The sequence below is a fragment of the Actinomyces oris genome, from assembly GCF_001937665.1.
GTDB lineage: Bacteria > Actinomycetota > Actinomycetes > Actinomycetales > Actinomycetaceae > Actinomyces > Actinomyces stomatis.
This window is the reverse complement of record NZ_MSKL01000005.1, coordinates 57672-114682: the sequence shown is the minus strand read 5'-3', so window position 1 is coordinate 114682 and position 57011 is coordinate 57672. Positions and strand designations below refer to the sequence as shown.

The 57011-nt window shown below is 68.5% G+C and carries 51 protein-coding genes, 3 pseudogenes and 1 riboswitch (2 of these 55 cut by a window edge); of the genes and pseudogenes, 28 read left to right on the top strand and 26 right to left on the bottom strand.

What is annotated here, in order from left to right; genetic code table 11:
• The 4 genes from BKH28_RS01830 to holA all read left to right on the top strand — a co-directional run.
• Positions 1–742, top strand: partial view of a DegV family protein gene (locus tag BKH28_RS01830; RefSeq protein WP_075417231.1) — the 3' portion only. Its footprint begins 134 nt before the window's first position; only the last 742 of its 876 coding nucleotides appear in the window; its start codon lies off the left edge, out of view; the stop codon is at positions 740–742.
• A gap of 157 nt (positions 743–899) precedes the next feature.
• Positions 900–1661 carry a ComEA family DNA-binding protein gene (locus tag BKH28_RS01825; protein ID WP_075417230.1) on the top strand — a complete coding sequence of 254 codons (762 nt, stop codon included), beginning with the start codon at positions 900–902 and terminating at the stop codon, positions 1659–1661.
• The gene (locus BKH28_RS01820) at positions 1658–3526 is read left to right on the top strand and encodes a ComEC/Rec2 family competence protein (protein ID WP_075417229.1); all 1869 of its coding nucleotides are present in this window, start codon (positions 1658–1660) and stop codon (positions 3524–3526) included. Before BKH28_RS01825 ends, BKH28_RS01820 begins: the two co-directional genes overlap by 4 nt.
• Positions 3523–4425 (top strand): DNA polymerase III subunit delta, encoded by a 903-nt coding sequence (gene holA / locus BKH28_RS01815; protein WP_256695434.1) that lies wholly within the window; start codon positions 3523–3525, stop codon positions 4423–4425. Before BKH28_RS01820 ends, holA begins: the two co-directional genes overlap by 4 nt.
• Positions 4426–4432: 7 nt before the next feature.
• On the opposite strand, the gene ribH is transcribed toward holA, so the two are convergent.
• From ribH to BKH28_RS01715, 20 genes are all read right to left on the bottom strand, one after another.
• Complete coding sequence (gene ribH, locus BKH28_RS01810; protein ID WP_075417228.1) at positions 4433–4906, bottom strand: 6,7-dimethyl-8-ribityllumazine synthase; 474 nt, start codon at positions 4904–4906, stop codon at positions 4433–4435.
• Positions 4903–6234 carry a bifunctional 3,4-dihydroxy-2-butanone-4-phosphate synthase/GTP cyclohydrolase II gene (locus BKH28_RS01805; RefSeq protein WP_075417227.1) on the bottom strand — a complete coding sequence of 444 codons (1332 nt, stop codon included), beginning with the start codon at positions 6232–6234 and terminating at the stop codon, positions 4903–4905. The genes ribH and BKH28_RS01805 overlap by 4 nt, the downstream gene beginning before the upstream one ends.
• Positions 6228–6902, bottom strand: a complete 675-nt coding sequence (locus tag BKH28_RS01800; RefSeq protein ID WP_075417226.1) for a riboflavin synthase — start codon at positions 6900–6902, stop codon at positions 6228–6230. Before BKH28_RS01800 ends, BKH28_RS01805 begins: the two co-directional genes overlap by 7 nt.
• Positions 6902–8062, bottom strand: coding sequence for a bifunctional diaminohydroxyphosphoribosylaminopyrimidine deaminase/5-amino-6-(5-phosphoribosylamino)uracil reductase RibD (gene ribD / locus BKH28_RS01795; protein ID WP_256695428.1), 1161 nt, complete (start codon positions 8060–8062; stop codon positions 6902–6904). Before ribD ends, BKH28_RS01800 begins: the two co-directional genes overlap by 1 nt.
• Before the next feature lie 86 nt (positions 8063–8148).
• Positions 8149–8278, bottom strand: a riboswitch (FMN riboswitch).
• A gap of 131 nt (positions 8279–8409) precedes the next feature.
• Positions 8410–9897, bottom strand: coding sequence for a DUF1846 domain-containing protein (locus tag BKH28_RS01790; RefSeq protein WP_075417224.1), 1488 nt, complete (start codon positions 9895–9897; stop codon positions 8410–8412).
• A gap of 108 nt (positions 9898–10005) precedes the next feature.
• Entirely contained in the window at positions 10006–10266 is a 261-nt protein-coding gene (rpsT, locus tag BKH28_RS01785; RefSeq protein WP_009396927.1) for a 30S ribosomal protein S20, read from the bottom strand.
• Between the two features lie 142 nt (positions 10267–10408).
• Positions 10409–11113, bottom strand: a complete 705-nt coding sequence (locus BKH28_RS01780; RefSeq protein ID WP_075417223.1) for an ATP-binding cassette domain-containing protein — start codon at positions 11111–11113, stop codon at positions 10409–10411.
• Entirely contained in the window at positions 11106–13004 is a 1899-nt protein-coding gene (locus BKH28_RS01775; protein ID WP_256695427.1) for a hypothetical protein, read from the bottom strand. The genes BKH28_RS01780 and BKH28_RS01775 overlap by 8 nt, the downstream gene beginning before the upstream one ends.
• A 153-nt stretch (positions 13005–13157) precedes the next feature.
• A complete protein-coding gene (locus tag BKH28_RS13980) occupies positions 13158–13577 on the bottom strand; it encodes a lactococcin 972 family bacteriocin (RefSeq protein ID WP_075417255.1) in 420 nt (139 codons plus the stop codon).
• A 183-nt stretch (positions 13578–13760) separates the two neighbouring features.
• On the bottom strand, positions 13761–14414 hold the full coding sequence (locus tag BKH28_RS01765; RefSeq protein WP_075417221.1) for a type II toxin-antitoxin system PemK/MazF family toxin: 654 nt from the start codon (positions 14412–14414) through the stop codon (positions 13761–13763).
• A gap of 159 nt (positions 14415–14573) precedes the next feature.
• The gene (locus BKH28_RS01760) at positions 14574–16085 is read right to left on the bottom strand and encodes a hypothetical protein (RefSeq protein WP_075417220.1); all 1512 of its coding nucleotides are present in this window, start codon (positions 16083–16085) and stop codon (positions 14574–14576) included.
• Positions 16086–16290: 205 nt separating this feature from the next.
• Positions 16291–17868 (bottom strand): hypothetical protein, encoded by a 1578-nt coding sequence (locus tag BKH28_RS01755; RefSeq protein ID WP_075417219.1) that lies wholly within the window; start codon positions 17866–17868, stop codon positions 16291–16293.
• 144 nt (positions 17869–18012) lie between these two features.
• Complete coding sequence (locus BKH28_RS01750; RefSeq protein WP_075417218.1) at positions 18013–18669, bottom strand: hypothetical protein; 657 nt, start codon at positions 18667–18669, stop codon at positions 18013–18015.
• Between the two features lie 212 nt (positions 18670–18881).
• Positions 18882–19757, bottom strand: a complete 876-nt coding sequence (gene trpA / locus BKH28_RS01745) for a tryptophan synthase subunit alpha (RefSeq protein ID WP_075417217.1) — start codon at positions 19755–19757, stop codon at positions 18882–18884.
• Position 19758: 1 nt separating this feature from the next.
• A complete protein-coding gene (gene trpB / locus BKH28_RS01740; protein WP_075417216.1) occupies positions 19759–22032 on the bottom strand; it encodes a tryptophan synthase subunit beta in 2274 nt (757 codons plus the stop codon).
• 9 nt (positions 22033–22041) lie between these two features.
• On the bottom strand, positions 22042–23130 hold the full coding sequence (gene trpD, locus BKH28_RS01735; RefSeq protein ID WP_075417215.1) for an anthranilate phosphoribosyltransferase: 1089 nt from the start codon (positions 23128–23130) through the stop codon (positions 22042–22044).
• A gap of 112 nt (positions 23131–23242) precedes the next feature.
• A complete protein-coding gene (locus BKH28_RS01730; protein WP_178388805.1) occupies positions 23243–23950 on the bottom strand; it encodes an anthranilate synthase component II in 708 nt (235 codons plus the stop codon).
• Between the two features lie 3 nt (positions 23951–23953).
• Entirely contained in the window at positions 23954–25663 is a 1710-nt protein-coding gene (locus tag BKH28_RS01725) for an anthranilate synthase component 1 (RefSeq protein WP_075417214.1), read from the bottom strand.
• Between the two features lie 265 nt (positions 25664–25928).
• A complete protein-coding gene (locus BKH28_RS01720) occupies positions 25929–27521 on the bottom strand; it encodes a S8 family peptidase (protein WP_256695426.1) in 1593 nt (530 codons plus the stop codon).
• A gap of 147 nt (positions 27522–27668) precedes the next feature.
• Positions 27669–28166, bottom strand: coding sequence for a DedA family protein (locus tag BKH28_RS01715; protein ID WP_075417212.1), 498 nt, complete (start codon positions 28164–28166; stop codon positions 27669–27671).
• Between the two features lie 200 nt (positions 28167–28366).
• Between BKH28_RS01715 and lepA the strand changes: the two genes are divergently transcribed.
• The 5 genes from lepA to hemW all read left to right on the top strand — a co-directional run bounded on the left by lepA (position 28367) and on the right by hemW (position 34829).
• Positions 28367–30250 (top strand): translation elongation factor 4, encoded by a 1884-nt coding sequence (lepA, locus tag BKH28_RS01710; RefSeq protein WP_275531617.1) that lies wholly within the window; start codon positions 28367–28369, stop codon positions 30248–30250.
• Between the two features lie 77 nt (positions 30251–30327).
• On the top strand, positions 30328–31143 hold the full coding sequence (locus BKH28_RS01705) for an MOSC domain-containing protein (RefSeq protein WP_075417210.1): 816 nt from the start codon (positions 30328–30330) through the stop codon (positions 31141–31143).
• Positions 31144–31219: 76 nt separating this feature from the next.
• Entirely contained in the window at positions 31220–32230 is a 1011-nt protein-coding gene (gene trmB / locus BKH28_RS01700) for a tRNA (guanosine(46)-N7)-methyltransferase TrmB (RefSeq protein WP_075417209.1), read from the top strand.
• 35 nt (positions 32231–32265) lie between these two features.
• Positions 32266–33546: a CynX/NimT family MFS transporter gene (locus BKH28_RS01695; protein ID WP_430515696.1), complete on the top strand. Its 1281-nt coding sequence runs from the start codon at positions 32266–32268 to the stop codon at positions 33544–33546.
• 35 nt (positions 33547–33581) lie between these two features.
• Positions 33582–34829: a radical SAM family heme chaperone HemW gene (gene hemW, locus BKH28_RS01690; protein WP_075417207.1), complete on the top strand. Its 1248-nt coding sequence runs from the start codon at positions 33582–33584 to the stop codon at positions 34827–34829.
• A gap of 49 nt (positions 34830–34878) precedes the next feature.
• Here the strand turns inward: hemW and BKH28_RS01685 are convergent, their stop codons facing one another.
• Together BKH28_RS01685 and BKH28_RS01680 are read right to left on the bottom strand one after the other, a co-directional pair.
• Positions 34879–35403 carry an EVE domain-containing protein gene (locus tag BKH28_RS01685; protein WP_218638019.1) on the bottom strand — a complete coding sequence of 175 codons (525 nt, stop codon included), beginning with the start codon at positions 35401–35403 and terminating at the stop codon, positions 34879–34881.
• Positions 35400–35771, bottom strand: a complete 372-nt coding sequence (locus tag BKH28_RS01680; RefSeq protein ID WP_075417206.1) for a VOC family protein — start codon at positions 35769–35771, stop codon at positions 35400–35402. The genes BKH28_RS01685 and BKH28_RS01680 overlap by 4 nt, the downstream gene beginning before the upstream one ends.
• Positions 35772–35837: 66 nt before the next feature.
• On the opposite strand from BKH28_RS01680, the gene BKH28_RS01675 reads away from it, so the two are divergent.
• The 5 genes from BKH28_RS01675 to BKH28_RS01655 all read left to right on the top strand — a co-directional run bounded on the left by BKH28_RS01675 (position 35838) and on the right by BKH28_RS01655 (position 40736).
• Complete coding sequence (locus tag BKH28_RS01675; protein ID WP_075417205.1) at positions 35838–36269, top strand: MarR family winged helix-turn-helix transcriptional regulator; 432 nt, start codon at positions 35838–35840, stop codon at positions 36267–36269.
• Positions 36270–36619: 350 nt separating this feature from the next.
• Entirely contained in the window at positions 36620–37276 is a 657-nt protein-coding gene (locus BKH28_RS01670) for a hypothetical protein (RefSeq protein ID WP_256695425.1), read from the top strand.
• Between the two features lie 156 nt (positions 37277–37432).
• Positions 37433–38476: a ferrochelatase gene (gene hemH / locus BKH28_RS01665; protein ID WP_075417204.1), complete on the top strand. Its 1044-nt coding sequence runs from the start codon at positions 37433–37435 to the stop codon at positions 38474–38476.
• Between the two features lie 133 nt (positions 38477–38609).
• Positions 38610–40031 carry a sodium:proton antiporter gene (locus BKH28_RS01660; protein WP_075417203.1) on the top strand — a complete coding sequence of 474 codons (1422 nt, stop codon included), beginning with the start codon at positions 38610–38612 and terminating at the stop codon, positions 40029–40031.
• A gap of 90 nt (positions 40032–40121) precedes the next feature.
• Positions 40122–40736, top strand: coding sequence for a VOC family protein (locus tag BKH28_RS01655; RefSeq protein WP_075417202.1), 615 nt, complete (start codon positions 40122–40124; stop codon positions 40734–40736).
• A 61-nt stretch (positions 40737–40797) separates the two neighbouring features.
• Here the strand turns inward: BKH28_RS01655 and BKH28_RS01650 are convergent, their stop codons facing one another.
• Entirely contained in the window at positions 40798–41874 is a 1077-nt protein-coding gene (locus BKH28_RS01650; RefSeq protein WP_075417201.1) for a DUF3097 domain-containing protein, read from the bottom strand.
• A gap of 171 nt (positions 41875–42045) precedes the next feature.
• Here BKH28_RS01650 and hrcA point away from each other — a divergent pair, with 171 nt between their 5' ends.
• Both hrcA and dnaJ read left to right on the top strand, forming a co-directional pair.
• A complete protein-coding gene (gene hrcA, locus BKH28_RS01645; protein ID WP_075417200.1) occupies positions 42046–43131 on the top strand; it encodes a heat-inducible transcriptional repressor HrcA in 1086 nt (361 codons plus the stop codon).
• A 93-nt stretch (positions 43132–43224) separates the two neighbouring features.
• Positions 43225–44346, top strand: coding sequence for a molecular chaperone DnaJ (gene dnaJ, locus BKH28_RS01640; RefSeq protein ID WP_075417199.1), 1122 nt, complete (start codon positions 43225–43227; stop codon positions 44344–44346).
• A 25-nt stretch (positions 44347–44371) separates the two neighbouring features.
• Here dnaJ and BKH28_RS01635 read toward each other — a convergent pair whose 3' ends face one another.
• Positions 44372–45190, bottom strand: a complete 819-nt coding sequence (locus BKH28_RS01635; protein WP_075417251.1) for a YggS family pyridoxal phosphate-dependent enzyme — start codon at positions 45188–45190, stop codon at positions 44372–44374.
• 60 nt (positions 45191–45250) lie between these two features.
• Between BKH28_RS01635 and BKH28_RS01630 the strand changes: the two genes are divergently transcribed.
• The 7 genes from BKH28_RS01630 (at position 45251) to BKH28_RS01600 (ending at position 50066) form a co-directional block, all read left to right on the top strand.
• Positions 45251–46063 (top strand): 16S rRNA (uracil(1498)-N(3))-methyltransferase, encoded by an 813-nt coding sequence (locus BKH28_RS01630; RefSeq protein WP_075417198.1) that lies wholly within the window; start codon positions 45251–45253, stop codon positions 46061–46063.
• 95 nt (positions 46064–46158) lie between these two features.
• Positions 46159–46374 carry a hypothetical protein gene (locus BKH28_RS01625; protein ID WP_256695423.1) on the top strand — a complete coding sequence of 72 codons (216 nt, stop codon included), beginning with the start codon at positions 46159–46161 and terminating at the stop codon, positions 46372–46374.
• Positions 46365–46709 (top strand): type II toxin-antitoxin system PemK/MazF family toxin, encoded by a 345-nt coding sequence (locus tag BKH28_RS01620; RefSeq protein ID WP_256695421.1) that lies wholly within the window; start codon positions 46365–46367, stop codon positions 46707–46709. Before BKH28_RS01625 ends, BKH28_RS01620 begins: the two co-directional genes overlap by 10 nt.
• A 148-nt stretch (positions 46710–46857) precedes the next feature.
• Positions 46858–47475 carry a TetR/AcrR family transcriptional regulator gene (locus BKH28_RS01615; RefSeq protein ID WP_075417195.1) on the top strand — a complete coding sequence of 206 codons (618 nt, stop codon included), beginning with the start codon at positions 46858–46860 and terminating at the stop codon, positions 47473–47475.
• A gap of 54 nt (positions 47476–47529) precedes the next feature.
• A complete protein-coding gene (locus BKH28_RS01610; RefSeq protein WP_178388804.1) occupies positions 47530–48363 on the top strand; it encodes an ABC transporter ATP-binding protein in 834 nt (277 codons plus the stop codon).
• Complete coding sequence (locus tag BKH28_RS01605; protein ID WP_075417193.1) at positions 48363–49109, top strand: ABC transporter permease; 747 nt, start codon at positions 48363–48365, stop codon at positions 49107–49109. The genes BKH28_RS01610 and BKH28_RS01605 overlap by 1 nt, the downstream gene beginning before the upstream one ends.
• Positions 49110–49196: 87 nt before the next feature.
• The gene (locus tag BKH28_RS01600; RefSeq protein ID WP_075417192.1) at positions 49197–50066 is read left to right on the top strand and encodes an EamA family transporter; all 870 of its coding nucleotides are present in this window, start codon (positions 49197–49199) and stop codon (positions 50064–50066) included.
• A gap of 115 nt (positions 50067–50181) precedes the next feature.
• Here the strand turns inward: BKH28_RS01600 and BKH28_RS01595 are convergent, their stop codons facing one another.
• On the bottom strand, positions 50182–51126 hold the full coding sequence (locus BKH28_RS01595) for an AraC family transcriptional regulator (protein WP_075417191.1): 945 nt from the start codon (positions 51124–51126) through the stop codon (positions 50182–50184).
• A gap of 351 nt (positions 51127–51477) precedes the next feature.
• Here BKH28_RS01595 and BKH28_RS01590 point away from each other — a divergent pair, with 351 nt between their 5' ends.
• The 3 genes and pseudogenes from BKH28_RS01590 to BKH28_RS13940 form a co-directional block, all read left to right on the top strand.
• Positions 51478–51975, top strand: a complete 498-nt coding sequence (locus BKH28_RS01590) for a DUF1772 domain-containing protein (protein ID WP_075417190.1) — start codon at positions 51478–51480, stop codon at positions 51973–51975.
• A gap of 126 nt (positions 51976–52101) precedes the next feature.
• Complete coding sequence (locus BKH28_RS01585) at positions 52102–52968, top strand: NAD(P)H-binding protein (protein ID WP_075417189.1); 867 nt, start codon at positions 52102–52104, stop codon at positions 52966–52968.
• A 513-nt stretch (positions 52969–53481) separates the two neighbouring features.
• Positions 53482–53745: pseudogene (locus BKH28_RS13940) on the top strand (transposase); the annotation flags it as partial.
• Between the two features lie 27 nt (positions 53746–53772).
• Here the strand turns inward: BKH28_RS13940 and BKH28_RS13500 are convergent.
• Positions 53773–55214, bottom strand: a pseudogene (locus tag BKH28_RS13500) (IS256 family transposase).
• Between the two features lie 91 nt (positions 55215–55305).
• On the opposite strand from BKH28_RS13500, the pseudogene BKH28_RS01570 reads away from it, so the two are divergent.
• Positions 55306–56121, top strand: a pseudogene (locus BKH28_RS01570) (transposase); the annotation flags it as partial.
• Positions 56122–56968: 847 nt separating this feature from the next.
• Positions 56969–57011, top strand: the start of a protein-coding gene (locus BKH28_RS13235) for a PhoH family protein (protein ID WP_334070573.1). It continues 488 nt past the right edge of the window; the window shows 43 of its 531 coding nt (coding positions 1–43); it begins with the start codon at positions 56969–56971; its stop codon lies beyond the right edge, outside the window.

The window sequence follows — 57011 nt, the reverse complement described above, 5'->3', positions numbered from 1 at the left end:
TGTCCAGGAGCTGATGGACGTCTACCGACGCGCGGCCAACAGGGCCGAAGAGGTCCTGGCCATCCACATCTCCTCGGCCCTGTCCGGCACCGTGGACAACGCCCGCATCGCCGCCGCCCGGCTCGAGGCCGAGTACCAGGCCGAGTACAGCGGCCAGGGCGGGAGCGTGGGGCGCCGTCGCCCGCAGTGGCTGCGCGTCGTCGACTCCGGCACCAGCTCCGGCGCGCTGGGACTTGCGGTGCTGGCCGCCGCCGGCGCCCACGACGCCCGCCGCGGTGCCGCCCTGGCTCAGGCCAGCACCGCCCGTTCCTGCCAGCTCTTCGTTGTCGACGACCTGGGGCGCCTGGCCCGCTCCGGGAGGATCGACCGCACCACGGCCCGCCTGGACGGCGTTCTTGGAATCCGCCCGGTCCTGGCCCTGACCCGCGACGGGATCCGGACACTGGAGACCGTGCGCGGCGCGGCCCGCGCCAGGCGCCACCTCATCGCGCAGGCCGTCCGCGTCGCCGGTGGGACCGCCCTGTCCGGCCCCAGGCACCCCGCCGACCCGGTGTGCCTGGTCATTCAAGGAGACGACGCCGACAAGCTGGCGCTGCTCGAGACTGGTCTTCGTCAGGCCATGGAGGAGGCCGGAGCCAAGCTCACCGAGGTCCTCACCCTCCCGGTCGACGAGGCGACGAGCACCCACGTGGGCCCCGGGGCCCTCGGCATCGCCGTCGCCCCGGACCTGCGGGCCTACTGAGCCGGGGTTGACAACGCGGCCCGGTTGCCACAGGCCGTCAGACGCCAGTGCTCTCCACAGAGCAGACGGCCTCTCCGTGCGCCTCGCGGAACCGGTCCCTACCGTCAAGGACATGGGAGCCAGAAGGAGCAGCACGAACAGGTCCCTGGATGACCTTGTGCGCCTGGCCTGCTCGACCGACCCCGAGGAGCCAGTGCGTCGGCCCAGGCGCCTCGCGATCGCGCCACGAGCCGCGATCATTGCCGGCTCCGCTCTCCTCATCCTGGCTCTCGCCCTGGCACTGAGGGCCGTCCTGGTCTCCACCGGTGCCGGCGGTCAAGAGGCCACTGCGGCAGCGGCGGGTGCCTCCGAGGCGATGCGGCCCCCGCCCACAGGGCCGGCCGCGACACCAGCCATGAAGCCGGCCACGGGATCGGCGGCAGAACCGGGCGTCTCGACGGCTCCAGCCGGCAACGTCGTCGTCCACGTCACCGGGGCGGTGACCAGGCCGGGGGTGGTGACCCTGGCCCCAGGAAGCCGTGTCACCGATGCCATCAGCGCCGTCGGAGGAGCCAGCGCAGACGCCGACACCGAGCAGCTCAACCTCGCCCGGGTTCTGAGCGACGGTGAGCAGATCCGGGTCCCGCGAGTCGGCGAGGTCCTGCCCGACCCCGCACCGCAACCCAGTGGGGCCGCCACCCCCGGTGCGGGAACAGCGTCGGGGAAGCCCGGCGGTGGCGGCTCATCCGGGATGATCAACATCAATACGGCCTCCGCCACTGACTTGGAGAAGCTGCCCGGCATCGGCCCTGCCCTGGCCCAACGGATCGTGGAGTACCGAGACTCCCACGGGCCCTTCGCCACCGTCGACGCCCTCACCGACGTCCCCGGCATCGGCAAGGCCAAGCTCGAGGGCCTGCGGGAGCAGGCCACCGTATGAACGGGGACCAGGGGCGGAGCAGTCCCAGGGCCCCGTGGGACGACCCCGCGCTCTACGAGCACCTGCGCCAGGAGCAGAACCGCAACCGGCACCGAGACGGAGGTCGGCACGCCACCTCCTCCAAGGCCCCCGACGCCCTCGACCTGCGCCTGCTCGCCCCGGCGCTCACCTGCTGGGCCGGCGCCTGGTGGGCCGTCGGACTCGAGGAGGCTGACGCCTGGAGACGAGTCCTGCTCCTGGCCTCCGGGTGCACAGCCCTGGCTGCGATGCTCGTGGTCCCCGTCCTACGTTTCCGGCCACCGCGCCACCGGGCCGACCAGCGCCCCGGCGCCCCCGAGCATGACCCCACGGCGGTGGGAACCCTCAGTGCCAGCCTGCTCGTGTGCGCCCTGTGCGCCGCGACCGTCCTGACCGTCAGTGCCGCCCACCTGTGGTCCCGCCAGCGCGACCCTCTGACCGTGGCGGTCGCCTCCGGGCAGCCGGTCACCCTCATCGGCACCGTGTCCCAGGAGCCGCGAGTCTCGGCCACCAGCCGCTCCACCCTGGTCATCAGCGCCCTCGACGTCGAACAGGTGGACGCACAATCCTCCACCCTGAGCGCCACCGTCCTGGGCGACACGCAGTGGTTGAGTCTGCCCATGGGGACCCGCGTCAGGGTGCGCACGCGCCTACGCCCCACCGGATCGGGACGTGCTGAGGCCGCCATCATCCCCAAGCGCGCCGGCCTCACGGTGCTTGGCCCACCGGCCGGGGTACTCGGGGCCGTCACCAGCATTCGCACTGGTCTTGCCCAGGCCGTTGGAGCCCAGGGCCTCGAAGGAGCGGGGGAGGAGGCAGGTCTCTGGCCGCCGGGGGCACGCGCCCTCGTACCCGGCGTCGCCCTGGGAGACGACCACGCCCTGTCGGCCCAGGTGCGCGAGGACATGCGCACCGTCTCCATGACGCACCTGACCGCCGTCTCCGGGCAGCATGTCGCCATCATCCTGGGACTGGGGCTGGCTGGCCTCGGGGTGCTGCCCCGGCGGTGGCGGGCTCTGCTCGGCACGGTCATGCTCACTCTCCTCGTCATCCTGGTGCGCCCCTCAGGCTCCGTACTGCGCGCCGCCACCATGGGGGCCGTCATGCTGCTGGGTGTCGTCGCCGGGCGACGCGCCGCCTCCGTACCCGCCCTGTTCGCCGGAGCCATCTTCCTACTGCTCATCGACCCCTGGCAGTCCCGCGACTACGGCTTCGCACTGTCCGTAGTGGCCACCGCCGGGATCGTCATCGGCTCCAAACCGGTCGCTGCCCACCTCTCACGTCATCTTCCCAGGTGGCTGGCCGCCGCCATGGCACTGCCACTGGTGGCCCAGGCCGCCTGCGGGCCGATCCTCATCCTCCTGCAGCCCTCGGTGGGGGCCTGGTCGGTGCCCGCCAACCTGCTCAGTGAGCCGGCCGCCGTCATCGCCACCATCAGCGGACTCCTGGCGGCGATGATCGCTCCGGCCTGGCCCGCAGCCGCCTCCGTCATCGCCTGGCCGGCGCTTGCGGCCTGCTCCTGGATGGTGTGGGTCGCCGGCTTCTTCGCTCACCTGCCCGGCGCCACCCTGCCCTGGCCGGGCGGCCTCACGGGAGCCCTGGCACTGGGGTCCTGCGAGATCGGGGTCCTGCTCGCAGCGGCTCCCCGTACCCGCCGCGCCCTGCTGGAAGGAGCCAGGCGGTTGACGCGGCCCGCTCATGGCAGGCTTGCCCCATGGCAGCGACCCGAACCTCCCGCTCCCGAGGCCAGCGCAAGGCACCGGCTGGACTGCGCTGGGACCAGGCCCAGCTGGCGCCGATCGTCCTCATCCGCGCCGGCGAGGAGGTCCTCGCCGACCGAGCGGTGAGAAGTCTTCTGGCGCAGGCCAAGGCCAAGGACCCCACCACCGAGATCACGCGCCTGGAGGCCGCCACCTACGAACCCCACCAGCTCGACACCCTCGTGTCCCCCTCCTTGTTCGGCGAACCCCGGCTCGTCTACGTCCCCGCCCTGGAGCAGATGACTGACGCCCTCCTGAGCGACCTCATCGCCTACGTGGGCGCCGCCGACCCCGAGGTCAGCGTCATCCTGCGTCACAACGGGGGCCAACGGGGCAAACGCCTGCTCGATGCCATCAAGGCCTCGCCCTACCCGACCATCCAGTGCGAGGCCATCAAGAGTGCCAAGGACAAGTCCTCCCTGGTCGTGGCCGACGTGCGCCGCGCCGGAAGAAGCATCGATCCCGAGGCCGTGGGCGCCCTCGTCGACGCCCTGGGCAGCGACCTGCGCGAGCTGTGCTCCGCCGTCGACCAGCTCCTCGCCGACACCCAGGGCACCATCAGCGTCGACCACGTGCGCACCTACTACGCCGGGCGCATCGAGGCCACCGGCTTCACCGTGGCCGACGCCGCCGCGGCCGGCAACACCCCGGCCGCCATCACGGCCCTGCGCCACGCCGTGGCCACCGGCACCGACCCGGTGGCCATCGTCGCGGCCCTGGCCATGAAGGTGCGCCAGCTCGCCCGGGTCGCGGCCGCCGGGGGGCGGCGTATGAGCCCTGCCGAGCTGGGAATGGCCCCCTGGCAGGTGGACCGGGCCCGCCGAGAGCTCCAGGGATGGTCCGACGACGCCCTGGCCACCTCGATCCTGGCCGTGGCCCGGGCCGATGCCGAGGCCAAGGGGGCCAGCCGTGACCCCGTCTACGCCGTCGAGCGGGCGGTCCTGACGATCTGCAACGCCCGCCGCTCCGGTACCCGCCGGCGCTGAGCCGCCCTCACACCCGCATGGCGGCCAGTGTGAGCGCCGTGGACATCGCCGCGCAGGCCGCCTCGTGGCCCTTGTCCTCCTCCGATCCTGGCCCGCCGCAGCGGGACAGCGCCTGGGCCTCGTCGTCGCACGTGAGCACGCCGAAGCCCACCGGCACCCCGGTGTCGAGCGCCACCCGGCTCAGCCCGTCGGTGGCGGCCCTGCACACGTAATCGAAGTGCGGGGTGCCACCGCGGATGACGACGCCCAGTGCGACGACCGCCTCGGCACCGCCGCGCGCGGCGGCCGCGGCGAGTACCGGGAGCTCGAAGGAACCCACCGCCCGCACGACGCTCGCCTGGGCTCCGGCCTCCTCGACGGCGCGCAGCGCCCCGGCGACCAGGCCCGCCATGATGCGCTCGTGCCACTGGGCGGCGACGACTGTCACCCTCATGCCCCATGCGCGGGGTGCGCTCTGCTCAGGTGCTCCGGAGCCGCTCATCGTGTCTCTCCTTCGTTCTCGTCGGTCGTGTGCCAGGTCGCGTCGTCGGCCCTCGCCTCGCCGGGCGGTGAGTCCGTGCGGGACCCGGTGGGGTCGAGCCCGGTGAGCAGATGGCCCATGCGGTCGCGCTTGGTGCGCAGGTAGTCGAGGTTCTCCCCGTTGGCGAAGGTCGGTGTCGGCGTCATGGAGCGGACGTTCACGCCATAGTGCTCCAGGCCCGCCACCTTGTCCGGGTTGTTCGTCATGAGCTCGACCGAGCGCACGCCCAGGTGCCGCAGCACCTGGGCGGCGGTGGCGTAGCTGCGGGCATCGGCCGGCAGCCCCAGCGCGACGTTGGCGTCGAGGGTGTCCATGCCCTCCTCCTGCAGCGCGTAGGCGCGGAGCTTGTCGATGAGCCCGATACCGCGCCCCTCATGGTCGGAGGCGTAGACGAGGACCCCGCGGCCGTGGGCGCTGATCGCCTCCATGGCGGCGCGCAACTGCGGCCCGCAGTCGCAGCGCAGGGAGGACAGGACGTCGCCGGTCAGGCAGGCGGAGTGGACGCGGGTGAGGACGTCCTCACCGTCCGAGATGCGACCGCACACGAGTGCGAGGTACTCGGTGCCGTCGACCCTGCTGCGCAGGGCGTGGGCGGTGAACTCCCCGTGCGCGGTGGGCAGGTGCGCCGAGACGACCTCCTCGACGAGCTCCTCGTGCAGCCACCGGTAGCGCTCCAGGTCGCCGATCGAGATCATGGGCATGTCGTGGGCGTCGGCGAGCGCACGCAGCTGGTGCCGGCGTGCCATGGTGCCGTCGTCGTTGATGATCTCCACCAGGACGCCCACGGGCCGGTTGCCCGACAGGCGCATGAGGTCGACGGCGGCCTCCGTGTGACCGCGGCGCGTGAGGATCCCGCCCTCGCATGCACGCAGGGGAAAGACGTGGCCCGGGCGGACGAGATCGCTGGGAGCCGAGCCCGGGTCCGCCAGGACGCGGACGGTGCGCGCCCGGTCGGCGGCGCTCACACCCGTGGTGATGCCCGTGCGTGCGTCGGCAGTCAGCGTGAAGGCCGTCCTCTTGGGATCGGTGTTGTGCTCGGTCATCATGGGGATCCCCAGGCGGTCGAGCTCCTGGGCCGCCATGGGCGCGCAGATGATGCCGGTGGAGTGCCGGATCGCGAAGGCCAGCTGCTCGGTCGTGGCGCTCGCCGCGGGCAGGATGAGGTCCCCCTCGTTCTCCCGGCTCTCATCGTCGACGACGATGACCATCCGGCCCTCGCGGAGGGCGGTGAGGGCGTCCTCGACGCTGTCCATGCGCGTGTCCGGGGATGCGCTCCTGGTGCTCAGCATGCCTGCTGACCCTCCTGGCTCAGGCGGGCGCCCAGAAGACGCTCGGCGTACTTGGCCATGACGTCGACCTCGAGGTTGACCCGTTCTCCCGGCCGCCTCGTGCCCAGAGTCGTGCGCCGCAGCGTCTCGGGGATGAGGCCGACGCTGAGCGACGCCCCCGCCCCCGGCGTGGGAGAGACATCGGGGGTGGCGTCGTGCCGGGCCTCGTCGACGTCAACGACGTCGACGACCGTCAGCGACACCCCGTCGAGGGCAACCGATCCCTTGGCGGCGACGTAACGGGCGATCTCCCGCGGCAGGCCGATGCGTAGGAGGTCCCAGTGCTCGCCGTGGTGGCGGTCGAGGACCTCGGTGGTGGCATCGACGTGACCCTGAACGATGTGCCCTCCGAGCCTGTCGGTGGCGCGCAGGGCGCGTTCGAGGTTGACCGGCTCTCCCGGCTTCTGGGAGCCCAGCGTGGTGCGCGCGAGAGTCTCCGCCATGAGATCGGCGGTGAAGGCGCTCCCGTGCACTGCGGCGACCGTCAGGCAGCACCCGTTGACGCTGATGGAGTCGCCCAGGCTCACGTCCTGAGTGACGGTGGGCGCCTCGACCGTCAGCCGGGCGCTGTCCTCGACGGTCTCGAGCCGGACGACGTGCCCGAGCTCCTCGACGATTCCGGTGAACATCAGTGTCTCTCCTCGATGTGGCGGTGGGCAGGGGGACGAGTGCGGTCCCGGGGGTCCGGGCGTTGAGCGCGGTGCCGCGGCCTGAGGACCGCAGGGGCGTCGGGGCGGATGTCGTCGGCCCCCAGGTCACCGGAGACGCGGACGGCGAGTTCGTCGCCCGAGCCGAGGACCTCGACGCGGGAGTTTCGCAGCCTCAGGGCGTCGGTGATTGTCGTCGCCCCGAAGTCGGCGAGGGCGGCCGGTCCGGCGCCGAGAAGTGCGGGGGCCGTGTAGGCGACGACCTCGTCGACGAGTCCGGCGCGCAGGAAGGCGGTCGCGAGGGTCGGGCCTCCTTCGAGCAGGACATGGCGGATCTCGCGCTCGGCGAGCACGGCGAGGACGGCGCGCGGGTCGTGGTCGGGCAGGAGGAGGTGGTGGTCGTCGGCGAGCACCCTGGAGGTGGGAGGCAGGCGCCTGGAGCCGACGACGACGCGCAGCGGCTGGAGGTGAGCCGGGGCGGGCTCTCCCGTCTCATCGCGGACTGTGAGGGCCGGGTCGTCGGCGAGGGCGGTGCCGGTGCCCACCATGATGGCGTCGCACTGGCGGCGCAGACGGTGGGCGTCGCGGCGGGCCGCCACCGGGGTGATCCACTGGCTGGTGCCGTCGGCTGCGGCGATACGGCCGTCGAGGGTGGCGGCGAGCTTCCATGTCACCATGGGGCGCCCGCGGGTCACGGCCAGGAGCCACGGGCGGTTGAGACACGCGGCGTCCTGGGCGCACAGTCCACATCGTACTCGCACGCCGGCGGCCTCCAGCGTCGCTGCGCCGCCTCCGGCCTGCTCGGTCGGGTCATCCTGGGCGTAGATGACCTCGGCCACGCCCGCGGCGAGGAGCGCCTGGACGCATGGGCCGGTGCGGCCCTGATGATTGCAGGGCTCGAGAGTGACGACGGCGGTCGCTCCCTGGGCGGAGGCGCCCGCCGCGGCGAGGTTCGCCAGCGCGTCGACCTCGGCGTGGGCGGTGCCGGCTCCGCGGTGGTGGCCCTCGGCGAGGACGTCGCCGTCGGCGGAGAGGATGACGCAGCCCACCCGGGGATTGGGGCCGGGCGGGGCGTCGGGGGAGGCCGCGACCCGCAGGGCGCGTCGCATCGCGGCCGCCTGCACGGGGGTGAACGAGGTCATCCGGTCCTCTCCCTCGGGTGCGCTGGGGAGAGACACTGTCATGCCGGACCGCCGGGTGCACGGCAGCGGGCGAGGCATGGTGTGTCCCGTGTGCGCTTCCCATCCGGACTCTCACCGTCGGTCCAGGAGTTCCACCTGGTCAGCCGGTCGCTGGATGCGACCGGGTCGCGGACTGTCACCGCCGGTTCGGACTTTCACCGACCCCAGAGCACACGAGTTCATCTCGTTGGGGAGAATGTACCGCGCGCGAGTGCGTTCAGCCGTTTCTCCGCGCCTATGTGACCACCCCCACCTCAATGGGGTGTCCGGGTGCGGGCGCACCGCGGGAGGGCCGCCCGCACCGGGCCTCACTTCTTGCGGTACAGGGACTTGGTGGCGTAGACGGGCTCGTTGGTGACTTGGACCCCCAGGGCGCGGAAGATGCCCTCGTCCACCGAGCCCAGGATCGTGGAGGTGTGGACGTCGCAGCCCCGCAGCGTCTCGAGCTGGTCGAGGGCCTTGCGGGCGTTGTCGTCCCCGTTGGCGGACACGGCCAAAGCGATGAGCACCTCGTCGGTGTGCAGGCGCGGGTTGCGGCTGCCCAGCCGCTGAGTCTTGAGCTTCTGGATGGGTTCGATGGAGGCCGGGGCCAGCAGGTTGACGTCATCATCGATCCCGGCCAGGACCTTGAGGGCGTTGAGCAGCATCGCTGAGGAGCACCCCAGCAGGGCGGAGGTCTTGCCCGTCACGATGCGCCCGTCGGGCAGCTCGATCGCCGAGGCCGGCTCGCCGGTGGCCGCGGCCACCTCCAGTGCGGGCGGCACGACGGGGCGGTCCTCCTTGCTCACCCCCACCTTGGCCATGAGCAGCGCGATCCGCTGGGACTGGACGGGGGCGATGACCTCGCGCTTCTCGGTCACCAGGGCCCGGTAGTAGCGGCGGATGATCTCCTGGCAGGCGGCCTGCCGGCAGGCCTCGTCGTCGCTGATGCAGTTGCCGGCCATGTTGACGCCCATGTCCGTGGGGGAGGCGTAGGGCGAGGAGCCCAGGATTTCCTCGAACAGGCGGCTCAGGACCGGGAAGACCTCGACGTCGCGGTTGTAGTTGACGGTCTGGACTCCGTGGGCCGCCAGGTGGAAGGGGTCGATCATGTTGACGTCGTCGAGGTCGGCGGTGGCGGCCTCGTAGGCGATGTTGACCGGGTGGTCCAGGGGCAGGTTCCAGATCGGGAAGGTCTCGAACTTCGCGTAGCCCGAGGAGATGCCCCGCTGGTGGTCGTGGTAGATCTGGGACAGGCAGGTGGCCATCTTGCCGCTGCCCGGGCCGGGGGCGGTGACGACCACGAGGTCCCGGCTGGTCTCGATGTACTCGTTGCGCCCGTAGCCCTCCGCCGAGACGATGCGGGCGACGTCGCCGGGGTAGCCGGGGATGGGGAAGTGACGGTAGACCGTGATGCCCAGCGCCTCCAGCTTGCGCTTGAAGTCATGGGCCTGGCGGTTGTCCTCGGTCCACTGGGTCACGACGACGCTGCCCACGTAGAGCCCGTAGCTTCGGAAGGCGTCGATGTGGCGCAGCAGGTCGTCCTCGTAGGGGATGCCCAGGTCCGCGCGGACCTTGTTGCGGGAGAGGTGCTTGGCGTTGACCGCCATGACGATCTCGACCTCGTCGGCCAGCTCGGCGAGCATGACGATCTTGTTGTCCGGGGTGAAGCCCGGCAGCACGCGCGAGGCGTGCATGTCGTCAATGAGCTTGCCGCCGAACTCCAGATAGAGCTTGCCGCCGAACTGGGCGCGGCGCTCCGCGATGTGGCTGGACTGCATCCGCAGGTACTTGTCGCGGTCGAATCCGATGCGCAATGGGCTCTCCTTGAAGCGGTCTGATGAACGGGCAGAGGGTGACGGAAAAAAGGGGAGGGCGCCTCCCCGGTGGGAGGCGCCCTTCAGATGCTCACTGCTGCGGTGGCCTCAGAGGGAGGCGACGCGCTTGGCGAGCTTGGACTTGCGGTTGGCGGCCTGGTTCTTGTGGATGACGCCCTTGGAGACGGCCTTGTCCAGCTTGCGGGAGGCGGCCTTGAGGTGCTCGAGCGCGGCGTCCTTGTCGCCGGCCTCGACGGCCTCGCGCACGCGGCGCACGTAGGTCTTGAGCTCGGACTTGACGGACTTGTTGCGCAGGCGGGCCTTCTCGTTGGTCTTGATGCGCTTGATCTGGGACTTGATGTTCGCCACGGTGAAACTTTCTCGCGTCTGATTGGTCGATGGCCGGAGAGAGGGTTCGCGCCACGGGTTGACATGAGGTGGTGGGGCACCTGGCTGACCCGGTCGCCGGACCCCGCAGCCGGCCAGGCCAGAGGTCCAAGGGGTGACTCTATCAGTCCAAATTCTCAATGGCTTCGTGCTCATGGAGGCTGTGCACGTGAACTTGCTCGCCTGTGCTGAGCTCTACCTGGTTCTCCGCACGCTCAACAAGCCTTGGGTCATGGGTGACCACGAGGATCGCGGCAGAGGTCCGAGCCCACGCGTCCATGGCGCCGATGACCACCGTGGCCAGCTCCTCATCCGCACCGGCGGTGGGCTCATCGAGGATGACCAGGCGGGGGTGCTCCATGAGCAGTGTTCGCGCCAGGGCCACTCGCATCCGCTCTCCGCCGCTGAGCAGGCCCGTGCGGGTTCGGGACAGGGTGGTGAGCCGGGCCGCGCCCAGGGCATCGGCGATCCGCGCCGCGCGCTGGCGCCGGGGGAGCCCGAGCGCCCAAGCGGCGTGGCGCAGTGTGGCGATGGGGGTCCAGGAGTCCTCCAGAAGAAGGTCCTGGGGCTGGAGGGCGATCGTGGTGCGGTGCGCCAGGCGGATGTCGCGCGGGCTCATCCTGCTGGAGGGCCGGCCATCGATGGTCACGGTCCCAGTGAAATCGAGGTCGTGCAGGCCCAGGCACCATGCCGTGGTGGTCTTGCCGGAGCCGTTGGGGCCGGTCAGTGCCGTGACAGTACCCTCCTTCAGGGACAGATCCAGCCCGTCGACGAGCAGGCGCCCGCCTCTGGAGATGGTCAGGTCTGTAGCGGTGAGTGTGTCAGCCATGGCGGGCCTGCCTCCTGCGGCGGGGATCGGTGGGCCGAGCGGCGGCGTGGCGTGATCCCACGACAACGGCCGCGGTGAGAACGAGTGCGCACGCCATTTGAGTAACGACCAGTTCGCTGCTGGGCTGGACCAGGAGCGGCCAGGCGAGGATGAGTACCGGGATGGTGATGAGGACCGCGGTCAGGAGGCGCTCGGCCAGCATGCGATGCCCCAGCAGGCGCTCAATCTCACGTCTGCGACTCCTGGCCTGTGCCCAGGCGCGTGCCGCGAGCCCTGCGCTGGCCGCGGTGCTGGTGGCTGCAGTCAGCAAGATGAGGGCGTGGAGGACTGCTGTGTGCATGGTTTGCTCCCTGAGGGCCGTGTTGCCGGTGCCGACGGCGTCGAAGCGCGCCACGAGGTCCTCCACGTGGTGCTCGCGCAGCCGCTCCCGCAGGGAGACAAGGTTCTGGCCGGTGAGGACTGCAGCCCCCTGGGTAATGGCGGACAGGTAGTCGTCTGGGGCGAAGTAGCCGTCGGGGACCACGGCGACGAGGCAGTCGCTGGTGCGGGTGCCCTCGCTACTGAGGAAGAAGCTGACGGCGGGGAGGTTCGCCGGCAGGAGCGAGCTGACCTCCTCCAGGTCGTGGGAGGTGACGGTGACAGCGTCCGCGCTCGCCCCGTGCATGGTGTTGAATCGCGCCTGCTCGACGATCTCCTGGGCCAAGGCCTCATCCTGGCCGGCCACCGACCGGGGCCGGTAGAGGGTCACCTGCTGCTCAGTGACCTTGGGCAGGCCGTAGTGGGCGGCGGCCGTGTTGTTGAGATACAGGGTGGGCGGCCCGTATCCGTCCTCGGTGGAGCCGTTAGGGATCGCCCAGGTCAGAACAAGGCTCCCCTCCTGCTGGGCCTGGGTGATGAAGGAGGCTATCCGGGGTGTCTTGGCATCGAAGGTGGGCTCGCTGACGGACCAGATGCTCAGAGCGGTGGCCGGGGGAAGGGACCGCTGGGCCTGGGCCTGGTTGCGAAGTGCCTGCGCCTGGAGGACATCGACGATGAGACTGGTACTCGCAGTGGAGAAGGACCAGGTCATGGCCAGGACAAGTGCATAGGTCAGCAGGGCGATCCCGTGGCGCGGACGCGCTGCTGCCCCGGATCGCTGACGGCTTCCAACCGCGAGCACCGCCCATCCCGTGAGCGTGCCGGTCAGGGTTGCGGCCAGGGTCAGGAGGGCGCAGCAGGCGATGAGCTCGGCGCTCAGACGGTGGACGCTCAGCGCGGCGGAGCCGTAGATGTCGTAGGCCACCAGCAGGGCGAGTAGCGCCAAAGGGGCCAGAAGCCACCGGCATGCTGACAGGAGGCAGTTCTTGAGGAGGTGGAGGGCCAAGCGGCGGTGGGAGCGGCCCTGCAACCGGGCGCTTCTGTAGGAAGAGGACTGGGAGACGGTGGCAAGGGCCAGGACGAGCGCCAGAACCGTCTGGGCCAGGAGCAGGCTCACGCCGATCTCGGAGCTCATGGCGGTGGACAGGGCAAGGCCCGGTGTCAGAATCCCCGACTCATTGATGCGATCGCCCCACCGGTCTGTGACCTGGCTGAGGAACTGGGTGGTACTTTGCCGCGAGCCGATCGCGTACCACCCGCCCAGGGCATCGTCTTGGACGGTGCTGCCGCTGTAGGCGATGGGCTCCGGCAGGAGCAGGGGAGTCAATGGCGGGCGAATGTAGTCATCAGCCTCGTAGCCGAGGAGCTCGACGCTGGTTGTCGAGTATGACTCGTCGGTGGTATCGGCGAAGTCTGTGATGTGGCGTACCTGGGCAACCTCGACGCCGGCCTGCTTGCCGATATGATGAAGCTCATCCGGGTCGACGCCGGTTTCACTGATAATGACATAGCCGTTCGTCTCGGCTGGGAACAAGAAAAGGAGCGACTGTGGGATAAGCAGGATGGTCGCCAAGCACAGCGTGAGGTTGAGGGCCCAGGTGGCTCTGAGAAGAATTTTCATGAGGGTGGTGCGGTAGGTGGGGCCCCATCAGCGGGGCCGCCGCCTACCGCAAGATACTGATGGCTCTCAGCAGAACCAGTAGAAGGCTTCGTTCGTGTCAGTGGAGCGTCGGACCTGAGCGTAAGACCACTTCCCTGCGGCAGTTTTGGGACTTCGTGCGGTGATGAGCCCATTGTAGGTTCGGGCTGAGGATCCATGGCATCGAGATGGGTGATGAAAGTTCGAGTAGACAACTTTCGAGTTCGTGCCGTAGCTCCAGGTCCCGCCGGTGACCTTAGTCGTGTGAGAACCGGTGATCCAGGCAGGGCGAATGCCTGAGCCTCCGGCAGGACTGTCTTCGACAGTAACTGAGCCGTACTCGGTGGCGTCATCGGGGATAGGTGACTCGCCTGCGAATGCGGGGGATGACGTGCCAAGAGTGAGAACCGAGGCCAGGGTGATGGCAGCCAAGCCCTTGAGGGTGGTGGTGACTGTTGGGAGTGCCATGATCGCTCCGATCACTTCATAGGGATAGGTGGGCTGGCCAGTAAGTCAAGTTTATTCGTGAAGGGGGGTGGGCAATACTTCAATCTTGTTTTGTGGAAACCTCCGATGCAGGTGCTTTCCAGCGTGTTCGGGCCTAGCGGATAACATCTGTACCCTGTGCGATCTGTCGAAATCTGGAGGCGATCAGGAGTGGTGGTGGCGCAGGGCGGCCACGACGCCGTCGAAGACCTCCCGGTTCATCGTGGCCCCCTCGCGGCGCACCGAGGCCGGCTCCACCAGGAGCAGACGGTCCAGGCGCACCTCGCTGGGGCGGCCCTGACGGTCCCAGGCGCCGGTGCCGACGTCGTGCCAGAAGCGGCCCCAGCGCGCCTCCTGGGCGGCGTCGCGGTCATGGTCCTTGCTCGTCATCTGGGCCACGACCAGACGGGTCTCATGGCGAGCCAGGACCAGGACGGGCCGGTCCTTGCCCTGGGCGGGATCCTCCTCGAAGGGAACCCAGGCCCACACCACCTCGCCGGGGTCGGCCTCGCCATCGGGGTCGGGGGAGTAAGCGAAGTCGGGCAGCCCCAGGGTGGAGACGTCGTAGACGCTGACGCCTCGCGCCGAGGGGCCCGTCGCGTCCGCGGCGGCGCCGCTGTCGTGGGAGCGGGGCCGGGTCGGTGACGGCTTCGCCGCTGATGACTTGGGGGCGCGGGACTGCGCGGTCTCAGCTGAACCGGATGGCCTGCTCTCCGACGTGCCCGACGGCGTCGAGGACTTCTGGGAAAGGGCGTCGCTGACGGCGTCGGAGGCGGCGCGTCCGAGCAGGGTGAGGATCCGGTTGAGAAGGCTGGCCATGGGCGCCACCCTACCGTCGGGCGGGATGGGGTGGCTGCTGCAGGCTCACGACGGCGACCAGCGCCACCGGTGGACCTGCCTCGAAGCAGGAGGTCCACCGGTGGCGCTGGCGAATGGGGTGATGGTGCGGTGCGTCCGGAGACTCGCGTCGGTGAGGCGCTAGTTGCCCGTGCGCGTCACAGGGGTGCAGATTGTCTGGCTCCCCGCTTCGGTGCCGCCTTCACTGCCGGCGACGTCGATCTGCATGGTCAGTCCCTTGGAGGGGTCCTGGGGGTCGCAGGTGCCCAGGGCCTTCCAGGTCTCCTGGGTGACCGCCTCGGCGTTGACCTGGTAGGTGCTGGTGAAGGTCATCGTGGTTGACGAGTGGGCGTTCAGGGAGTCACTGGTGCGCAAGTACAAGGAGCCGTCGTCCTGAAGGGCATAGCTGTCCGGGCTGACCCACCACGGGGTGCCGGTACCTGTCACGCTCTTGAGGGTGAAGCCGGCCGGAATCCCGGGCCGCAGGACGATATCGGAGCTGGATCCGTTGGCGTCGGTGGTGTTGGTGAAGGTGACGGTGTAGCCGACCTCGACCTCGTAGGTGCCGGTGGGCTCGGCCTCGACCAGGAGATCCGTGGGATGAGTCTCCACCTCAATCACCGGCCGGTGGTTGATGTAGTCGCTGGAGAAGGTCTGGTTGCCGGTGGTGAGTGCGGCCTTGACCCGGTTGCGTCCCACGACGCCGGTCAGGTCCACCTGGCAGGTGACGTCCTTGCCCTGGGGGACCTTGGCCGCTCCGCTGGAGACGCTGAGGTTCTCGGCCGGTCCCGTGGCGGAGACGACCTTGCCTCCGAAGGCGGTCAGGTCGCAGGTCAGGGTGCCCACCTGGGACTGCCCCCTGGTCCGGCCGGCGGAGATGGTGAAGTTGGACAGCGGGGTGGTGGAGTCGTTCCGCGCCGTCATGGTGAAGCGGGAAGTGTCCTTGGCGGCGCCGTCGACCCTGACGTCCTGGGTGGACACGGTGGCGTGAGCCGCGCTGGCAGCGGGTTTGTTCGCCGTGACGGTGGGCTGAAGAATCGCGTTGCGCGTGGAGACCTCGATGGTGGGGGTGAAACGGTAGCTGCGCGCGTCCGCACCGGGAGCCGCCACCGTGGTCCCCAGATCCAGGTCGAGGTAGCTGGTCTTGTCCCATTGGGTGTAGAAGTTGATCTCATAGGTCAGCTTCAGGTGCTCAGGAGTGCAGGAAACGGCTTTGACCGAGCCGATGGGCTCACCCAGCAGGGGGTTGTACAGCTCAGAGATGGAGCTCAGCTCAGAGTCCACGATCAAGGCCGGGGGCTCGCCGCCGCCGTTGTCGATGTAGAAGGAGCTCGTCCCGGCCACTTCGTCACCGTTCTGGGAGGGGCAGGTCCAGGTCCACTGGCCCGGCACGGAGTCGGCCTCAATGGTGACGTCTGTGGCGCTCTTTGGGGCAATAGCCGATGGGATGCGGACCTTCCAGCTCAGACATCCCTCGGCATTGTCGGAGCCATGGCAGCCGGTACCGGCCGTGTGGTAGAGCCCCTCCACGGTGATGTCGGTATCGGCGGACGCCGGGGCTGCGAGGGCTGCGGCGGCGATGAGGGGAAGAGCCAGGGCAATGCGCAGGAGGCGCCGCCACGGCTGACCGGGTGGGGAAGGTGGGAAGTGCATGAGCACGCCTTTCGCTGAGGTGATGGGAATGAGAAGCGAATCGCTTCTTTGATGGATTGCTGGGAACGATGGTTTCGGGGCACTGGAACATGTCTCGCCGCGCTCGGTTTCTCGTTGCGTGAGAAAGTCATGTGAAGGTCGGATAGGCGACGGCTGTCACCTATCCGACCTTCATCCAGCCAGGCAGATCGACCCGTGCTCGTGCTCAGTTCTTCGTGCGCGTCACGGTGGTGCAGGTCGAGTAGGTGCCGGGCTCGATTCCATCGCTGCCGACGATGTCGATCTGAGTGGTCAGTCCCTTGGAGGGGTCCCGGGGATCGCAGGTGCCCAGGGCCTTCCAGGTGTCCTCGGTGACCGACTCGGCGTTGACCTCGTAGAAGGTGGTGAAGGTCATCGTGGTTGATGAGTGGGCGTGCAGGGTGTCTTCTGTGGACAGTGGCACGGAGCCATCCGGTTGGATCGCGTAGTCGTCCATGCTGATCCACCACGGGACACCGCTGCCCCACACGTACTTGAGGGTGAAGCCGGCGGGGACCCGTGGGTGCAAAACGATATTGGAGGTCTGTCCGTCGGCGTCGGTGGTGTTGGTGAAGGTGACGCTGTAGCCGACCTCGACCTCGTAGGTGCCGGTGGGGGTGGCCTCAACGTCGCGATCAGTGGGCTGGACCTTCACTTCGCTGATGGGGCGGTCCTTGGTGTAGTCGCTGGAGAAGGTCTGTCCGTCGGTGGTGAGTGCGGCCTTGACCCGGTTGCGTCCCACGATGCCGCTGAGGTCCACCTGGCAGGCGATGTCCTTGCCCTGGGGCACCTTGGCCGTTCCGCTGGAGACGGTGAGGTTCTCGGCCGGTCCGGTGGCGGAGACGACCTTGCCTCCGAAGGCGGTTAGGTCGCAGGTCAGAGCGGTCACCTGGGCCTGTCCCCTGGACCGGCCGGCGGAGATGGTGAAGTTGGACAGCGGCGTGGTGGAGTCGTTCCTCGCCGTCATGGTGAAGCGGGAAGTGTCCTTGGCGGCACCGTCGACCGCGACCTCCTTGGTGGACACGGTGGCGTGAGCCGCGCTGGCAGCGGGCTTGTGGGCCGTCGCGGTGGGCGTGAGAACCAGGCTGCCCGCGGAGGTCGTGATCTTCGGGCTGAAGGTATAGCTGCGTGCGTCCGCGCCGGGGGCCACCACTGTGGTCCCGAGGTCCAGGTCGAGATAGGAGCTCTGGTCCCAGGCGGCGTCGAAGTTGACCTCATAGGTCAGGCTCAGGTGCTCAGGGGTGCAGGAAGCGGCTGTGACCGAGCCGGCGCTGTCCCCCTTCTGGTTGTAGTACAGGTGGTCGAAGAAGCCCAGGCCGGAATCGGCCAGCTTCGATGCGGGCTCGTCCTTGCCCTTGTCGATGTAGAAGGCGCTGGTCCCGGCTACCCTGTCGCCGTCCGGGGAGGGGCAGGACCAGGTCCACTGACCCGGCACGGAGTCCGCCTCAATGGTGACGGTGGTGGATGAGTTCGGGGCGACGGTCGAGGGGACGCGCACACCCCAGCTCAGGCAGCTGTCGGCATTGTCGGAGCCGTGGCATCCGGTGCCGGCCGGGTGGTAGCGCCCCTCCGCGGTGATACCGGTGTCCGGGGTGGCGGTCGGGACGGCTGCGCTCACCGGAGCGGCGACGGCGCCGACGGTGAGCAGGGGAAGAGCGATGGCGACGCCCAGGATGCGTCGCCGCAGCCCAGCGGGAAGAGAAGGTGGGGTGTGCACGAGCACGCCTTTCTCCGAGGGGATCGGGATGGGAACCAATTGCCTCATTAATATATCGTCAAGAAGGACATTATCAAAAGGTTGGAATACTCCCCACATGCGACCTTTTCCCCGTTGGGAATGGCGAAGACGAAGGTCGGGTAGGCGACGACTTTCGCCTACCCGACCTTCGTCCTTCTGTCTTCCGTGCCTCTAACGGGGCACTGCGTTCTCAGCAGGCTTCTTCACGGTTGCTGTGATCTTCTGAGGGGTGTTGTCTGCGGAGGTTGTGACGGTTGGCGAGAAGGAGTAGGTGTACTCGCCGGACCCCGGGGTCGTCGTAGTCGTTCCAAAACTCAGGTCGAGGTATGAGCCCCCGGAGCGCACCAGGTGATCGATCTTGTAGGTGATGCTCAGATGCTCCGGTGTGCATGTGACGGCCTCGACCTGTCCGGCGCTGTCTCCGTATACGCCGTAATGAAGCTTTGCGGAGGACTTGAGGCTGGACTCGCTCAGCTTGTTGCTCGGGGAGTCGTAGAACGATGCCGTGCCGGCGATCCGGTCGCTCGCGAGGCAGTTCCACGCCCACCGGCCGGGGGCGGAGTCGGCCTCGATGGTGACGGTGAGGTCCTTCTTCGGTGCGATGGTGGACGGGATGCGCAGGCCCCAGCTGAGGCAGTCGGCGCTGGTGCCCGAGCCCTGGCATCCGGTGCCGCTCGAGTTGTAGATCCCGGAGGCGATGACGCTCTCGGAGGCGGGGGCGGCCTGCGCTGGTGAGGTGAGCAGGCCGGCGACGAGTAGGGGCAGGGCTGCGGTGACGCCGGCAAGGCGTTGCCATGACCGCGTGGAACGGGTGCGTAGTAAGCGCATCGGTCTGCCTTTCTCTGGGGTGGCCGGGTGGATGTCGGGTGGATATGGACTGTCCGACCAACATATAGTCCGAACAGTCAATATCGAAGGGGGAATGTTCCCCATGGAGCTCTATCCCAGGCGAGCAGGACACCGACGACGAGGGTCGGTGACACAGGTACTCCCGTGTCACCGACCCTCCGCTGTCCTGGACGGCCTGCTGATGTCGGCCGTCAGTGCTGACGTGTGGCCTCCTTCATGGTGGCGGTGAAGGCGACGAGGTCACTGCGCAGTGCTCCGAGCGCGTAGTGGCGGCGCTCCTCATTACCTCCTCTGCCGTTGTTGCCGGAGGTTGCCGCCACGATCTCGGGGGCGTAGCGCTCCACGATCTTGACTGTGGCCGATCCGCTGATGGCGCCGTCGGCACCGGCTGCGATGGCCTCAGCGACCTGCTCGGGCGTGGAGATGCCGAAGCCCAGCATCACCGGCGCGGCGGCGTCGGCACGCAGGCGCTCGACCGACTCGGCGAGCCCCACGGTGGAGGAGGCCCGCTCGGTGCCGGTGACCCCCACCCGAGAGACGGCATAGACGTAGCCGCGTGAGGCCGCCGCCACCGCGTCCAGGGTCTCGGCCGCAGCCGACGGCGGGGCGATGTAGACGGCGTCGACACCGGCCTCCTCGGCGGCCCGGCTGAAGGCGGCCGACTCGCGGATCGGGACGTCGGGCAGCAGCACCGAGTCGACGCCGGCCTGCGCGCACTGGGAGTAGAAGCGCTCCAGGCCCATCGCGAAGGGGACGTTGCCGTAGACGAGCATGCCGATGGGCAGCCTCGGGTGGCGCCGGCGCACCCGCTGAACCACCTCCAGGCAGTCCTGGAAACTCACACCTGCGGCCAGGGCCCGGACATGCGCCTTCTGGATCGTGGGGCCGTCGGCGACCGGGTCGGTGAAGGGCACACCCAGTTCCAGGGCGTCGGCCCCACCGGCGATGAGCGCCTCGATGACGGCCTCGCTGGTGCCCGGGTCGGGATCGCCGACCATGACGAAGGGAACGAAGGCGCCCTCGCCGCGCTCCTTGAGGGCGGCGAACATCGCAGGATAGCGGCTCATCTCAGAACTCCTCGTCCGGTCCGGTGGTCGAGCTGGTGCTCCTGGCGGCGTTCAGGCCCGCATACTCGGTGCGCTTGCCCATCTGCTCCACCATGTGCGAGGCCCTGGCCACGGCGCCGTCGGTGGAGAAGGAGCCCCCCAGCCTCGCCTGCACCTGGTCGAGGTCCTTGTCCCCACGGCCCGAGAGGCACACCAGCAGGACCGGGGGCTCCTCGCCGTCGGGCACCTCCCGGGCCATGGCCAGGGCCTGAGCCAAGGCGTGGGCGGACTCCATGGCCGGGATGATTCCCTCGTGGCGTGACAGCAGCCGGAAGGCCTCGATCGCCTCGTCGTCACTGATGCCCACGTAGCGGGCCCTGCCGGTGTCCGACAGCCAGGCGTGCTCGGGCCCCACGCCCGGGTAGTCCAGGCCCGCCGAGACGGAGAAGGACTCCTCGACCTGCCCCTCGGAGGTGCGCATGAGGTAGCTGCGCGCACCGTGGAGGATCCCTACCAGGCCCTTGTTGATGGGGGCGCCGTGACGCGACGTGTCCAGGCCCTCCCCGGCCGGCTCGACCCCGATGAGCTCGACCCCGGGGTCGTCGATGAATTCGGCGAACATGCCGATCGCGTTGGAGCCGCCGCCCACGCAGGCGATGACCGAGTCCGGCAGCCGCCCAGTCAGGCCCAGGACCTGGGCACGGGCCTCCCGGGAGATGACCCGGTGGTACTCGCGCACGATCGTGGGGAAGGGGTGGGGGCCGGCGGCAGTGCCCAGCAGGTAGTGGGTATCGGCGAAGGAGGCGGTCCAGTCGCGCAGCGCCTCGTTGACGGCGTCCTTGAGCGTGCCCGCGCCACTGTCCACCGGCACCACTGTGGCCCCCATGAGCTCCATGCGCTCGACATTGGGCGCCTGACGCACGACATCAGTGGCTCCCATGTAGATGGTGCAGTCCAGACCCAACAGGGCGCAGACCATGGCCGTGGCCGTCCCGTGCTGGCCCGCGCCGGTCTCGGCGATGATGCGCTGCTTACCCATCCGCTTGGCCAGGAGGGCCTGCCCCAGAACCTGATTGCCCTTGTGAGCGCCTCCATGGACCAGGTCCTCGCGCTTGAGCAGGATGCGGGCGTTGCCCTCCAACGGCAGGTTGCGCAGTTCGGTGACCGCCGTGGGACGCCCCAGGTAGCGCGTCATGAACGTGTCCAACTCGGCGGCGAAGGCCGGATCCGCCTGGGCGTCGATGAAGGCGTCCTCGAGCTGGTCCAGCGCCGGAATGAGCAGCTCGGGCACGAACTGGCCCCCGTAGGGGCCGAAGAAGGCGGGCAGTCGCGGGTGGTGCCCCGTCTCCTGACCATCCCGGTCCAGGCCCGACGACGATGCGTCCTCGCCTCCCGGCTGTGGCAGCGGCACCGCGGTGGCCAGCTCCCGGGCGGCCTCGGCCGGGTCCGGGGCACCGGACAGGGACGAGCCCACCAGGAGTGCATCCACCAGGCCGGACAGACGCCGTACGTCGTCGGGAGCACTGACCCCCGACTCACCCACGAGGACCACCCCGGCCGGAGCCAGCGGGACGAGTTCCTCAGTGCGCACCAGGTCCGTGTCCAAGGTGCGCAGGTCACGGTTGTTGATACCGATGACCTCCGCCCCCAGGGCCGAGGCGCGGTGCATCTCCTCCGGGGTCGAGACCTCCGTGAGCACCTCCATGCCCAGGCTGTGGGCCAGCTCTGCCAGCTCGCGGTAGACGTCGTCGGGCACCACTGACAGCATGAGCAGAACCGCGTCCGCCCCCAGACTGCGGGCCGCCAGCACCTGGACCTCGTCGACGATGAAGTCCTTGCACAGGACCGGGGCGTCCACCACCTCGCGCACGGCCGCCAGGTCGTCGAAGGAGCCGTTGAAGCGGTCGGGCTCGGTGAGCACCGAGACCGCGGCCGCGTAGGGCGCGTACTGTGCGGCCAACGAGGCCGGGTCGTAGTCGGAACGGATAGTGCCGCGCGAGGGCGAGGCCGCCTTGCACTCCATGATGAGAGCCGGCTGCGGGCTGTGGCTCTGGCCGCTGCGGGTACGCAGGGCGTCCGCGAAGGAGCGCTGCGAGCGCGGCAGCTCTTCAGCTCTCAGGTGCCCGAAGCGGGCGCGCAGCTCATCAATGCGCTCGCGGCGCGCCTGGACGATCGAGTCCAGGACGGTGCCCGTGGCGATGAGACGCGCCTCGACCGGCTCACGGTGAGTGCGCTCGCCAGGGCCGGCACCATCGGGTGACGCGGTGGGAACGGGGGCGATGTCGGGGGTAGTCACGGCTTCTCCTCAGGCCGTCTCAGTGGCGAGGTCACTGGCTTTGGTCATGGACTCCAGGTGGCGGGCCACGCCACCGGAAAGGATCTGCTCCAGGGCAGCCGCAGTGCCGTCCGCGAGGCTGTCAGCCCGACCGGTGAGGTACAGCAGGGCACCGGCATTGACTGCGATGGCGTCGCGATGGGCGGGCCTTCCCTCACCCGAGACGGCCTCACGCAGCAGGCGTGCGTTATCGGCCGGCTCCCCGCCCAGCAGATCGGCCAGCTCGTAGGTGGACACCCCCAGATCCTCAGGCGCGACCTCATAGGCCCTGACCCCGTCGGGCGTCGCCTCACGCACGAGGGTCGGCCCGTGGACGGCGATCTCGTCCAGGCCCGAGCCGTGGACCACGAGCGCACGCTCACGCCCCAGCTGGACCATCGCCTCAGCGATCATGTCCAGCATGCCCGGGTCCCACACACCCATGAGCTGGAAGGTCAGGTGGGCCGGGTTCACCAGCGGCCCCAGGACATTGAAGATCGTGGGCGTGGCCAGCGCCTTGCGCACCGGCGCCACATGCCGCATCGCCGGGTGGTAGGCCTGGGCGAACAGGAAGGTGAAATGGTCACGGGCCAGCAGCTCGACCGCCGTGGCCGGCTCCACGTCCAGCGGCAGCCCCAGCTCGGCGATGACGTCGGCCGCCCCCGTCTTGGAGGACACGGCCCTGTTGCCGTGCTTGGCCACGGCGACCCCCATCGAGGCGGCCACCAGGCCCGCCCCCGTGGAGATGTTGATCGTGCCCACGCCATCGCCCCCGGTGCCGACGACGTCCACCAGTGGGAAGGACACCGACGGGAAGGCCCGGGCGGCCTGACGGAAGGCGCTCGCGGCCCCGGCGACCTCCTGGGGCTCCTCGCCGCGGGCGTGCAACGCCGCCAGCAGTGCCGCCGTCTCCACTTCGGACAGGTCGCCGGCACCCAGGGCCGCGAACACCGTGGAGGCCTGCTCGCGGCTCAGGCGCCGTCCCTGAACCACCTCTCGCAGCAGCTCGTGCGCCTCCTGTGCCGTGGCAGCATGCGTGCCGCCCGCAGCGGCGGGGGACGCGCCGTTGGTCTCACTCATCGGTCTGTAGCTCCTTATGCAGGTGGTTGAGGCTTGGGGTGCCCGGGGACGATTCTGCCCGAGCGGTGGCGCCGACGTCGGGATCTGCGGGACGACGGGGCGCTGCTGTGGCTCAGGCGGTCCGGGCCAGGTCGGTGGTGACGGCCTTGAGCAGGGCCGGACCCTGCGGGGTGAGGATCGACTCCGGGTGGAACTGCAGGCCGATCGCGGGCAATGACCGGTGTCGGGCCGCCATGACGATGCCACCGCTTCCGTCGCCGTCCACCTGGGTGGTTCGGGCCAGGCTGACGAGTGTCTCGGGCAGCGTGCGCGTGCCCAGCGAGTGGTAGCGGGCCACATCCAGCGGTCCGCCGTCGAGCACCGCGAAGGCCGTGTCCGCACGCCCCGCCTCAGTGACCTCGACCCGGTCGGAGCGGCCGTGGACCGGGCCGACCGGGCGGACCTGCCCACCACAGGCCTCGACGAGGGCCTGGAACCCCAGGCAGATGCCCAGCGTGGGAATCGCCTGCTCCATGGCGGTGGCAATGAGCTCCATGAGGCAGCCCGATGTCGCCGGATAGCCCGGCCCGGGGGACAGACACAGGACCGGGCGCCGCCCGGCCTCCCGCTCGGCCGCGGTGGGCTCCAGGGCGGCGAGCACCCGGGAGGTAGGCACGTTGTTGCGGTAGACCTCGATCTGGGAACCGAGGGTCGCGAACTGGTCGACGAGGTTGTAGACGAAGGAGTCGCGGTTGTCGAGCAGAACCACTCGAGCCGGCGCCGATGTCTCCAGAAGATGCTTCGCGGCCTGCTCGCTGCTGTGGCTGTTGGTGAGGGGCATGGCTCAGGCCTCCTTGCCGGTCTGGTCGATGACGAGTGCGGCGCCCTGAGCGGTGGCGACCGCCTCCAGGACGGCGCGGGCCTTGTGAACGGTCTCAGCGGCCTCGGCTGCCGGGGAGGAGGCCGCCACGACACCGGCTCCGGCCTGGACCAGGGCGGTCCCGGCGGACACGAAGCCGGAGCGGATGACGATGCAGGTGTCCAGCTCGCCGTCACCGCGGATGTAACCCACCGAGCCGCCGTAGGAGCCGCGGCGCACGCCCTCGGCCCGGCGGATGAGCTCGGCGGCCCGTAGCTTGGGGGCCCCGGTGAGGGTGCCCATCGTCATGGAGGCGCGGAAGGCGTCCAAGGCGTCCAGATCCTCGGCCAGCTCGCCGGAGATCTCTGAGACCAGGTGCATCACCCGGCTGTAGCGGTCCACGCGCAGGAGGTCCTGGACACTGCGGGTGCCCGGACGGCTGACCCGGGCGACGTCATTGCGGGCCAGGTCCACGAGCATGACGTGCTCGGCGACCTCCTTGGCGTCGGTGCGCAGCTCCAGCTCCAGACGGGTGTCGCGCTCGTGGTCGACGGAGCCGTCGGGGTGCAGCCCACGCGGCCGGGTCCCGGCGATGGGGCGGATGGCGACCCTGCCACTGCGCACCGAGTACAGCAGCGCCGACTCCGGGGACGCGCCGAAGAGCTCGAAGTCCGGGGCGGCCAGGTAGAACATGTAGGGGCTGGGGTTGGCGTGACGCAGCACGTGGTAGGCGGCCAGCGCATCCGGGCAGGCGATGGTGAAGCCGCGTGAGGGCACCACCTGGTAGACGTCGCCGTCGGCGATGTAGCCGCGCATCTCCTCCACAACCGCCTCGAAGTCGGCGTCGGAGGTGGTGGGCACCGCGTGCACGACAGGAGAGCCGATACCGTCGGCGGTCGGGGCCGGCGCCTCGACGTCGGTGTCGGCCGCGCTGTCGATACTGTCGATGGCGGCGGACAACGCGTCCATGCGCCGCTCCAGGCCGGCGGTGTCGACCGAGGCCCCCACCAGGGTCGCCTCCTGCGTGGGGTGATCGACGACGAGGATGATGCGCGCGTCGTAGAAGAGGTAGTCGGGGCAGGTGTTGGCGCCCTGGGCCACCTCGGGCAGGGACTCGAAGGTGGACAGGTAGTCGAAGGCGAAGGCTCCCACCTCCAGCGGCAGGTGGGGGTGGGCGACCTCGGCCCGGGCCAGGAGCCGTAGCGGCTCGATCGTGGACAGGGCGGTGAGCCGCTCGCGCTCCTCGATCATCGGGTCGTCGTCGGAGCTGGTGGGCAGGGCGAGAGTCAACCGGCCGGGGGAGCGGTCGGTGACGTGCTCGGCCAGACTCTCCTCAAGACGCGCCAGAGCCGCCAGACCATCGGCTCCCGGACCCTGACCACCGACGGCGTCCAGCGCCTCAGCGGTGACGGTTCCGCCCCAGCAGGTCAGCCTGGCCGAGGCCTCCAGGACGGCGACCGTGGTGCGCGATACCTTCGTGGTGATGTCGGCGCTCTCCAGCAGCACGCAGTCCACCGGGCGCGTGGGGCCGCCCTCTCCGGACGAGTCCGCAGTGGCACGCAGCAGACCGGAGCGGGTCAGCTGCTCCAGCAGGGAGCCGCCGTCGGCGTGGTAGCGCACCGAGCGCGTCAGCACGGTGGGTGAGGCGGCTGACGGTGCGGCCTCGGGGGTGGAGTCTGGCACGGTGGGTGGCATGGGGCCTCTTTCCTGAGATCGGGGTTCAGGCGGGCCTTTCACTCATGCGTCGGGCGGGCCCGCGGTGAGCGAGCCGGAAGGTCCTAACGCGTCAGGATGGTGGCGGCTCGCCTCGAGGGGAGCCACCACCACTGGCGGTTACGGAACGCTGTCATGGAACAGAGGGTAGAACGATGTCATGAAGCGACCAAATCGTCGGCAAGGGATGAGACGCGGGTCCGCATCGGTCGCCCGGTATGCGCAGGCAGCGGATCGGCTCGGACGCTCAGCCGCGTCGGCTGCCGAGGCGGAGGGTTCTCCCACCGGCGGTGGCACTGGGGTCGGCGCCCTTGCCGGATACCTGGGCCACAGCGGAGGCTGCGTTGACGATGCCGGCGCCGCAGGCGTACCGGTCGCACTTAGCCATGGGGCTGGCCGTGTTCTGCAGGATGGTGACGATCTCCGCGGTCTTCAGATCGGGGTTGGAGGCCAGCATCAGCGCGATGGTGCCGGACACGTGCGGTGCCGCCTGACTGGTGCCCACCATGCCGGCGTAGCTGGCGGTCCGAGGCGCTGTCGGCGACTCGTCGGTCGCGGACAGGATGCCGGTGTGGGACTTGATCTCGCCACCGGGGGCGGAGATTTCGACGGTGTCACCGTAGTTCGAGAAGGACGAGCGGTCCCCGGTGTTCGTGGTGGCACCGACGGTGATGACGTTCTCGCAGCTGGCAGGGGCGGCGTTTCTGGCGTCCTCATTATTGTTGCCGGCGGCGGCGGCGACGATGATGGCACCGCGCGCGACTGCAGCATTGATGACCTTCTGGTAGAAGCGGGGGCAGGTACGGGAGCCGCCCATGCTCATGTTGATGATCTGGGCGGGGTTCTTGTTGACCGGTGCGCCGTTGACCTTGCCGCCCGAGGCCCAAGTGATGGCATCGATGATGTTGGCGCTGTTGCCGCCGCAGCGGCCCAGGGCGCGGACGGGCACGATCCTGGCGTCCGGGGCGACACCTGCCACACCTTCGCCGTTGTTCGTGCGCGCGGCAATGGTCCCGGCTACATGGGTGCCGTGCCAGGTCGACTCCCGGCCCTTATTCTCTCCGGTCTGGGCGGAGCACTCACCCGGCTCAGCCCAGTCGCCCTCGTCGAAGGGATTCGAGTCGTAGCCGTCGTTGTCGCGTGCGCTCTCGGCGTCGGCGATGAAGTCGTAGCCGGGCAGGAGCTGGCCCTTGAGGTCCGGGTGGTCGGTCAGGATGCCGGAGTCGATGACGGCGACCGTGACGCCCTTGCCGGTGGACTGCGACCAGGCGTTGGTGGCGTTGATCCCGTAGGAGCCCGAGGTCATGTCCCACTGCTCGGAGAAGTAGGGGTCGTTGGGGACATTGCTGTCCTTGGTGGAGGTCTTGTCCAGGGCTGTGACGTGCATATCGGGCTCGACGGCCTCGATGCCGTCAGCGGCCTCGAGCGTGGAGATGAACTCCTTGACCTGATCCACGGTGAGCTTGTCACTCAGCTTCACGGCCGCAGTGCTCATGGCGTGAGCGGTCACGCTCTCCAGCTTGACCGAGAACTTTCCCGCGGCGGCGGTCAGTGCCTGCTTGTCCTTGGCGGGCAAGGAATCGAGGACGTTCTCGCCGTAGGCCTTCGCTGAGGCGATGACCTTGGCCGCTGCCGAGTTCTCGGCGTAAGAGATGATGAAGCGGTCGCTGGGCTCGGTGGCGTTCGCAGCGTTGCTGTGCGCAGAGGCTGATGCCCTGGCGGTGGCTTTGTGACCGCCGAGGACTCCGGCGCGAACCAGGCCGACGGCGATGACGGAGACCACCGCGATGGAGACGGCAATGATGAGCAGAACGCGTTCTCTGTTGGGGGTCATAGACATGTCAGGGAGGCTTTCTATAGGGACGCCCGGGGTGGGGACTGTTCAGGAACCCGAACTGCGACGAGTCTGGCATGAAGCGGCGGCAAAGACCCATCGGTGGGAGTGGGGAGGTCTCCCCGATGGGTTCTGCGGACAGGTCCGGCTGGATCACGCCTGCTTGCCGTGCCTCCTGCCCTGGTCGCCGTGCTCGCAGTGCGTGACTCGACCGCGACGAGCCACAACGACAAGCACCAGGGCCGTGACCATCAGGAGGGAGACGACGCGACCCGTAGGCCCGGTGATCCAGGCCGTCAGGATCGCCATACCGATGGTCGTGTAGACGGTGGCCCAGGCGATCGCCCCCGCGGCCGTGGCCGCCACGTAGCGGCGCAGCGGCATGCGGGCCACCCCCGCGGAGATCTGGATGACGCTCTGTATGCCGACGGTCAGGAAGGACATCGGCACGGCCAGCACACCCCAGCGGGCCGACCACGCCTGGGCTCGGGCGTACACCGGGGACTCGAGCAGTGAGACCCACCGGGTGCGTGCGGTCCCCGCCGTGATGCCCCGGCCGATCCAGTACATGGTGTGCGAGCGCATCATGGCCAGACACCAGAAGAACAGGAAGACCCAGGGATAGGGCAGGGTGCGGATCCATTCCAGCATGCGAGGAAGGCTAACCTAAGTCGAACGGCGTCCGATTGTGGGGTCGCCGACGCCTGCGCTCGCGGGAGCCGTGGGGAACCGGCGTGCGGCCGCACCTCACACCACGGGTTGGCCCGGCGGGCTGGGGTGGTGGGCCGCCGTCGTGGGAGACTTGGTCCAGACCCATGCCGGATATGAGGAAGAGCCAGGAACCGATCTCCGTGTCACCGATCCCCACACCAGAGCAGATGACCAGCGTCCAGCCCGCCGCCACCGAGCAGGCCCGGCTGCGCAACTTCTGCATCATCGCGCACATCGACCACGGCAAGTCCACCCTGGCCGACCGCATGCTCCAGGCCACCGGCGTCGTCCAGCCCCGCGACATGCGCGCCCAGTACCTGGACCGCATGGACATCGAGCGCGAGCGCGGCATCACCATCAAGTCCCAGGCCGTGCGCATGCCCTGGGCCCTTGAGGGCGACGACGGCGTCACGCGCGCTTACGCACTCAACATGATCGACACTCCCGGGCACGTCGACTTCTCCTACGAGGTCAACCGCTCCCTGGCCGCCTGCGAGGGGGCGGTCCTCCTGGTCGACGCCGCCCAGGGCATCCAGGCCCAGACCCTGGCCAACCTCTACATGGCCATCGAGGGGGACCTGACCATCATCCCGGTCCTCAACAAGATCGACCTGCCCGCCGCCGAGCCGGAGAGGCACGCCGAGGAGATCGCCTCACTCATCGGCTGCGACGTCGACGACATCCTCAAGGTCTCGGGCAAGACCGGACAGGGCGTTCCCGAGCTGCTCGACCGGATCGTCGAGACGGTCCCGCCCCCGCACGGCGACCCCGAGGCCCCGGCGCGCGCCATGATCTTCGACTCCGTCTATGACACCTACCGCGGCGTGGTCACCTACGTGCGCGTCGTCGACGGCGCCCTCAAGCCCCGCGAGCGCATCGAGATGCTCTCCACCAAGGCCGTTCACGACCTCCTGGAGATCGGCGTCATCAGCCCCGAGCCCACGCCGTCGGCCGGCCTGGGGGCCGGCGAGGTCGGCTACCTCATCACCGGGGTCAAGGACGTGCGCCAGTCCAAGGTCGGTGACACGGTCACCTCCGCGGCGGCACCGGCCGACGAGCCGCTGTCGGGCTACCAGGACCCCAAGCCCATGGTCTTCTCCGGCCTGTTCCCGGTGGACGGCTCGGACTTCCCGGCCCTGCGCGACGCCCTGGACAAGCTCAAGCTCAACGACGCCGCCCTGACCTATGAGCCGGAGACCTCGGTGGCGCTGGGCTTCGGCTTCCGCTGCGGCTACCTGGGCCTGCTGCACCTGGAGATCATCCGCGAGCGCCTGGAGCGCGAGTTCAACCTGGACATCATCTCCACCGCCCCCTCCGTGGTCTACGAGGTGACCATGGAGGACCGCACCACGCACACGGTGACCAACCCCAGCGAGTTCCCCGAGGGCAAGGTCTCCTCCGTCTCCGAGCCGGTGGTGCGGGCCACGATCCTGACCCCCAGCGAGTTCGTGGGCACGGTCATGGAGCTGTGCCAGTCGCGTCGCGGCACCATGCAGGGCATGGACTACCTCTCCGAGTCCCGCGTGGAGATGCACTACGTGCTGCCGCTGGCGGAGATCGTCTTCGACTTCTTCGACGCCCTGAAGTCACGCACCCGCGGCTACGCCTCCCTGGACTACGAGATGGACGGCTCCCAGGACGCCAACCTGGTCAAGGTCGACATCCTGCTCAACGGGGACAAGGTGGATGCCTTCAGCGCCATCGTCCACCGCGACTCGGCCTACTCCTACGGTGTCATGATGACCAAGCGCCTCAAGGACCTCATCCCGCGCCAGCAGTTCGAGGTTCCCGTGCAGGCGGCCATCGGCACCCGCGTCATCGCCCGCGAGACCATCCGGGCCCTGCGCAAGGACATGCTCGCCAAGTGCTACGGCGGTGACATCACCCGTAAGCGCAAGCTGCTGGAGAAGCAGAAGGAGGGCAAGAAGCGCATGAAGGCCATCGGCCGGGTCGAGGTGCCCCAGGAGGCCTTCATCGCGGCCCTCGGTGCGGACACACCCACCGGTGCCAAGCCGGGCAAGTAGCGGAGCCGGCGGGTACGGGGACAGGACCGAGCAGGACGAGGACGGTTCCGGCGGACGATGGAAGGACGGCTGCGGACATGAGCGACGAGAGCAGGCAGACCACGGTTGATGCTGCCCTGACCGACGACGGCTCCAACCTGGTCCTGACCCGGGAGCTGGCCCGGGTCCTGGGCGAGCCCCACGCCGGCGCGGACGGGCGCCACAACGATGAGCCCTCGCCGTTCCATGACGGCGACCCGGTGGGAACCGTCGGCGCGGTGTGCGCTGTCAAAGGGCTGCGGCCCGATGCCGGCCCGGCAGGCGTCTCGGCGATCCACAAGGGCGCCGTCGATGGGCCGGTCGAGGTCGTCCGGACCGGGATCGTCTCCGACAAGCACGGGGATCGCGCCCACCACGGGGGCCGTGACAAGGCCCTCTACGTCATGAGCGCCGCCGAGCAGCGCCACTGGTCGCAGGTCCTGGGTGGTATCGAGCCGGGGCGGCTGGGGGAGAACCTCCTCATCGAGGGCGATATCGACGACGTGGAGATCGGCGCGATCCTGTCCATCGGCGACCCGAGCAACGGAGGACTGCGGGTCAGGGTGACCGGTGTGCGCAACCCGTGCGCCACCTTCGCCCGTGGTGTGGGCCGTGCGGACTGGGTGGAGGTCTTCTCGGCGCGCAACCGGGTGGGCGTCTACCTGGCGGTCCTCGACGAAGGGTCGGTGCAGGCCGGCGACGAGGTGCGTGTGGTCTCCTCCCCGGGCCACCGGGTCACCTGCCGGCGCTGGTTCGCCCACCACGATCCGCGCGATGCCCAGGGGCTGCTCAACTCCGAGATCTTCGGCAACTGCGTCATCGCCCCCTTCACCAAGAAGTACGTGCGCGCCGCCGCCCACGAGCAGGTCGGCTGACGGCGCCGCTCAGCGCCTGACGGCATCAGGCAGACGGTTTCGAGACCTGACAGAAGTAAAGGACGCAAGGCTCCGCATGGCTCAGCACCACCCGCCCCGCTCCCACGCCATCCACTCCAGGGTGCGCTCCTTCTCGCGCGCCGGCGGCAGGCTGCGCCCCGTCCAGGCCGAGGCCCTGGTCGCGCTGGGCCCCCGCTACGTGGTCGATGTGCCTCGTGCCGACGCCGTACGCACCGTGTCCCCGAGCTTCCGCCTGGAGCCGGAGAAGCTCTTCGGGCATGTGGGTCAGGTGAGGCCGCTGATCGTCGAGGTCGGTTCGGGCAGTGGTGAGGCGCTGCTGGCCCACGCCGCCGCCCACCCCGGGGCGGACTACCTGGCGGTGGAGGTCTGGGAGACCGCGATCGCCCGGCTGGTGACCTCGATCCACCGCCAGGGCCTGCACAACGTGCGTGTCGTTCCCGCTGACGCCTCCCAGCTGCTGGCCACCGCCCTGCCGGTGTCCTGCGCCAGCGAGGTGTGGGTGTTCTTCCCCGACCCCTGGCGCAAGCCCCGGCACCGCAAGCGCCGCCTGGTGACCACCGCCTTCGCCGACTCGGTGGCGCGGGTGCTGCGTCCCGGCGGGGTGTGGCGCCTGGCCACCGACTGGGCGGACTACGCCTGGCAGATGCGCGACGTCATCGAGGATGTGGCGGCGCTGCCCACCGGGCTGCGGCAGGATGCGACCCTGCCCTACTTCCGGCACGACGACGCCGGCGCCCGTCCTGACCTGGGGGCCGAGACCGCCGAGGAGGACAGTCTGGGCAACGGCCTGGACCCGGGATCCCCGGCGGGGGTGCGCGGTGGCTGGTCGCCCCGTTACGAGGGGCGGGTCATGACCCGCTTCGAGCAGCGGGGCCTGGATGCGGGGCGCACGATCCGGGACCTGACCGCAGTGCGCACCGAGGTGGCCTGGATCCCCGAGCGGGGCGCCTCCATGCTGGATCGTCTCGAGGCCGAGGGGCAGGCCTGGAACCGTCTGGAGTCCCAGCCCTGGCGGCTGCGTGAGGGGCGCGGTGACGGCTTGCTGCACCCGGCGGACCGGCCGTGACTGAGACCTCCAGGCTGCCCCGCCGCGCCTGGCTCATGGTCATCGTCGCCGGCTTCCTCGGGTTCTGCGCAGTCCTGCGGGCACCGGTGGGCGTCATCCCGCCCCTGCTGACGCGCCTGGGGCAGGACCTGGGCATGGGGGAGGTGGCCCGCGGCGCACTGACCTCCGTGCCGATCCTGTGCTTCGGGCTGCTCACCCCGCTGGCCTCGACGGTGGTGCGTCGTGTCGGCATCAACACCGCGGGCCTGCTCACCCTGGGAATGGCTCTGGCCGGGGCACTGCTGCGCTCGGCCGGCACCACCTGGGCTGCCTTCGCCGGAACCGTCATCATCGGGGCGGGGCTGACGGTGGGCAACCTGGTGGCGCCCATGGTCATCGGCCGCGACTTCTGGCACCGCACGTCGCTCATGACAGGCCTGTACTCTTCCACCTGCAACGTCATCGTCACCGCGGCCACCGCCCTGGCCGTGCCGCTGGCCCTCGTCATCGGCTGGCAGGGCTCGGCCGCTGCCTGGACCGCGATCCCGGTGCTGCTGGCCGGCGTCCTGTGGCTGTGGGTCTTCCCGCCCGGCAGCCAGACGCCCAGGCGGAGCCTGCGGGAGCGATCGGGGATGACCTCCTGGGTGACGGAGCGCTCCCTGGCCCGTCCGTCGTCGTCGACCGGCGCCGCCGTCTGGAAACGCCCCCTGACCTGGGTGATGGCCGTGGCCTTCGCCGCCCAGACCTTTTCCTACTACGCGATCTCGGGGTGGCTGCCCACGGCCCTGGTCGACGAGCTCGCCATGAGCGAGTCCGGCGCCGGTGTCGCCGCCTCCGTCTTCTCCCTGCTGGGAATCGTGGGGCCCCTGCTGGTCCCGGTGATGTTCGAGACGCTGGGGTGGCCGGCCAGCAGGGTCCTCGGCGTCATCTGCGCCTGCTGGCTGATGCTGCCGATCTGCCTGACGGTGGCCCCCGGCTACTGGCTGGTTCCCTGCATGTTCTCGGGCATCGCGCACGGCGCCTTCTTCGCCGCCCTGTTCACCCTGGTCATCCGCCGATCGGAGTCGGTCGATGAGAACCGCCGGACCACCGCGGTCATTCAGACGACCGGCTACTGCCTGGCCGCCGCCGGCCCGGTGGTGATGGGCTGGGTCCATGAGCACAGCGGCGGATGGGTGGCCCCTTTCGCCATGGTGGTGGGAGTGCTGGTGCTCATGACCGTGTGCGCCCAGATCGCGGCCCGCGCGGGCGACTCCGGCAGGCCCGAGCCGGCCATTCCCGCCGGCGTCCTGGAGGGCGACGACGAGCGGGCCGAGGCTCAAGGCGGTGCCGAGTGAGCCCGGCCCAGCCGGTGGGTGACCCCCTGCCGGGAATGGGGGAGCTGCCGCCACAGGCGGCCGTTCCTGCTCCAGGCGGGGGCGATCGCCCGTTCTCGGTGTACCTGCACGTGCCCTACTGCCGGGTGCGTTGCGGCTACTGCGACTTCAACACCTACACGAACCTGACCATGGGGCAGGGGGCCTCGGCCGAGGACTTCGTAGGGACTCTCGCCGGCGAGCTGCGTGCCGCCCGCCGCGCCATGGACGGCGTGGGCTTGCCGGTGCGTTCAGCCCGGACCGTCTTCGTGGGTGGAGGAACCCCCACCATGTTGCCCGCCTCCGACCTGGTGAGCATGCTGGAGCTGGTGCGCGAGTGCTTCGGGCTCGCCGCCAACGCGGAGGTGACCACGGAGGCCAACCCGGACTCCGTGGACGAGGCGGACCTGGTGGCCCTGGCCGAAGGCGGTTTCACCCGGGTCTCCTTCGGCATGCAGTCGGCGGTGCCCCACGTGCTGAAGGTTCTGGAGCGCACCCACGAGCCCGCCCGGGTGCCCCACGTGGTGGAGTGGGCACGGTGGGCGGGTCTGAGCACCTCCCTGGACCTCATCTACGGGGCGCCGGGGGAGTCCCTGGAGGACTGGCAGCGCTCCCTGGACGCGGTGACCCGGATCGGCCCGGACCACGTGAGCGCTTACGCCCTGGTCATCGAGGAGGGCACCAGGATGTGGGGACAGGTCAGCCGCGGAGAGCTGCCGATGCCCGAGGATGACGACGAGGCCACCAAGTACGAGATGGCCGACGCCGCCCTGCGCCAAGCCGGCTACGAGTGGTACGAGATCTCCAACTGGGCGCGCCCCGGTGCCGAGTGCCGCCACAACCAGGCCTACTGGCTCGACTGGGACTGGTGGGGTGCCGGGCCCGGGGCCCACTCCCACCTGGGGGACGTGCGCCTGTGGAACACCAAGCACCCGGTCGCCTGGGCGGGGCAGATCGCCACCGGCCATCTGCCCGTGGCCGGGCATGAGATCATCGACGCCGACTCCCGCGAGCTGGAGCGGATCATGCTGGGCATCCGTCTGCGTGAGGGCCTCGAGCTGGCCGGTCTCGGGGATCGGCCGGGCGGTCCGTCAGTAAACCGGCCTGATGCTGTCGGAGCCACTCCTCCTCACCTGGTACCCGTCGTGGCCGGTCTCGTAGCCGATGGACTGCTTGACGCCGGCGCGGCCCTGAGAGGCCGGGCAGTCCTCACTCTGCGAGGCCGCCTCATGGCCGACACCGTCACCCGCGCCCTCACCCAGTGAGCCTGTAGAGCGTCGACTTCTATCTGCAAGTCGTTGACGCCATCCTGTGCTACTCGCCGTCCGACAGCATGTACTCCTGAATTGCCTGGAACAGCTCAGATGGCAGCTCCACGTGGCCGAAGCGTAGCTTTGGAGCTACTTCGCTCCAGCCCGGTAAGGTGCGCAGGATATCGAGCGGCACCTCTCGTATCGGCTCCTGCCACTCAATGTCACGTCGGTACGGAACAAAACCGGGAAACATCTCGTACTGGTAGACCACGTCCCCAGTGACCACTCCGCAGGCAGTGATCGCCTGATAGGGCCGGCGTGACCTGAACTCCTGCTTCGGTGAGTAGTAGAGGATGTAATCGCCTCGCCGCATACGTTGAAGCGGCGCCTTCTTGCCATGGCACAGCTGGCAGAACCCGTCAGCCACGCCCAGAGCCACATGGTCCTTGGAAGCAACGCCAAGCCAGTATCTCAATGTGCTGTCCTTCCTTCTCGTCGTGTCGGGCTCAACCTGTACGCCGGTGAGGAGCCGGCTCGGCTGCCGGGGCTCAACCGCCCACTCACCGGCATGATCGGCTCGGCTCACGACTCCTTCTCGTGAACGGTGACGGCATAGCCGTACGGGTCGGCAAACGTGAAGGTCAGACCGAAGGGGCTAGGGCTGGGATCGGTCAGGATGATGGTTCCTGATGCCTTGAGCGAATTGTGCAGCTCCTGAACCGCGTCGCAGTGCAGCCAGAGTGCTATGCCGAGACCGGGACGAGGGGTTTCGGAGAGGTCTACACCGGGGAGGGGCTCTCGAACCGCGAAGGGGATCGGCGTCGTGGTGAAGAGGACGGCGCCAGGAGGTGAGGCCGGGGCGCGACGTAGTCCCAGGGCGTTCTCGTAGAACTCAGCGGAACGCTCGAGGTCGCTCACCTGCAGTGCGATGAAGTCGGGGCCGGTGACGGTCACAGTGGTCTCCTCTCAGACAATGTATGTCAGGTTTCTGACATATCGAGAGTATGTCAGAATACTGTCATGAGTCAAGATGACCCCAGGAACCTCCTCGGCTATCAGCTCAAGCACGTTCAGGCTGCGCTTCGAACTCGCATGGATGAGGCACTCCGCCCCCTGGGACTGAGTGCTCCGCAATACCTCTGCCTCGAGCTGCTCAGCCGCACTCCGGGAGCCTCGACCTCCGACCTCGCCAGGGAGGCCTTCGTGACCCGCCAGACCATGAGCACGCTCCTGCGCGCCCTGGTGGATCGAGGTCTGGCTCAGCGTGCAGCCCAGGCGCCTTCCGGTCGTGCGCTGCCTCTGGAGCTCACCCCCAAGGGGCGGAGCCTCCTCAAGGAGGCGTCGAGGGTGGTGGTGGAGATTGAGCGGGTCATGATTTCGCCGCTCAGTGAGTCCCGGTTGCGCGCAGTGCAAGAGGCACTGTCGGCCTGCATCGCCGCGCTTGAGAAGTGATGCCAGCGTCGAAAGGATGGGACCAAGGGCCGGGGCACTGGGTGAATGAGGCCATCGCGTTGGGATGAGTCGGTCAAGACCGACCTCCCTCGGAGCGCCTCCAGGAGAGTTTCAGGGGTTAATGAAATCCTGGTTGAATGACTACTCCACAGTATCCAGGTTACCCAGACGACGGATCTCAACCCGGTGGCGTCCCGGGCTACGGAGCACAGCCCGGCTATGGGGCCGGCCCCGACGCTCATCAGCAACCCGGCTACGGACCTCAAGCCGGTGCCGTTCCAAACTACGGGCCTCAGGCTGGGGCGGCACAGGGCTACGGCCCCCAGTCCACCATGGGCGGCGGAGCCGGTATGCCGTACTACCCTGCAGGTGCGATGGGAGGGGCGCCGCTGAGCGTCGGTGACGGCATGTCATGGGCGTGGTCCAAGTTCAAGGAGAATGCGCTCATTCTCATTGTGGGGATGGGTCTGTGGACTGTACTTTCCAACTTCACTATTGAGGCACACTATAATATCAACGGAGAGGAGTATGGTTTCGGCTTGGTGGGTCCCTCTGGAACCTACATCGCCTTCGCTATTGGCCTCTTCGCTAGTATCGTGACCACTCACATGGCGCTCAAGGTGGCAACCGGGCGGCCCCTGACCTGGAGCGACCTGTTCACTTTCCCGAACTTCGGTGCGAGCCTTCTCGCGGCTTTTCTCACCGGGATCGCCACGTCCGTGGGCTCCCTCCTGTGTGTTGTTCCGGGCGTCATCGCGGCCTTCCTCTTCCACTACGCGGTTTACTTCACCGTGGACAAGGGGATGGACGGCATTGCCGGAATGAAGGCGTCCTGGGCCACCCTGTCCAGCCATGTCGGAGAGCTCATCCCCTTCGCCCTGACCGGAGCTGGCCTTTATCTTGTTGGCGTACTTACTGTGTTCGGCTGGCTTGTGACGGTCCCGCTGGTGATGTTGCTCTCCGCCTACTCCTACGTGCGCATCCAGGGATACGACGTCGTTCGCTGACCTCATCTCCCGAGTCTTCTTCGCGCCCCGCTCGTCTCAGACGGCGGGGCGCGGACTCGTTGCGAGCCGGAGGGCGCATCCGCTCGGCTAGAGTGAGGCCGACGTCGATCAACGCCGTCGTCGTCGAGAACGATCCTGCCCATCCCAAGGACTTCCGTGCCTCTGAGCCCCACCGCTCCCGACCCGCATGACGCGGAAGAGCGCCCCGCCCTCATCCTGGCCAATCTCGGCACGCCGTCGGCCCCCACGCCCAGAGCCGTTCGGTCCTTCCTGCGGGAGTTCCTCTCCGACCGCCGGATCGTTGAGACGCACCCCCTCCTGTGGCGCCCCGTCCTGGAAGGCATCATCCTGCGGGTACGCCCTCGCGCATCGGCGGCGAAGTACGCCACCATCTGGCGCCCCGGCGAGGAGACCAGCCGCTCCGGCTCCCCGCTCATGCACTACAGCGAGCGCCAGGGCGAGCTGCTCCAGGACGAGCTCGGTGAATCGGTCCAGGTCCGTATCGCCATGCGCTACGGGCAGCCGGCTCTGCGGCATGTCATGGGTGAGCTCATGGAGGCCGGCTGCCGCCGGATCGCCCTCATCCCGCTCTACCCGCAGTACGCAGCCTCCTCGGCCGGCACCGTCGTCGATGAGGCCGCCCGCTTCATCCTGTCCTCCCGCAACCAGCCCGAGCTGCGCACCGTCCGCTCCTTCGAGACGGCGCCCGCCTACATCGAGGCCCTCGCCACCGCCCTGGAGCAGCACTGGCAGGTCCACGGCCGCCCCGACCCGGCAGCCGGCGAGCGCCTCCTACTGTCCTTCCACTCCATCCCCCGGGCCATGCACGACGCCGGAGACCCCTACTGTTCCCAGTGCGAGCGCACCGCCCAGCTCCTCTCCCGGCGGCTCGACCTGCCCGAAGGGCTCGCCCAGCTCACCTTCCAGTCCGTCTTCGGGCCCGCCGCCTGGATCGGACCGGCCACCATTGACACGGTCGGCGAGCTCGGCCGTGCCGGCTGCCCCCGCCTCGACGTCATCTGCCCCGGCTTCGTCTCCGACTGCCTGGAGACTCTTGAGGAGATCAACCAGCTCAACCGCGAGACCTTCACCACTGCCGGGGGCGGCACCTTCCACTACATCCCCTGGGGCAACGACTCCGACGGCGCCATCGCCACCTTGGCTGAGCAGGCCCGAAACGTGCTGGCCGGCTGGATCTGAGTCGGCCTCCCTCTCTGCGGCGTCGGCCCGGAAGATCGGTCTCAGCACGAGAGACCACAGGCCCTCACCGGGGAAACTGATGCCCGGGAAGGTATGGTGACGCGAACAGTCCCGATCCTGTGAGGAAGTTGCCGTGCATCTTGAATGGTGGTCCGTCCTGCCCTTTGCGGGCATGCTCGCCTGCATCGCCGTCCTGCCCCTGATCCCGGCCACGGCCCACTGGTGGGAGAAGCACTCCAGCCAGCTGATCGTCGCCGTGGGCCTGGGCGTGCCGGTGGCCACCTGGATGTGGGCCGCCCTCGGGTGGACGTCCGTCTTCGCCGCCGTGGTGGAGTACTTCCAGTTCATCTGTCTGCTGCTGGCCCTGTTCGTCGTCTCCGGAGGCATCTTCCTCAAGGGTGACATCCGCGCCACGCCTCGCAACAACACGATCTTCCTGGCCGTCGGTGGAACCATCGCCTCCTTCGTGGGCACCACCGGCGCCGCCATGCTCCTCATCCGGCCCCTGCTGGCCACCAACAAGGAGCGCCGCTACCGGGTGCACACGGTGCTGTACACGATCTTTATCGTGGCCAACTGCGGCGGGCTCCTCACGCCCCTGGGCGACCCGCCCCTGTTCCTGGGCTTCCTGCGCGGGGTGCCCTTCACCTGGACCTTCAACCTCCTGCGCGAGTACCTCTTCGTCAACGTCATGCTGCTGGTGAGCTACTACGCCTTGGACTCCTATTACTACTCCCAGGAACCTGCCAAGGCCGTGCACGACGACGACACCGAGATCGAGCCCCTCGGCCTGAAGGGCTCGCTCAACTTCGTCTTCTTCGCCGTCATCATCGCCGCCGTCGCCTTCGCCCCCTCCGTTGACGTCCACGCCATCGAGGAGGGCCACGCCGCCCTGGGCGACTGGATCCCCGTGCGTGAGTTCATCATGCTCGCCTCCGCGGCCGGGTCCTACTTCCTGGGCAGCCGAGAGGTCCGCTTCAAGGACAACCAGTTCACCTGGGGACCCATCGCCGAGGTGGCCATCCTGTTCATCGGCATCTTCCTCACCATGATCCCGGCCCTGCACTACCTCGACGAGGTCGCCGGCTCACTGCCGCTCAACGAGGTCACCTTCTTCATCTTCACCGGCGGGCTGTCCTCCGTCCTGGACAACGCCCCCACCTACGCCACCTTCTTCGAGATGGCCGGCAAGGTTGCTCACCCCGGTGGCGCCGACGTGGCCGGGGTCCCCGAGCTCTACCTCGTGTCCATCTCGCTGGGGGCCGTCCTGTGCGGTGCCATTACCTACATCGGCAACGGCCCGAACTTCATGGTCAAGTCCGTCGCCGAGTCCGACGGCGTCGAGATGCCCAGCTTCGGCGGTTACGTGGGGCGGGCCATGAAGCATCTGGTGCCGGTCATCGCCGCCATGGTCCTGCTGTTCATCGCCCCGGGTGTCCTGTGGAAGGTCCTGGGCGCTGTACTCACCGTGGGGCTCCTGGGACGCGACGCCCTCCTAGTGTCCCAGTCCCGTCGTCTGGCCCTGGCCCACCAGGCCGAGGGCGCGGACAACTGAGCCGGCTGTCTGACTCTGCCGGTCCACCAGCTGCATCCGCCCTCGCAAGGGCGGGTTCCCTCCCGGAATGCGTATGCGTAGCCTGAGCGCGTGCAGCTGGGACACGTCATCTACAAGGTCAAGGACCTCCCTCGGGCAGTCGCCGACTTCGAGGCCAGGGGCTTCGCCGTCGAGTACGGCACAGTGAAGCGTCCCTACAACGCGCTCATCTACTTCTCTTCCGGCCCCTACCTGGAGCTCCTGGCCCGCACAGGCATGCCGCCGCTCCTGGGGCGCCTGCTCGCGCTCGGCCCGCACGGAGGCGCGGCTCGCCGCTTCCTGTCCTGGGATCGAGGCCCCGAGGGGCTGTGCGGCCTGTGCCTCGAGGGCGATGCCTCCGAGCTGGAGGAGGGGGCAACCCTGCTGAGCGGCAAGGGCCTGCGCCTCAAGCCCAAGCGCGTGGACCCCCACGGGCGGGAGCTGCGCTACGAGGTCTTCTTCCCCGACGACGTCGACCTGCCGTTCCTCATGAGCCACTTCAGCACTGAACCCAGACCCCAGGACTTCACCCACCCCAACGGGATCGGCTCCATCGCCCACGTCACCTACCCGATGCCCGAGCGCAAGCGGGGTACCGCCCTCAGGCTGAGCGATGACGATCGGCTCGAGCTCGTGGAACCCGGGCAGGCCATGACGGTGACCTTCGACGACGGCGGTGTCCTGTGAGACTCCCCGTGAGGGCACTGCGTTGAGGACCGTGGCTCCTCGGCGACTCTTCGGTGACTCCTCAGCGCGTGCCCGGGGCGGTGACGAAGTCGATGAGCTCCTCCATACGACCCAGCAGGCTCGGCTCGAGGTCCTTGTAGGAACGCACCGTCGCCAGGATGCGCTGCCAGCCCCGGGCGACGTCGGCCTGGGTGTCATGCGGCCAGCCCAGGGCCTCCAGAGTGCCGTGCTTGATGTCGGTGCCCCGCGGGATGTCCGGCCATCGCTCCAGACCCACCCGGGCCGGTTTGACCGCCTGCCACACGTCCACGTACGGGTGCCCCAGGACCAGCACGTTCTCCCCGCCGGGCATCTCGGTCACCCGCTGGGCGATCCTCGACTCCTTGGAACCGGTCACCAGGTGGTCCACGAGGACGCCGGCCCTCCGCTCAGGTCCGGGGCCGAAGTCGGCCATGACCTCCTCGAGGTTGTCAACGCCGTCGAGCATGAGGACGACGACGCCCTCGTGGCGCAGGTCGTCACCCCAGACCTTCTCCACCAGCTCGGCGTCGTGCTTTCCCTCCACCCAGATGCGGGAGGCACGTGCCACCTTGGCCCGTTCGCCCTCAACCGCGTAGGAGCCCGAGGCCGTCAGCCGTCTCCCGGCGGCGCTCACCGGGCCGGTGGGGGTGCGTCTGCGCGCCACAGGCGGATCCAGGATCACCGGGCGGCCCTCGATCCAGAACCCGGGCCCCAGGGCGAAGCCGCGGCGCACACCGTGACGGTCCTCCAGGACCACGACGTGCTGACCGCCCGACTTCTCCACCGCCACCGCGGCGCCGACGAACCCGGTCTGCCGGTCCTCAACCACCAGTCCAGGCTTCACCGGCACGTGCACCGACTCCGGGCGCACGGCGCCGGGCCCCGTGCGGTGCGGATTCACCGACAGGACGTCCCCGCCGTAGCGGTCGCTCGACGACGGCCTGCGGGCGGCGGGTTGCTTCACAGCCGCCCCGCCGCGCGAGCGCGAACCGGCCGAGGCGCCCTGCGCCTGCTGCTTCTGCTCCGCCTCGGCGCGAGCCCTCAGGGCGGCTCGGCGGGCGGCGGTCGATCCGGGAACGGGGGAGCGGTACGGGGCAGGCGTGTTCACCCTCGGCACGGTAGGGGAAACTCACGGTCCGCCAGCGGTGGACCCGCCGGACCACGGCGTAGGATGGCACTCACGTGGGGTGAGTGCTAATCGCTTGCCGCACCCCACCGGTGTGCGGGCGGCCTGCCGCCTGACGCCGGCACTGATCGCGTCTCGGCACTGACGAGGGGAGGAGGACCCGTGGCCAACGACCGACGTCTCAAAGTCCTGTCCGCCATCGTCACCGACTACGTGCGTACGCGCGAGCCCGTGGGGTCCAAGGCCCTCGTGGAGCGCTACCGGCTGGGCGTGTCCCCGGCCACCATCCGCAACGACATGGCGGCCCTGGAGGACGAGGGCTACATCCACCAGCCGCACACCTCGGCCGGGCGCGTGCCCACCCAGAAGGGGTACCGCCTCTTCGTCGACGAGGTCGCCCGCATCAAGCCCCTCTCGGCGCCCGAGCGGGCCGCCATCACCGCGCTCCTATCCGGAGCGGTCGACCTGGAGCAGGTCGTGGCCCGCACCGTGAGGGCACTGGCCCAGCTGACCGGCCAGCTCGCAGTCGTCGAGTACCCGAGCCTGCGGTACGCGGCCCTCCAGCACCTCGAGCTCGTGGCACTGGGGCCGGAGCGCGTCCTGCTGGTCATCATCACCGACACCGGACGTGTCGACCAGCGCACTGTGACCCTTAGGTCCAGGGGCGCCGTGAACTCCCACCATGACGGGGGCTTCGACATCGCCGACGTCGTCGATCCCCTCGTTCTGGAGCGCCTGCGCACCCGGCTCAACGGTGCTCTCACGGGCCGCCGCGCCGCCGACGTCGTCCCGATCCTGGCCGCCCTGGCCGAGCAGGCGCCCGCCGACGAGCGGTTCCTGCTCGATGCCGTCTCCGACGAGCTCGTCGCCGCACTGCGCCCCGACGCGGAGGAGCGGCTCGTCGTCGCCGGGACCGCGAACCTGGCCCGCTCCACCCCCGACTTCTCCTCCCTGGGGCCTCTCCTGGACGCCGTCGAGGAGCAGGTGGTGCTGCTGCGCCTGTTCACCGCCGCAGACGACGCCCAGGCCGGCGAGAACCGGATGCGCGTGAGCATCGGCTCGGAGAACAACGACGATGCCCTGGCCGAGGCCTCCGTTGTCACCACCACCTACGGGCCGGGCACCGGTGAAGCCGTCGCCCACCTCGGGGTCATCGGCCCCACCCGGATGGACTACCCGGCCACCATGACCGCCGTACGGGCCGTGGCCCGCTACCTGTCCCGGTTCCTGTCCCCACCGGAGACGTGAGAACCGGCCTGCCCGACCCGCCCCACAGCGGCCCGGTCGAGCACACCACCCAGACATCCACCGCAGAAGTTGTAGCCGTAAAGGAAGAACGCAGTGAGCAACTACTACGAGGTCCTCGGCGTCAGCCGCGACGCCAGCCCCGAGGAGATCAAGAGGGCCTACCGAAAGAAGGCCCGCCAGCTGCACCCTGACGTCGCCGGCCCCGGCCATGAGGACGAGTTCAAGGAGGTCTCCTCCGCCTACGAGGTCCTCTCCGACGCCGACAAGCGCCAGATGTACGACCTGGGTGGCGAGGACGCCGTGCGAGGCGGCGGATTCGGCGGCGGGTTCGCCGGCGCCGACTTCGGTGACCTGGGCGGCATCTTCCAGTCCTTCTTCGGTGGGGGAGCGGCCAGCCGCGGGCCGGCCTCCCGGGCCCGACGCGGTCAGGACGCCCTCGTGGCCGTGGACGTGGAGCTCTCCGACGTCGCCTTCGGGGCGACCCGGTCGGTCCCCATCGACACCTACGTCACCTGCACCGCCTGTGACGGATCGTGCTGCGCCCCGGGCACCGAGCCGGTCACCTGCTCCCAGTGCAACGGGGTCGGCAACGTCCAGCGCATGACCCGCACCCTGCTGGGGCAGGTGATGACCTCCTCACCCTGCCCGGGCTGCCAGGGCTACGGCACCGTCATCGTCACCCCCTGCAAGGACTGCTCGGGTGAGGGGCGCACCCGCGTGCGCCAGGACCTGGAGGTCTCCATCCCCGCCGGGGTGTCCACCGGGACCCGTATCCGCATGTCGGGGCGCGGCGAGGCCGGCCCGGCCGGCGGCCCCAACGGCGATCTCTACCTGGAGATCCACGAGAAGCCGCACGAGTTCCTCGAGCGTGACGGCGACGACCTCTACACCGAGCTGCGCGTTCCCATGACCGCGGCCGCTCTGGGCGCCGTCTTCCCGCTGCAGACACTCGACGGCGAGCAGAACGTCACTGTCAAGGCCGGCAGCCAGCCCGGTGACGAGGTCGTCCTGGACGGCCTGGGCGTGGGGCGCCTGCGCCGCAAGGGCCGCGGGGACCTGCATGTGTCCATCATCGTGGAGACCCCCACGCGCCTGGACGACCGCCAGCGTGAGCTGCTGGTCGAGCTGGCCCGCCTGCGTGGGGAGGACGACGTCGAGCCCGTGCGCGACTCCAGCGTCATGGGCAAGCTCAAGGAGCGCTTCTCCGGGCGCTGAGCGCTACCGGGGCGCGGTCCGCCGTTCAGCTGCTGGCCGATGGCTGGTCGGCCTGAGACGACTCGGGCCAGTAGTAGGAATCGGGGGTGGCCCGGGCCCCGAAGATCGCCTGGCCCACCCGCACGCAGGTGGAGCCGCCCTCGATGGCGGCCTCGAAGTCCCCGCTCATCCCCATCGACAGCAGCCCGTCGCTGACGGTGCCCGCCTGGAGGGCGGCATCGCGCAGCCGACGCATGATGCGGAAGCACTCGCGCACCCTTGCCTCGTCACTGGTGTTGGCGGCCAGGGTCATGAGCCCGCGCACCCGCAGCGAGGAGTAGGCCGGCAGCGCCGCGAGGAAGTCGGCGACGTCGTCCGGTTCCAGCCCGAACTTGCTGGGCTCACCCGAGGAGTTGACCTGTACGTAGACGTCCAGGCCGCGTCCGGCCGCCTGGAGGCGCCGGTCGAGGGCCTCAGCCAGGCGCAGGGAGTCCAGGGCCTGGAACTCGTCGGCGAAGGCGGCCACGTTCTTGGCCTTGTTCGTCTGCAGGTGACCGATGACTGACCAGGAGATGCCCAGGTCCGCCAGGTTCTCGCTCTTGCGCTGGGCCTCCTGGACCTTGTTCTCACCCATCTGGGTGATGCCTGCGGCGAAGGCGGTGCGCAGGCGCTCCTCCGGGACGGTCTTGGACACCGGCAGCAGACGGATCTCGGCGGCGTCGCGCCCGGCGCGCCTGGCGGCGGCGTCGATCCGGGCGCGGATAGCGGCCAGGTTGCGGCGGAAGTCCTCCACCGTGACGGCAGCGGCGTAGGAGGGGGCCGGGGACGACTGCGGGGAGTGGGCGGTGGCTGAAGGCTTGGTCATGGTCACTGACGCTAGCACCGTCGGCGGACACCGGTTGGATGCGGCCCGTAGGCTGGGGGAGTGACCGCACCCGTCTTCCTCTTCACGTCCGAGACCCTTGAGCCCGCCGACGCCGTCGCCTCGGCCGCGTTCGGCACAGTCCTCATGCTCACCGGACCTGAGGCCCGCCATGCCGTGACCGTTAAGCGCCTGCGCGCCGAGGAGCGTGTGGACCTCGTTGACGGCGCGGGCCTGCGCCTGGTGTGCGAGGTGACCGGGGCCGGCGTCGGCGGCGCCAAGGACCGTCTGGCCGTGCGGGTCCTGGAGCGCGTTGAGGAGCCCGAGCCCTCACTGCGGCTGGCCCTCGTTCAGGCCCTGGCCAAGGGCGGGCGCGATGAGCAGGCCGTGGAGACAGCCACCGAGGTCGGGGTGGGGCTGGTGCTGCCCTGGCAGTCCGAGCGCTGCGTGTCCGTGTGGCAGGGGGCCAAGCAGGCCAAGGGGCGCCAGCGCTGGCAGGCGACCGCCCTCCAGGCCGCCAAGCAGGCCCGGCGGGCCCGCGTGCCCGAGGTCGAGGAGTTGCGGGACACCCGCAGGCTGGTCGACTGGGTGGGACAGACGGTTCGCGGCGGGGGAGTGGTGCTGGTCCTGCACGAGGAGGCCAGGACCCCGATCAGCACCGCGATGGAGTCGGTGCGTCTGCCCGCGTCCGGAGAGACGCCACTGGCATTGGCCGTCGTCGTGGGGCCCGAGGGCGGTATCAGCCCTGAGGAGATGGCGGCTCTGGAGGCCGCCGGGGCGATGACGGTGCGGCTGGGCCCCCACGTCATGCGCACCGCCTCGGCCGGCCCCGTCGCCCTGGCCGTCCTCGCCCACGCCAGCGGCCTGTGGGAGTGAGGCGCGCGAGTGCGTTGCTCGAGTCCTGACTAAGGAATGGAGTGAGCCGCCTTCACATGAGTATGACTGTCATACATACTGTGAGTATGACTGGCATGACGACGATCAAGGTGGAGCGCAGCACGAGGGACGGCTTGCGGGCCCTGGCGTCAGAGCGCGGGGTGACCATGGATGCCGCGCTCAAGGAGCTGCTGGAGGAGGCGGCACGTGAGCGGCGCTTCGCCGAGGTGCGGCGTGCGATGGAGGCTCATCCGCCGGACGAGACCTATGTCGAGGAGCTCCGTGAGTGGGAGTCGGAAGCATGGAGCTAGATGTCATGGTTGACGCGGGCGAGGTGTGGTGGGCACTTCCCGATCCTGCTGTCGGGCGAGAGCAGTCCGGGCGTCGTCCAGTTCTCATTGTGTCGAATGAGCAATTCCATCGAACGGTGACGACGCTTGTCGTCGTGGTTCCTGTGACAACGAAGGATCGGGGCTGGCCGAATCACGTGGAGCTCAATGCGGGAGCAGGGATGGAACAGCGGTCGTTTGCCATGACTGAGCAGGTTCGCACGATCTCACGTCAGCGTCTCACCAAGAAGATCGGAGTCGTGGAGGGGTCCGTCCTTCGGGGCGTGCGCGAATGGCTGGTCGACTACATCAGATAACACGCGCTGAAAGGACCCAGGAGCCTTGTAGGTGGCGGCACCGGCCTGCATGCGGAAGGGGTGCCCGGCGGATGGGAGTCGTAGCGCGGCTGCTTCCCAATGGAGCTGCTTGCAGGCATGCTCTGTCTATGAGCGAGATGAGTGAGCGATGAGCCCGAGGGGGCGGCGGCCGGCGGGGAGTCCGGACACGCGCGAGGCCATCCTGGCGGCGGCCCGTACCGCCTTCGCCCGCGACGGATACCAGACCTCCCTGCGCGGCATCGCGCGCGACGCCGGCGTCGACCCGGCCCTGGTCCACCACTACTTCCCGGACCGGGCCACGCTCTTCGCCAAGGCCGTCATCGAGTCGACCGCCGGGGTCGACGCCAACCTCATGCACCGGGCGGCCTCCATCACCGAGCTCGAGCCCGAGCAGCTGGGGGAGGGGATCGTGCGCGCATTCATCGGCTTGTGGGACGAGGCTGGCGCGGACCGCTTCACCGCAGTCATCCACGCTGCACTCGGACAGGGCAGTGACGTCGAGCCCTTCCGTGACTTTATCGCCACCGGGATTCTCTCGCCGATCGTCACCCACTTCTGCCCCGACCGTCCCCAGTTGCGCGCCCAGCTCATCGCCAGCCAGATCATCGGTCTCGGCCTGGCCCGCTGGGTCGCCCGCATGGACCACATCGCCGGCCTCGATGTTGAGGCAGTCGCCGCGCTCGTCGGCCCCACCATCCAGCGCTACGCCTTCGACGACCTGCCTGGCCTCGCCGATCCCGCCTGAGGTCACCCGACCCCATCTCTGGACAGAGGCTCGCCGTCGACCTATATTCATCATATGATGAAAAGCGATGAAGGAGACGCGCCCCGGGAGTCGGGGGCCAGTAACCGATCGCACGACTCCAGTCGAGACATCACGTCCTCCACCGACTCGGTGCCACCGGCCGTCACCGCGACGGACCTGCGCGTGACCCGCGGGCGCAAGGAGATCCTCCACGGCCTGGACCTGACCCTGGCACCCGGCACCATCACCGGTCTGCTCGGTCCATCAGGCTGCGGCAAGACCACCCTCATGCGCACGATCGTCGGCGTCCAGCGCTACCGCGGACAGATCGAGGTCCTCGGGCATACTCCCGGTGCTTCCGCAGTGCGTGGTCGGGTCGGCTACGTCACCCAGGACCAGGCCGTCTACACCGACCTGACAGCCCGCCAGAACCTGCGCTACTTCGCCTCCCTGGCCGGCAGCCGGGCCCGCGACCTGGATGAGGTCCTCGACGTCGTCGGGCTCACCTCCCTGGCGGACCGGCCCGTGTCCACCTACTCCGGCGGCGAGGCCGGGCGCGTGAGCCTGGCCTGCGCGCTCGTGGCCGACCCCGATCTGCTCGTCATGGACGAACCCACCGTCGGCCTGGACCCGGTCACCCGCGAGGAGCTGTGGGCCACCTTCCACGTCCTGGCCGAGCGTGGCGCCACCCTCCTGGTCTCTAGTCACGTCATGGACGAGGCCTTCCGCTGCGACCAGGTCCTCCTCATGCGCCAGGGAAGCATCCTGGCCACCACCACGGCCACGGATCTCCTGGCCAGCACCGGGGTGGACACTGTGGACGCCGCCTTCCTGGCCGTCATCGCCGACTCCGAGAAGCAGTCCGAGCAGAAGGGAGGGCAGCGCTGATGCACCTGCGCACCTACCTGGCCACCACCCGCCGTATCCTCACCCAGCTGCGGGCCGACCGGCGCACGGTCGGCCTCATCGCGATCGTGCCCGCCGCGCTGCTGACCCTGCTGTACTTCGTCTACCGCGACTACCCCGGTGCGGATCTGCTGTTCAACCACATTGCGGTCTCCATGATGGCGATCCTGCCGACGACGGTCATGTTCCTGGTCACCAGCGTCGCCATGTTGCGTGAGCGCGTGAGCGGCACCCTGGAGCGGCTGTGGACCACCCCGATCCACCGGGCCGACCTCCTGTTCGGCTACGCCACCGCCTTCGCGCTGACCGCCGTCATCCAGTCCCTCATCCTGTGCGCCGTGGCGGCCTGGGGCCTGGACGTGGACATCTCCGCCGCCTGGGGGTGGGTGGTGCTCACCGCCCTGGTCGACGCCTTCGTCGGGGTGTCCCTGGGGCTGCTGGTCTCGGCCTTCGCGCGCACCGAGTTCCAGGCCGTCCAATTCATGCCGGTAGTCATCGCACCCCAGCTGTTCCTGTGCGGGCTCCTGGTCAGCCGCGACCAGCTGCCGCGCGCCCTGGAGGTGGTCGGTGACGCCCTGCCCATGAGCTGGGCGGTCGACGCCGTCACCGAGCTCACGACGGCCAGCGAACCTTCCGACGATTTCTTCCGATACCTGGCCTACCTGATCTGCTTCGGCCTGGTGGTCCTGGGGGTGGCGGCCTCCACCGTGCCGCGCAAGACCCGCTGAACCGGAAGGAGCCTGCAACGGCGGGCGCGAGGGTGAGGACCTTCGCGCCCGCCGTGCGGTGGCGCCAGGCGGAGTTAGGGTTGCCTTATGTGGATCGTCTTCGCCTGCGGATCAGCACTTTTTGCCGGCATCACCGCCGTCCTGGCCAAGGAGGGGATCCGCACCACCGACTCGACCGTGGCGACGGCGCTGCGCACTGTCGTGGTTCTGGCGGGCGCCTGGGGCATGGTGCTCATCGTCGGCTCGCAGGCCGAGCTGGCCCACCTCGACACCCGCAGTACCGGGCTGCTGGTGCTCTCGGGGCTGGCGACTGGCGCCTCCTGGCTGTGCTACTTCAAGGCGCTCCAGCTCGGCAGCGTCAGCAAGGTGGTCCCGATCGACAAGCTGAGCACGGTGCTCACGGTGCTGCTGGCCCTCATCTTCCTGGGGGAGAGGGTGAGCCTCCTCGGTGCGCTCGGGGTTGTGCTCATCACGGCTGGGACACTGTTGATGCTCGACGCCGATGACCTGCGCGGTCTGCCTCGAGCCGTGCGCGGCGGCGGGGGCTGGCTGCTCTATGCGCTCGGTTCAGCCTTCTTCGCAGCGCTCACCGCGATCCTCGGTAAGGCCGGCATCACCGGGGTGGAGTCCAACCTCGGTACCGCGATCCGCACCGGGGTGGTCCTGGTGATGGCCTGGGTGATGGTCGCCGTCACCGGAAAACTCCGGGAGGTCCTTACCGTCCCGCGTGGCGAGCTCGGTTTCGTCCTGGCCTCCGGGGCTGCGACGTGTGCCTCGTGGCTCTGCTACTACCGGGCTCTCCAGGACGGCCCCGCCAGCCTGGTGGTCCCCATCGACAAGCTGAGCGTCCTGGTCACTGTCCTCTTCTCCGCCCTTGTCCTGAGAGAGGCCGTCAGCAGGCGGTACCTCGTCGGGCTGGCGCTGCTCGTCGGTGGGACTCTTGCCATGCTGACATGAGAGACGGCCGTGAGGACTATTCACAAGCATGCTAATCGTCCGTGTTTGCCCAGGTCATATTCTCCTTAGCCCGTGAGTAAGCCTTCACGTGCTCCAGAACGCCGGCGGGAAGTGGTTAGTGGGTGCGTGACGTGGCAGCCTCGGCGCGGAAGTCACGGGGACTGAGCCCGTAGCGGCTCTTGAATGCGGAGGAGAAGCTGAAAGGACTGGCATACCCCACCTGGTGGGCAATGGCGGACAAGGTGGCATCGCTGCGGTCCAGGAGATCGGCAGCCATTGCCAGCCTCCACTGGGTCACATAGGTCATGGGGGAGACGCCGAGTGTGGCATTGAACCTCCTCGTGAGAGAAGCCCGGGAGACGCCTGCTAGAGCCGCGAGTGAGTCCACCGTCCAGTCTCGTGAGGGGGCCGTCTGTACCGACTCGGTTACTCTTCGCACCACGTCGTCCCGGGAGGCGGAGAGCAGACTGACATGGTTCTGTGTCCCAGTGTTGATCCAGGCACGCAGCGTGGTGACCAACAGGACATCCAGGAGCCTGTCCAGAACACTGGACTGTGCAAATCCGTCATGGACGGTCTCGCGGTTCAACAGACTGACCAGTTCCGGGTCAGGGGTGCTCACCAGGAACCACGGTGGCAGCGACTGCAGCATCAGTCGCCCCAGCTCGGAGTGGTGCCGGTAGGTGCCCACCAGCAGTTGATCCTCGCCCTGCGGATCATTGCCCCAGGTGCGCACCCCGGTGCGCAGCTCTTCGGACAGGTCGCGGCCGTCTGGGCCTGAGCAGGCCTGGCCGGCCCCGATCCTGGTACCACCGTCGTGCTCCTGGCTCGAGCTCAGTGTGTAGATGGTAGGAGAGCGCACCACAAGGATTTCACCGGCCTCGAATCGGTGCGGTCGTGATCCGTTTGCAGTGATCCATCCTCCGCCGCTCAGTGTGGGGATGATGGATAGCGGTGCCTTGTCCTCCACCGATAACGACCAGGGACGCCCCATGACCACGCGCAGCAGGAATGCGTCGCGAGCGTGAGGCTGGGCCAGGAAGTCCTCCAGCAGGTCCATACCTCTGAGTCTAGGTGGTTGATTCCAAGGCGGTGTGGGTCGATCGCACCGTTGCTGTGTATCGATACCGAACGATGTTTCCTGTGCTACGCCTGCAAGCACCTGGCCGGTCGGGCTGGCACACCGGCACCACCGGCACCCCTGCCATACGCTCCCTGACCTCCGACGACCGCAAGCCACTTCCTCTGGACTCAACCATCGAGGAGTGCTTCGAGCCGATGTCGCATGAAGGTGAGCCGCTGGCCCATGGAGCTGTGGACGCCTCGCCAATGGAATGGAGGTATGCAAGCAGCGATCGGAGAAGCGCTGCCTTGCGTCGGATGTCACCCCGGTTCTTCGGAAGAGAGAGTCATGTCACTGAACAACATTGTGTCCGCATGCGGTGCGGTGGGATCCGCCGTTGTCGGAGGTATCTACACCAATTTTTCGGTCAGGGTGATGCCTTGGCTGGGTTCGTTGCCGGACGCTGAAGCAATCGAGACCATGCAGAAATTCAACCGCACTGCCGTGCAGGTGCCGTTCACGACCTTCTTCTTTGGCACAGCGATCGCCAGCACGTGGACAGTGGTGCACAACGTGCGTAAAAAGGATCGGGGTATCGGAGACCAGATCTCCGCTACGGGAGGCCTTCTGTATCTGGCGGGCTGGGTGCTGACCATCGTCTACAACGTTCCGCGCAACAACCGCCTGGCCGACGTCGTAGCGGGGACTGCTGAGGGGGCCCGGGTCTGGCACATGTATCTGGATGAGTGGACCTCCGCAAACAGCGTGCGAGCCGTTCTCTCACTCCTGGGTGCTGTGGGACTGGGAGTTGGAACCGCCATGAACATTTTCTCCAAATCGCGGTGACCGGCAGGGCCGGCTGAAAGGCGCCAGCCTGTCGCAGTCGAGCGACCAGACCGTGCTGCAACGACGCTCGTGCCAGTTGCGCGCACCTTGCCTGAAAAGAATCAGCCATACAGAACAGGAGCCACCATGTACGTCATCTCTGGAGCCAGCGGCCGTATCGGTTCAGTCGTTGCCGACCGCCTACTCGATTCCGGCCACCCCGTCCGTGCTGTCGTCCGTCGTCCAGAAGCAGCCGCCGATTGGATCTCTCGAGGAGCTGAAGCGGTCGTCTTGGACCTGCGCGACAGCCAGAAGGTCACCGAGGCCTTGAACGGTGCAACGGCCTTTTTCGCCATGATGCCCTTCGATCTGTCCGTGCCGGACCTGGAGCAGTACGCCGCAGAAGTGGTGCAATCGGTCTCCAACGCGGTCAAGGACGCCGGCGTTCGACACACGGTAATGCTCTCCTCCGGCGGTGCGGATCTGACCGAAGGCACCGGACCGATTCTGGGCCTGCACCACATGGAACAGGCACTCGCACAGACGGGGACCGTCTTGACTGCCCTGCGCCCGGGACACTTCCAGGAGAAGTTCGGGGATGTCCTCGGAGCCGTTCTGCACGAGGGGATCTTCCCGGTTTTCGCCTCAAGTGCGGACACGCCCCTGCCCATGGTGGCCACCCGCGACATCGCCGAGATCGCGGTCCAGGAGCTGCTGGCGGATACACAGACCAGCGAGGCCGTGGACATCGTGGGGCCGGAGTACACGGAGCGCCAGGTTGCCAGGTCGCTGAGTGTTGTCCTGGGCAAGCCGCTTGAGGTCGTGCTGATCCCCGAGCCCCGTTGGATGAAGGCCCTGGTGGAGGCCGGCTTCGCACCGCACATCGCGGAGAGTCTGGCAGACCTGTATCGGGCGGACGAGCAGAAGCGGCTGGGGCCGCGTGGTGATCGGAGCATCCGTGTAACCACGGATATTGACACCACGGTCCGGCACGTGCTCGCACAGGAGGTCTGATCCCTCCGCCCACGTCGGCAGTTCCCTGAACGACAGTGGCTCTGTCTGGCGGCTGCGAGTAACTGTGCTGCCGGCGCCGACCTCGAAGTCCGCCGCCGACTGCGGTCCAGATGCGAGGCCCGCATTAGCCTCGAGTTTTCATTGTTGGGGTGTTGAAGACGGGGTGAAGGTGTCGCTTCGCCTGGGATAATGCGGGTTGCTGAGATCTGAGAGCTCCAGGGGAGGGGCACCTTCGCGGTGAAGAATAGCGGGTTGTGTCCGGCTGTGGGTGTGGAGCCCGGGGGTGTTCCTGCGGTGGGGCTGGCCGGGGTGAGGCTGTTGACCGAGACGAGCAGGGTCACGGGCCTGGGCAACGAGCTCTCGCGGGCCCTGTCTGCGTGGCGGCGGTCGTGGGCGGTGCACGACCCGGGCAAGATCATCTTGGATCTGGCGGTGTGCGTGGTCCTGGGAGGTCGGTGCCTGTCTGACCTTTCGCTGCTGCGGTGAGACAATGAGGTCTTCGGGCCTGTTGCCTCTGACCCGACGGTCTCGCGACTTGTGGGGCCCCTGGCCGACTACGTCGAGGCTGTCGAGGCCGCCGTCAACCGGGCTCGCAAGACGGTGCGGCAGCGGGTGTGGGACCTGGCCGGCGAGCACTCACCAACGGCTGGAATCAGCGCTGAGCGTCCGTTGGTGATCGACGTCGACGCCACCCTGGTCAACGTCCACTCAGAGAAAGAGGGGGCGGCCCCGACCTTCAAGAAGGGGTTCGGCTACCACCCCCTGACCGCATGGTAGGCCTGTCCAGTTTTCTGTGTAAGCGTTTTACAGGTATGGGTTGATTCGGTCGGGGTGGGCGGTGGTGAGCTGGGCCAGGGCCCTGTATCTGGTCGGTGGTGATCTGTCCTTCGACGAGTCTGCCCTTGGCCTTGCGCTTGGATGGTGGCAGTCCTTTCTCCTTGTCGCGTTCTCGGGCTTGTTTGTCCACGGGTGTCGCAGATCGCCAGCTTTCGGCAGCTTGATCACCGCCTCATCGAAAGGGGAAGTGGCCGCGGTTCATCGGTGATCCTTGCGCAGCTGGTAGTTCGCAGTCTCGATGCTGTTGGTGGAGGGGGTACCTCCCACGAAGTGGGGGAGAGATGACGCGCCTGAGCATCGGAGGCCTGTCCAGGAAGGGAGTGAACCGCTCCCAGGCCCGCTCCCAGGTCGTCACCGTCTGGGGATACTTGACCCCCGTGTCGGACTCGGAGAAGTCGGTCAGAGCCTAGCCAGGCGGCCTCCTGGTTCGGGGCGGTGTAGACGGTCTTGAGAGCGGCCGCGACCTTCCGGCTCTCCCCTGTAGGAGACGAACCGCATCGAGGAGCGGATCAGGTGGACCACACAGGTGGGGACCGTGGCCTGGGGCCAGGACTGCCTGCGTTCGCCTCGGGAAGGCCGGTGAGCCCGTCACATTCCCCCGCGCGCTTCGCTCCCGTGCGGGAGGTGCCCCCTCTACGATCAGCACGTCCTTGACGCCCCTGTTGGCCAGCTCGGCGCAGACGTGCGCCCAGAAGGAGGCTCCCTCCTCGGGCCCGGGGCCCAGATACCCAAGACGTGCTTGATACCGTCCATGCCCCGCCCCGACCGCGATGTGGGCTGAGCGGGAGGCGACCCGGTGAACAGGCGCGGACCATCGGCCCGGATCGCGTCGAGGTAGACCACCGGGAAGAGGACTCCTCCAGCGGGCGGCGCTGCTACTCCAGGACAGCCTCGGCTACCGCGTCGGTGATCCTCGAAATGGTCCCCGTGCTGAGCGCCCGCGCTGAGCGTGGAGGCCAGGTGGCGCTGGATATCCCGCACCGTCATTCCACCGGCGCATCAGGCCTGGTGATTCACACGCATCGGGGCCGTCCAGACGGCGCTGACCTTTGGCGCTACCCGGGCGCGGGGTGAAGGTTCCGACCCGGTCCCGGGGCACCACAGGTCTCAAAAGGGCCCCACCTCAGAGTCCACCGTCTTGGACGTGGTCCCGTTCCTGGCGTTACCACGCGCCTGGGAGGTCGGCTCGCCCTTGTCGTAGCCCAGGTGCTCGCTCAAGCCAAGCGGCCAGGTCCCTCTTCAGGGCCTCCTTGACCAGTGCTGGCAGCAGACCATCAACCCCAGTCATGTTCACCTGCCCGGCACCAGCTCTGCTCAAACAAGCCATCCAGAGCCCCAGCCGAGCGCAGCTGGTCGACTACATCCCGACCACCAGCAGGCGCCCTGTTGTCATCATCAGTAGCAGTCATCAGTGTCAGTCCTTCCACAAGGGCTTACACAAACCATTGAACAGGCTCAGCATGGTTCGACCACGGAACCGGCCAAGGTGGGGGTGAGTGCGCGGTGATCATGCTGCGGCCCGGTAACGCCGGGTCGAACACCGCCGCCGACCACGTCGAGATCATCCGCCGAGCCCTGGACCAGGCCGGACTGGGGCCCCGGCCCGGGCGGCGGGTCCTGGTGCGCATCGACGGGGCCGGAGGCACGAAGGAGACCATTGAGTTCCTGGCCCGTCGGCGGGTGTCCTACAGCGTGGGGTTCCCCCTGCCGGACCACACGCCGCAGATCTACGACACCATCCCCGAGGCCGCCTGGATCCCCGCGTACAACACCGACGGTGAGCCCAGGGAGGGTGCGGACGTCGCTGAGATCACCGACCTGCTGGACCTGACCGCCTGGCCCAAGGGGATGCGGGTGATCATGCGCCGCGAGCTACCCCACCAGGGCGCCCAGCTGCGCTTCGAGGACGTGGGCGGCTACCGGCTCACCGCCTTCGCCACCAACACAAAAGTGGGCCAGCTCGCCGACCTCGAGGTCCGCCACCGGCTACGGGCCCGCTGCCAGGGGACCGCATCCGCTGCGCGAAAGACACCGGACTTGACCGCTTCCCCTTGCAAGGGTTCGCTCAGAACCGTATCTGGTGCCTGATCGTGGCCCTGGCCCGCAGGCCTGCTGGCCTTCTCCCAGCTGCTCGCCCTGGCCGACGCCCCCGCCCGCGCCTGGGAGCCCCGGACGATCCGGTTGCGGCTGATGGCCATCCCCGCCGTCATCGCCCGCCATGCCCGCCGCACCATCCTGCGCCACAAGGCCGACCACCCCTGGACTGACCTCCTGCTTGCCGGGCTCGGGCGCCTCCAGGCACTCCCCGCCCCGTAGACACGCGGAACTCATCTCCTGCCCGCCACGATCCTGAAGGAACACCCCCCCCTGGCCCCTGGAACGGCCCGACCACCGCGAGGCGACACGCGGCAGACCGCCACAGCCAACCGGCATAATCAACCCCACGACACCGGCAACGACGCCACCCAAACCCACTCAACCAGACGACGAAAGATCGAGGTTAGAGCCTAGCTGTTGGACGGCAGCGGTTAGTTTTTTGTCGGCTTCACCCTAATTCTGATGAAGCTCCTCTCGTTCTGCGCTGGCTTGTTCGCGATACTTGATAACGAGATATCCGAATGCGCCTATTCCGCCAACTGCGGTAAGGGTGCTTGATAATAGTTCTTTGAAGTTTAGAGACTGTTCACTTGTCCATCCTGCAAGAAACCGTCCTCCCCATATCCAACTTAGCGTCGTGTAGCAACCGACGCTAAGGAGGACCCTAAATGTAATGGCTAGAAGTAAAGATTTTCTGTGTTGCAATAATTGCATTGTGGTAATGGTTGACGTGCTAATGTAGAAAACTGTGGTCCAGATGTTAACTGCTGGCCACTCCATGCGTTCTCGAGTATAAATCGATACGAATGTAAAGGTGATGATCGACAGGGTGATAGAGGGATATATTATTTTCTTGCGTACGTGAATGTGGCCCCCAATTGTATTGCTAGGTTGTTTAGGGGTTGTCATTCTTATCTTTCATGTGTGTGGGGAAGGTGAAGGTTGATGGACTTGAGGTTTGTGGTGTGTCTGTGTAGGGTTCCTTATTCTTTGATGATGGTTGACGGGTGCCTGAAAGGAGTTGTGGATATTTTTCTTAGGCATCTTACTGTAGGGGTGGATCTCGATGACTTCAATGAGACTCGGTGCAGGCAGCCACAGTCCGATCG

Excerpts from the sequence above, each read along its gene's own strand:
- BKH28_RS01820 (WP_075417229.1), top strand. The coding sequence starts at position 1,658 with ATGAACGGGGACCAGGGGCGGAGCAGTCCCAGGGCCCCGTGGGACGAC.
- ribH (WP_075417228.1), bottom strand. The coding sequence starts at position 4,906 with ATGAGCGGCTCCGGAGCACCTGAGCAGAGCGCACCCCGCGCATGGGGC.
- BKH28_RS01805 (WP_075417227.1), bottom strand. The coding sequence starts at position 6,234 with ATGCTGAGCACCAGGAGCGCATCCCCGGACACGCGCATGGACAGCGTC.
- BKH28_RS01800 (WP_075417226.1), bottom strand. The coding sequence starts at position 6,902 with ATGTTCACCGGAATCGTCGAGGAGCTCGGGCACGTCGTCCGGCTCGAG.
- ribD (WP_256695428.1), bottom strand. The coding sequence starts at position 8,062 with ATGACCTCGTTCACCCCCGTGCAGGCGGCCGCGATGCGACGCGCCCTG.
- BKH28_RS01780 (WP_075417223.1), bottom strand. The coding sequence starts at position 11,113 with ATGGCTGACACACTCACCGCTACAGACCTGACCATCTCCAGAGGCGGG.
- BKH28_RS13980 (WP_075417255.1), bottom strand. The coding sequence starts at position 13,577 with ATGGCACTCCCAACAGTCACCACCACCCTCAAGGGCTTGGCTGCCATC.
- BKH28_RS01765 (WP_075417221.1), bottom strand. The coding sequence starts at position 14,414 with ATGGCCAGCCTTCTCAACCGGATCCTCACCCTGCTCGGACGCGCCGCC.
- BKH28_RS01760 (WP_075417220.1), bottom strand. The coding sequence starts at position 16,085 with ATGCACTTCCCACCTTCCCCACCCGGTCAGCCGTGGCGGCGCCTCCTG.
- BKH28_RS01755 (WP_075417219.1), bottom strand. The coding sequence starts at position 17,868 with ATGAGGCAATTGGTTCCCATCCCGATCCCCTCGGAGAAAGGCGTGCTC.
- BKH28_RS01750 (WP_075417218.1), bottom strand. The coding sequence starts at position 18,669 with ATGCGCTTACTACGCACCCGTTCCACGCGGTCATGGCAACGCCTTGCC.
- trpA (WP_075417217.1), bottom strand. The coding sequence starts at position 19,757 with ATGAGCCGCTATCCTGCGATGTTCGCCGCCCTCAAGGAGCGCGGCGAG.
- trpD (WP_075417215.1), bottom strand. The coding sequence starts at position 23,130 with ATGAGTGAGACCAACGGCGCGTCCCCCGCCGCTGCGGGCGGCACGCAT.
- BKH28_RS01730 (WP_178388805.1), bottom strand. The coding sequence starts at position 23,950 with ATGCCCCTCACCAACAGCCACAGCAGCGAGCAGGCCGCGAAGCATCTT.
- BKH28_RS01725 (WP_075417214.1), bottom strand. The coding sequence starts at position 25,663 with ATGCCACCCACCGTGCCAGACTCCACCCCCGAGGCCGCACCGTCAGCC.
- BKH28_RS01720 (WP_256695426.1), bottom strand. The coding sequence starts at position 27,521 with ATGTCTATGACCCCCAACAGAGAACGCGTTCTGCTCATCATTGCCGTC.
- BKH28_RS01715 (WP_075417212.1), bottom strand. The coding sequence starts at position 28,166 with ATGCTGGAATGGATCCGCACCCTGCCCTATCCCTGGGTCTTCCTGTTC.
- BKH28_RS01705 (WP_075417210.1), top strand. The coding sequence starts at position 30,328 with ATGAGCGACGAGAGCAGGCAGACCACGGTTGATGCTGCCCTGACCGAC.
- trmB (WP_075417209.1), top strand. The coding sequence starts at position 31,220 with ATGGCTCAGCACCACCCGCCCCGCTCCCACGCCATCCACTCCAGGGTG.
- BKH28_RS01695 (WP_430515696.1), top strand. The coding sequence starts at position 32,266 with ATGGTCATCGTCGCCGGCTTCCTCGGGTTCTGCGCAGTCCTGCGGGCA.
- hemW (WP_075417207.1), top strand. The coding sequence starts at position 33,582 with ATGGGGGAGCTGCCGCCACAGGCGGCCGTTCCTGCTCCAGGCGGGGGC.
- BKH28_RS01675 (WP_075417205.1), top strand. The coding sequence starts at position 35,838 with ATGAGTCAAGATGACCCCAGGAACCTCCTCGGCTATCAGCTCAAGCAC.
- BKH28_RS01670 (WP_256695425.1), top strand. The coding sequence starts at position 36,620 with ATGCCGTACTACCCTGCAGGTGCGATGGGAGGGGCGCCGCTGAGCGTC.
- BKH28_RS01635 (WP_075417251.1), bottom strand. The coding sequence starts at position 45,190 with ATGACCAAGCCTTCAGCCACCGCCCACTCCCCGCAGTCGTCCCCGGCC.
- BKH28_RS01625 (WP_256695423.1), top strand. The coding sequence starts at position 46,159 with ATGACGACGATCAAGGTGGAGCGCAGCACGAGGGACGGCTTGCGGGCC.
- BKH28_RS01620 (WP_256695421.1), top strand. The coding sequence starts at position 46,365 with ATGGAGCTAGATGTCATGGTTGACGCGGGCGAGGTGTGGTGGGCACTT.
- BKH28_RS01615 (WP_075417195.1), top strand. The coding sequence starts at position 46,858 with ATGAGCCCGAGGGGGCGGCGGCCGGCGGGGAGTCCGGACACGCGCGAG.
- BKH28_RS01610 (WP_178388804.1), top strand. The coding sequence starts at position 47,530 with ATGATGAAAAGCGATGAAGGAGACGCGCCCCGGGAGTCGGGGGCCAGT.
- BKH28_RS01605 (WP_075417193.1), top strand. The coding sequence starts at position 48,363 with ATGCACCTGCGCACCTACCTGGCCACCACCCGCCGTATCCTCACCCAG.
- BKH28_RS01600 (WP_075417192.1), top strand. The coding sequence starts at position 49,197 with ATGTGGATCGTCTTCGCCTGCGGATCAGCACTTTTTGCCGGCATCACC.
- BKH28_RS01595 (WP_075417191.1), bottom strand. The coding sequence starts at position 51,126 with ATGGACCTGCTGGAGGACTTCCTGGCCCAGCCTCACGCTCGCGACGCA.
- BKH28_RS01590 (WP_075417190.1), top strand. The coding sequence starts at position 51,478 with ATGTCACTGAACAACATTGTGTCCGCATGCGGTGCGGTGGGATCCGCC.
- BKH28_RS01585 (WP_075417189.1), top strand. The coding sequence starts at position 52,102 with ATGTACGTCATCTCTGGAGCCAGCGGCCGTATCGGTTCAGTCGTTGCC.